Source organism: Halomonas sp. ALS9 (assembly GCF_001651035.1).
In the GTDB taxonomy this organism is placed as follows: domain Bacteria; phylum Pseudomonadota; class Gammaproteobacteria; order Pseudomonadales; family Halomonadaceae; genus Vreelandella.
On the sequence record NZ_LXRG01000231.1, the window covers coordinates 57,672 to 115,181 of the forward strand.

A 57,510-nucleotide genomic window follows, 5' to 3' on the forward strand; every position below is an offset into this window, starting at 1 on the left:
AAGCCGCGCCCAAATTCACCGCCGCTGTAGGCGTGCAGTGCTTCACTGTCGGGTTCGCTAATGTGTAAATCGCGATTACGAACGCGCTCGCGTTGCAAAATGCTGGTAGCTTCATGGCGGGCCAGCACATCCCAGTGGTGGGCAGCCTGCATACGCTGCTGCTCAGTGTAGGGGTAAGTAGTGGCTATCGGCGCTTGAGATGTATTGGCATAAAAGCAGCCGCTGAGCATTAAGCTTGCCAGCCCCAAGCTGACAGGACGTATGAAATAGGGTAATGGGAATAATCTGGGACGGGTGCGCACCTGCTGGTTCCTTTTTCGCTACAAAACGGCTTTTGATAGACTGTTCGCCATGCTTAGTTTGCCATGCCTAATTCATCATACCTAGCTAGATCGGCCACGAGGTTAAAAACTTGAATGAGCGATAACACCAATGCTTGAAGATCATCGCAGCGGTCCGCGCCATGATTCGCTAATGTCGGCCTATCATGAGAGTGATAGTGGGAGCGGTTGGATGATCAGCTATCTCGATATCATGACCCTACTGGTGGCCCTTTTTGTGGTCATTATTGCCGCTGCTGGGCCGGTTATTCCTCAGTTGAACCAGACAAATAATATGAGTGAAGATGCTGACGCACCCTTACCTAATTTGGGCGTTCCGCTGCCCGAAGCTTTGGCCCAGGTAAGCACTGAGCGGGTGGGTGTCGCCCGTTGGGGCGTTGAAGGATTGAGTCCTATGGCCATCAGTGCGGCGCTAGGCGTCGCCGGGCTGCCCAAGTTGACTGATCTTCCTCGGCGAGTCAGCGTCGGTGTCCCACCGCTTTTGGCAGCACCACTGCCGCCCGCTGAACCGGTTATTTCTTTACCCAAACTGTTGATGCCCGCGGGCAGCGATGATTTTACATCGCCCTTAGCTGACTACATGGTGGTGTTAACTGATCGCCCCCCGGTGAATGTGCAAGCAGTGAGTGATGAGTCAGTCTCGGGGGCACTTGCCCTGGATCAGGCGCTCTCCCAGCGCGTTGAAGAGTCTACCTACCTACCCGACCTGGAGGGCGTTGAAGTGTCACGAGTGGCTGAGGGGATTAGTCTGCGTGTGCAGGATCAACTGCTGTTTCCTTCGGCAACGGCCGAGCTGACCAATGACGGGTCGTCACTAGTGGGTAGTTTGTTGGAAACTATTCAGCGCTACGATGGCGAAGTATGGGTTGAGGGCCACTCGGATAGTCAGACTATTAGCACTGATGAATTCTCGTCTAATTGGGCACTGTCTAGTGCCCGTGCGATTGCTATTGTGGAAGCACTGGAAGCGGCGGGTGTCGACGCTGAACGCCTGCGTGCCGTGGGTTTGGCGGCCACTAAACCGCTTGAGAATAATGCCACAGCGGAAGGGCGCGCACGCAACCGGCGGGTTGAAGTAGTGATTCATGTCGAGTAGCGAGTCTCTGATCACATGCAGATCTGAGCACGTACAACAATATCACGTACAAAAATATTCACGTACAAAAGTATTAAATTAATATTAAAAAAAAGCCCGCCGGGGGAGGCGGGCATTAAAGGGCTTGGCTCACTGCAGCCCACTGGCATCAGGTGAGGGGTGTACAGGATGACCAGTGGGTACAATTTCAGTATAGCTATTTCTAGGGCGTTGCCAAGTGCTGTGACGTTTTTTTATAGCCTTATTATCACTTTAGTTAATGCTAATGCTTTTTTGGAGAGCAAACAGCAACGCAAGTGCACCGATCTGTTTCATGCGCTTTTTTAGTGCATTCAGGCTGCCTCTTTTTGGTGCTTACAGGTTTTGCGATTTATTTACGCCTTCAGTTGCCATATAACCTTCTGATGAATAGGAGCTTCTCCGTATTGGCTTATATATTGCTTCGCTCTTGATAGCCAATTAATAGCTGGTCATAGCTCGTCAGGTGGTTTAGCTATACTGCTTGAACAATGCGTTAAGGCCGACAAGAGGTAGTGCCATGCCTGAATCCGCTCGTCTCTCAGCATCCCCCGCATCCTCCGCATCAATGCCTTTGGAAGCGCCGATTTCGGTTGATCCCGCTCTGCAGCCACGGCTGGTAGTGACCGATCTTGATGGCTCGCTGCTCGATCATCACAGTTATGACTTCAGCCCTGCGGCCCCCTGGCTTGCCCGCTTAAAACAGATGGGAGTGCCGGTGATTCCGGTGACCAGTAAAACCCGTGCCGAGCTGATTCCCCTGCGCGAAGCCTTGGGCCTCACGGCAACGCCATTTATCGCTGAAAATGGTGCAGTGATTGGTTTGCCGCCAGGCTGGTGCCATGCACGCTTAGACCGCCCGGGGAGTGGACGCGATGGTGTCGTTATCAAGCACCCGGGGGTAGATATTGGCTTTATTCGTGCCCGGCTTAAGGTGTGGCGTGAGCGTCTAAATATTCGCTTTACCCGCATGGGGGAACTGAGTGTGCCAGAGGTGATGGAGCTTACCGGGCTTGATGCAGCTCGCGCCCGAGACGCAAGGCAGCGTGAAGGCAGTGAACCGTTGCTGTGGCAGGACACCGAAGCGGCTCTGGAAGCGTTTCGGGTCGCTTTAGAAGGGGATGGACTACAGCTTACTCAAGGCGGGCGCTTTTGGCATGTTATGGGGCTCTCCGCTGATAAGGGCAATGCCGTCGAGTGGTTGGTGAAGCGCTTTGCGGCATTAAGAGGCCGAACGCCTCTTTCACTGGGGCTAGGAGACGGGCCAAACGATATCACTATGCTCGAAGCCGTCGATCAAGCCGTCGTAATCCGTGGTTGCCACGATTTAGTCGTAGAACCCCGCAACGCTTCGCTCTACCGCACCGAGGCAACCGGGCCGACCGGCTGGGCCGAGGGGGTGGCCTACTGGTGGGGGCGAGACGACCGCCGTTTAGCGACGGCGGTGAAGGGTGATGCTGTGTTCTCGGAATCCAGTTCTTTAAGTGCAGCTCTTTGAGAACAGATCTTTGATTCCAGTTCTTTGAATCCAGGTCTTTGACTCTAGGTCTTTGACTCTAGGTCTTTGAATCCAGGTCTTTGAATCCAGGTCTTTGAATCCAGATAGGTAAGCGCATGAGTGACTTTCATCAGAACGGAATTATTACCGACTTTCACAACCTTACCCGGCGCACGGTGGAGGCGCTTGAACAGGAGCTTTGTCAATTTTCCCGGCGACGGCCAATGGGATTGATTCTGCCATCGCTGTTTTCGGAACTGGAAGGGCCTGCACTGTCGGCAATCGTTGACGAGCTGGTTAAAGTCCCGTATCTCAATGAAATTGTCATTGGTTTGGATCGCGCTGATCGAGAGCAATTTTTATACGCTCGTGATTTTTTTTCACGCTTGCCACAGCATACTCGCATTTTATGGAACGACGGCCCACGCCTGCGCGCCCTGGATGCAGAGTTGGAAGAGCACGGGTTAGGCGCTTTGGAACCCGGCAAGGGGCGCAATGTATGGTACTGCGCAGGTTATATGTTGTCCTCTGGGCGCTCGAAGGTGGTGGGGTTGCACGACTGCGATATCCTGACCTACGAGCGAGGGCTGCTGGCGCGCTTGATGTACCCGGTAGCCCATCCCAACTTTAACTACAGTTTCTGCAAAGGCTATTACCCGCGCATTGCCGAGGGTAAGCTGAACGGCCGCGTCTCTAGACTGTTAGTCACGCCGTTACTGCGGGCGCTGAAGACCGTCTGCGGGCCAATGCCGTACCTCGATTATCTGGATAGCTTTCGTTATCCGTTGTCGGGAGAGTTTGCGATGCGCAGCGAAGTGCTTGAGGGAATTCGTATGCCGGCGGATTGGGGGCTGGAGATTGGTGTTTTATCGGAGCTGCAGCGCAACTATTCCCTGCGCCAGCTTTGCCAAGTAGATATTGCCGATGCCTACGACCATAAACATCAGCCGGTTAGCGAAGATGATCCCAACGGCGGTTTAAACCGTATGAGTCTGGATATCTCAAAAGCGCTCTATCGTAAACTAGCCACCCAGGGTATTACCTTTAGCAGCGAAGATTTCCGCACCCTGAAAGCTACCTACTACCGCTTCGCGCTGGATTTGATTGAAGCCTACGATCACGATGCCACCATGAACGGGCTGAGCCTTGACCGCCACAGTGAAGAGCAGGCTGTGGAGTTGTTTGCCAGCAACCTACTTGAAGCAGGTAATCTGTTTATGGATAACCCTCGAGAACGGCCCTTTATCCCCAGTTGGAATCGGGTGCAAGCCGCGGTGCCGGATCTGCTTACGCGTATGCACGAGGCAGTCGAGCTGGATAACCAGGGCAAGGTTTAACCGTTCAGGTTGTTAATCATTTTTTCAAAAACCGTTCATCCATTAAAGAGGCCAGCTACCCAAGGTAGCTGGCCTCTTACGCAGTGCATGTTTGTAAAATGCGGTTTTTAAGGTTTGGTTTTTAGCTCATGATTGTTAACACCTAGTTTTCGCTAGCGTTAAAAATCACTGTGCTGATGAGCCGTCCGCTTGGCGGGAGCAATGGCGGGTAAGCTTGCCCGTGCATGGCCCGCGCTTTGATTAATGCGGAAGTGGGCAACCAGCTGGCGCAGTTGATCGCTGAGCTGGGCAAGCGCCTGAGTGGCGTGGTTGCTCTCTTGTACCAGGCTTGCATTTTGTTGGGTCATTTGATCCATTTGGGTCACCGCTTGGTTGACCTGTTCGATACCGCTGCTCTGCTCAATGGTGGCCGCAGAAATCTCTTGAACCAGTGTGCTGAGCTGCTTGATGTCATCGACCATGCTATTGATCACATCGCCGGTATCACGCACCTGGCGGCTGCCTTCCATCACTTTGCTATCCGACGCTTCGATTAATGTTTTGATCTCTTGGGCGGCGGCAGCCGAACGGCTGGCGAGTTGGCGAACTTCATTAGCGACAACGGCAAAACCGCGCCCTTGTTCACCGGCGCGAGCGGCTTCCACCGAGGCATTAAGCGCCAAGATATTGGTTTGGAAAGCAATCCCATCAATGGTGTTAACGATACTACTCATCTGGGTAGCGCTTTCGTTAATCGTCGCCATGGTGGCGATCACCGTGGACATAGAGTCACTGCCGCGCTGGGCGCTGTCAGCGGTGCGAGTGGCAAGCGTACGCGCGTGATCGGCGTGTTCGGCATTTTGTTTCACCGTGGCGGTGAGCTGTTCCATGCTGGAGGCCGTTTCAGCCAATGAGGCAGCCTGCTCTTCGGTACGCGTGGATAGCTCTTCGTTTACCCCGACAATCTGCTCGACCCCGCTGTTGACCTGATTGGCGCCGTGGTGAATATCGCCAATGATATTCGCCAGAGTTTCACGCATACGGTTGATATCAAACAGTAAGCTCTGCTGATCCTTCGGCGAAAGCTGGGTGGTTTGGGTCAAGTCCCCATCAGCAATATGGCGGACTACGCTGGCTGCATAGCGTGGGTCGCCCCCTAGCCTACGTGCGACATCACGAATGACCCAGCCCATCAGCAGCGTTACCGGAAGGCCAATAATCAGCAGTATGATTACCGAACGAATCAAACCGGCAATAAAGGCTTCATTAATATCGTCGACGTAAACGCCTGCCGCGAGTGACCATTGCCACTCGGGAAGGTAGGCCACATAACTGATTTTCGGCACCTGCTCATCGCCAGTAATACGACGGGAGTAGTAGTCAACGTGCCCGCCACCGGCTTTGGCTGCCTCTCTAAAAGCGGCGTAAAGATCCATACCGCTAGCATCCTTGTACGCGCTCATGTCTTCACCGCGGGGGCGGTTGGGATGGGAAACAATCTTTAGGTCATCATCAAAGGAGAAAATATACTCCCCGCCGCCAAAGCTAACGCTGGACATATTATCGATGGCGCGCTGCTGCGCTTCTTCAAGGCCAAGCTCTCCGGCGGCGACCCGTTCTTGCAGGGCTGCAAGCTGGCCATGCACGCTTTCCACCACGTACTGAATACTGTCGCGGCGTTCGCTCTCAATCGTCTGGCGATTCTCCAGGGCCAACCAGCCTACTAGCAACAGCATGGCAACCCAGATAATGCCAAGTGTTCCCCACAGTTTTTGTGTCGTCGTTAAGCGTGTCATGTTTTTCCTAGCCGATTTGAGTAAGCAATGTAGCTCTCTATCGGCTTGAGGCGCTTATACCTTAGCGAAATTTAAAGTAAATGCTGCCGCGGCAATTTCGCTTGCCGCCGCAGCATAACCTCGTAGTGTTTCGCCGGTGTTAACAGACGCTAAAAATCGCTGAGCTGATGAGCTGCCTGCGGGGCAGGAGAGGAGGAGGGCAAGCTTGCCTGTGCATGGTCTGCGCTCTGGTTAATGTGGAAGTGGGCAACCAACTGGCGCAGTTGATCGCTGAGCTGGGCAAGAGACTGGGTGGCGTGGTTGCTCTCTTGCACCAGGCTTGCATTTTGTTGGGTCATTTGATCCATTTGGGTCACCGCTTGGTTGACCTGCTCAATGCCGCTGCTCTGCTCAATGGTGGCCGCAGAAATCTCTTGTACGAGTGTGCTGAGCTGCTTGATATCATCGACCATCCCATTGATCACATCGCCGGTATCACGCACCTGACGGCTGCCTTCCACCACTTTGCTATCTGACGCTTCGATCAAGGTTTTGATCTCTTGAGCAGCGGCGGCCGAACGGCTGGCGAGTTGGCGAACCTCATTGGCGACAACGGCAAAGCCACGTCCCTGATCGCCTGCGCGTGCGGCTTCTACTGAGGCGTTAAGCGCCAAAATATTGGTTTGGAAAGCAATCCCATCAATGGTGTTAACGATACTGCTCATCTGGGTAGCGCTTTCGTTAATTGTCCCCATGGTGGCGATTACCGTGGACATAGAGTCACTGCCGCGCTGGGCGCTGTCCGCGGTGCGGGTGGCAAGCGTACGCGCGTGATCGGCGTGTTCAGCATTTTGCTTAACCGTGGCGGTGAGCTGTTCCATGCTGGAGGCTGTTTCGGCTAACGAGGCAGCCTGCTCTTCGGTGCGCGTGGAAAGCTCTTCGTTAATGCTTACAATCTGCTCGACGCCGCTGTTGACCTGATTGGCGCCGAGGTGAATGTCGCCAATGGTACTCGCCAGGGTTTCGCGCATCCGGTTGATATTAAACAGTAAGCTCTGCTGATCCTTCGGAGAAAGCTGAGTGATTTGGGTGAGATCTCCGTCAGCAATATGTCGCACCACGCTAGCGGCGTAGCGTGGGTCACCGCCTAAACGACGCGAAACATCACGAATAACCCAGCCCATCAGAAGCGTTACCGGTAGGCCAATAATCAGCAGTATCACTATTGAGCGAATCAAGCCAGCAATGAAAACAGCATTAATATCATCGACATAAACGCCCGTCGCCAGTGACCACTGCCACTCGGGAAGGTGTGCTACGTAGCTGTTTTTTGGCAACTGCTCGTCGCCACCTGCCCGGGTAGAGTAGTAGCCAACATGGCCACCGCCCGCCTGGGCAACACGCAGCAACTCGGGGTATAACGCCATACCGCTGGCGTCTTCATAGTTGGTCATGTCAGTGCCAGGCGTGCGGGTGGGGTGGGAAACGATCAGCAAGTCGTTGTTGAAAGAGAAAATATACTCGCCAGCCCCAAAACTAACGCTAGACATATTATCGATGGCGCGCTGCTGAGCTTCTTCTAGGCTGAGTTCGCCGGCGGCGACCCGTTCTTGCAATGCTTCAATTTGGCTTTGCACGCTTTCCACTACGTGCTGAATGCTGTCGCGGCGTTCGCTCTCAATCGTCTGGCGGTTCTCCCAAGCTAACCAGCCAACCAACAGCAGCATGGCGATCCAGATAATGCCCAGCGTTCCCCACAGTTTTTGTGTCGTAGTTAAGTGAGTCATATTGTTCCTAGTTTTTGTAATTGAGTAACTTTTTTCCAATCGGCCTAATGGTTATCGGCCTAAGCGTGATAGACCTTAGCAAAATAATTCATCAACGCTGTTTGCGAATAGCTTTTTTGTCAATTGCAGCACCTTATTTTGCCAATCAAAGCACCTTTATATTCTTAAATGGTCTAAATATATAACTTAAAATGATCTATACTGATGCTTGAGTAAGCAATCACCACTGCATGGGAGGCAATCAATGCAGCGCCCAATCGTTACCTACTTTTTTGATGAACCTACAAACACTTTTAGCTATGTCGTTCAAGACCCTGGCAGCAGTGCCTGCGCGATTATTGACTCGGTGCTCGATTTTGATTACGCCGCTGGGCGAACAGACGTACGCTCCGCTGACAGCATCATTGCCTATATTCGTGAACGCCATCTGCAAGTCGCTTGGATTTTGGAGACCCATGTGCATGCCGATCACCTCTCGGCAGCGCCATACCTGCATGAACAGCTAGGCGGTAAAACTGGCATTGGTGCCAATATCGTGGCGGTACAGGAGATATTCGGTAAGGCGTTTAACGCGGGGACGGAGTTTGCCCGAGATGGCAGTCAGTTTGATGCACTGTTTAAAGAGGGAGACGAGTTCTCGGTTGGTCAGTTGCAGGGCCGTGTGCTGCATACTCCAGGCCATACCCCCGCTTGTTTAACTTATGTAGTCGGGGATGCTGCCTTTGTTGGGGATACGCTATTTATGCCGGATTATGGCACCGCACGCTGCGACTTCCCAGGTGGCGATGCGCGCACTCTTTATCACTCTATCCAAAAAGTGTTGGCGCTGCCGGAGCAAACCCGGTTGTTCCTGTGTCACGACTACAAAGCCCCGGGCCGCGAGACCTTTCAGCATGAAACCAGTGTGGCCGAACAAATCAAAGACAATGTTCACGTACACGAAGGCATCAGCGAAGACGAGTTCGTGATGATGCGCACCGAGCGCGATGCCACCCTGGGCATGCCGAGACTGATTATTCCTTCGGTGCAGGTCAACATGCGTGCGGGGGAGATGCCACCAGCGGAAGATAACGGTCAGGTTTATCTTAAAGTGCCGCTCAATTTTTTCTAACCATCAATAAATGTTAAGGCAGGAGGGTGGGCATGGATTGGATGGCAAGCCTGCATGGGCTGGCAGGTGGGGTGTTGATTGGGCTTTCTGCTACCTGGCTAATGGCAACGCTAGGACGTATCGCGGGTATCAGTGGCATCGTGGGAAATTTGATTACCCAGCGGGGGCCCAAAGGCGATAGCGCTTGGCGAGTGGCTTTTTTGTTAGGGCTAATCAGTGGGCCGTTAGTGATTATGGCGCTCGGGGGTGGCTTAGGTAATGTCGCCGGTAACCCTGGTGGGGTAATTGGTGCGCCAGTGGGTGGCGTAGGGTTAATGCTAGTGGCTGGGTTGTTGGTGGGGGTAGGCACAGGGCTGGGCAGTGGCTGTACCAGCGGTCATGGCGTATGTGGACTGGCGCGCTTGGCACCTCGCTCCATGGCGGCCACCGGGATGTTTTTACTGACGGCGCTAGTGACCGTTTATATCTCGCGTCACTTGCTAGGCCTGGGCGGTGGAGCATGAATCAGTCAAGCAAGAGTCGTTGGATGAAAACAGCGGCTGGCTATACGGCGGGGCTACTTTTCGGCCTCGGTTTAGCTGTTTCAGGTATGACCGACCCCGCGCGAGTAGTGGGGTTTCTAGACGTTGCGGGCGTCTGGGATCCAACGCTGATGTTCGTATTGGGCGGGGCTGTAGTCACCACCTTTATCGGTTATCGGCTGGTGTTTGAGCGCTCAGCACCGCTGTTGGGAAGTGTCTTTCAGTTGCCTACCAAACGTGAGTTAGACGCGAAGCTGTTAGGGGGCGCTGCACTATTCGGCATTGGCTGGGGGCTTTCTGGCTACTGTCCAGGCCCAGCGATTGCCTCTATTGGCGGTCTTTCGTTACCGCTATTGGCCATGCTGGTCACGATGGTGCTGGGTTGGTTTACGGCTAAGCGAATGGCAGCGCCTTAGAGTGATCAAAGTGGTCTTGTGGGAAGCGGCTTTCGCGGCCTCCCACAACCCTTTACGGCGTTTCGCTGCCCATCATGTCGATCATTCGCTCATCGCTTGGCATACCCTGAATACGATCAAGGCGCACGTTTCCGTCTTCTGTTTCACGCTGAAAAACTGAGGTGGGCGTGGCATACAGCCCCAGCTCTTCGAACAGTTGGTTGTTAGCATACACCTGTTCTTCAATTTCCCTTGGTTGGGCACTGGCTTCGATTTCTTTCTGGCCGCTCTCATGCGCATGCAGCGTAGCCGCTGGGTCGTCAGCGCCGAGAATGGCAGCTGCTTTGCCAGGACTGTCGGCGGCTAAAATACCGACCATGATGTGACGCAGTTGCACTTCACCCGCTTCTACCCAAGGGCGAACGTCCTGCCACAGCTGTTGGCAATAGGGGCAGTTGGCATCCGTGAAGGTATAAATCAGTCTGGGGGCATCCACGTCGCCGTCTTGAACCCAGTGGCTTTCGCTTAACAGTTGCCAGGTTTGTGCCTCTAGCGGTGCGCGCACATGCTCATCCAACTTTTCTTCGGTAAGGTCATTACCCTCGCTATCCATCAGCGTACCGACCAACGCATGCTCGCCATCAGGTGTCAGATAAATCGCCATGTCCTGACCCTGCACGCTGGCGCCGTAGCCGCGCAAGCCGCCGGGGGCATCGAATTGGCCATGAATCTCCAAGCCCTGATCGGCCAGTGCCTGAATAGGGGCTGGGAGTTCATCGGCGTAGCTTGCAGAAGTGCCCCAAAGAGGTGTTAGTAGAAGAAGACAGCTAATGGCAGAGTGGTGTTTCAAGTGCATTGCAGCGCCTTGTTTGAATAAGAAGTGGAAGGCCAAGGGGTATGTGCATTATACATGGGGCGTTATACAGCAACTTATGTTTTCTAAGTATTTCGACGGTATCAGCTGTCAGTCACCAACCAGCGTACCGCGTAAGGCGGAAGGGAACCTTCGGCGATCCAGGGGTTGCCAGGATCCAGCGCTTGCCAGGCGTGTTTCTCAAGTGCCTGAGTAACTGCCTCACCCATATTCTCTAAGGGAAGCGGCAGATCGGTGACGTTATACAGCGCTAATAAACGGCGGCCATCGTGCAGTGGGCCGCGCTCTACTGCCAACAGTTCCGGAGCCGAGACCACAACCCGCTGGGCGGCATTGGGGTGAAAGCAGGGTTCCTTGCGGCGTTGGTCTAATAGCCGATTTAAGGCGTGAAAAACATCGTGGGTGGGCGTTGATTGGCTATCCAATAGCAGGTCTAGCTCACTACGCTGCCAGCGCCGACGGTTGATCGAGCGCAGCCGCCCACTGCGCTCAACGCCTTCTACGTCATTCAGTGTGCCTGTCAGGGTGTGGATATACAGCGCGGGGATGCCTTGCAAACTCAGCATAATCGCTTGGCTGCATAGAAAACGCGCAACCTGCCATGGGTCAGGGCCACGGCGGGTGCCACGCATGGCTTCAAACCAGGTGATATTGATCTCATAGGGCGTATCGCTGCCATCCGGGTTGCTACGCATGCTGACAAAGCCACCGAATTTGTGCATCAGCTCCAGCAGCGCGTCCCGCTCGTGGTCAGGCAGCAAGCCCTCCAGAGGGCGTACGCCAATACCGTCGTGACTGGCAGTGAAGTTGAGGTAAGTGCAGTGGTCGGGCAGTACCGGCAGGCTGGAAAGCCAGGTCTGTAGTGTGCTCGCTTCACCCCGGGTGAGGGTGTGCAACAGTAGGGGGGGGAGGGCAAATTGATACACCATATGAGCTTCGTCGGGCTGAGCTAGAGGCAGCCGATCTAAGCCAAAATAACTGATGTTTTCCTGGTGGGGCACATTGGTTTCGGTAATCAGCAGGGTGCCTGGAGCCACGTGATCCACAATCGCCCGCAGCAGCCGCACCACGGTGTGGGTTTCCGGCAAATGAATGCAGGCGGTACCCAATTTCTTCCACAGAAAGGCCACCGCATCCAAACGCACAATCCGCGTGCCTTGCTCCAGGTAGAACAGCAGAATGCCCACGAACTCGAGCAGCACATCCGGGTTTTCGAAGTTAAGGTCAAGCTGGTCTTCGGAGAAGGTCGCCCATAGATAGCGGGTGCCGCGTCGAGTGGAAATGGGTACCAGTAGCGGGCTGCTGCGCGGGCGCACCACTTGGGAAACGTCGGTATCCGGGTCGACCTCGATAAAATAGTCGCGCCCCGGCAGACTGCCGCTCAGATAATCGACAAACCACAGGGATTCCCTAGAGACATGGTTGAGCACTAGGTCGGCCATCAGGTCGTAGTGACTGGCGAGTTCGCGGATATGCGACCAGTCGCCGAGATCGGTGTTGACTTCCCGGTAGTGAATCACCGAAAAACCGTCGTCGCTGCTCCACGGAAAGAAGGGCAGAACGTGCACGCCGCTGATGCGATCGCCCAGCCGGGCTTGAAGAAAATCGCTAAGCACGGCCAGCGGTGGCTTATTCTCTTCGATAATCGAGTCACCATAGCTGATCACCCACTGATCCTTTTCGCTCCAGAAAGGTGCGTTATTAGCGTTGGCTGCTACGGGGTTGGATGAAAAGGGGGCAAGCGACTGGAAATGCTCCAAACGCTGGTTTAAGCGGCGCTGCACTTCGCCTGCCCGGGGCCCGTAAAGGTGGCTGAGGTAGTCATGAACGGTATTTGAAAATGTGTCGTGGACGGTCTGCTCAAAGGGGGGCATGGGTGACTCCTGATAAACAATCTGCCACAAACGCTGCAGCTTGTGTGCCAAATCGTTACAATACGTAGTTGATATCGCGCTTAAACACTAAGATACATTAGCTTATGGCAGTTGCTACTGCGAAACGCCATTAATAGCACACACATTGACAGGTTATAACACGCAAACTCGTGGAGCACGCCGACACGAGCTGACAACAGGTTGACCGCCATGCATTGCCCTTTTTGTGGTGCAAACGATACTCGAGTGACCGATTCGCGGCTGGTAGCCGACGGCGACCAGGTACGCCGTCGCCGCCAGTGTGCGAGCTGCCATGAGCGCTTTACCACCTACGAGACCGCTGAATTGGTAATGCCGCGGGTGGTGAAGTCCGATGGCTCCCGAGAGAGTTTTAATGAAGCCAAACTGCGGGCAGGCATGCTGCGCGCGCTGGAAAAACGCCCGGTCAGTGCTGAAGCCACTGAAGCGGCGGTGGAACGTATCCGTCAAACGTTGCGCGCTCGGGGTGATCGTGAGATCAATGCCCGGGATATCGGTGAGTCGGTCATGCAAGCGCTTAAAACCCTCGACCATGTGGCCTATATCCGCTTTGCGTCGGTGTATCGCAAGTTTCAGGACTTGGATGAGTTTCGTGCTGAGATTGATCGGCTTTCCCAAGAGCCCTCAAACAAGAGCGGGCCGTCAAAATGAGCAGCTTTAGCCAAGCCGACCACCGCTATATGGCGCGGGCGCTGCAACTGGCGAAAAAGGGCTTATATACCACGGATCCCAACCCGCGGGTCGGCTGTGTGATTGTGCGTGATGAGCAAATTGTCGGCGAAGGCTTCCACCTGCGTGCCGGTGAACCTCATGCCGAAATCCACGCGTTAAAGGCCGCCGGTGATCGGGCCCAGGGTGCGACCGCCTACGTGACGTTGGAGCCCTGTTTCCACACCGGGCGCACCGGGCCCTGTGCGCTAGCATTGAAGAACGCCAGCGTGTCACGGGTAGTGATCGCGATGGTGGATCCTAACCCCCAGGTGAGTGGTCGCGGCATTCGCATGCTTGAAGAGGGCGGTATTGAGGTTGCCGTGGGCTTGCTTGAGAGCGAAGCACGCGGGTTGAACCCAGGCTTTATTGCTCGCATGACCCAACAGCGTCCCTTTGTGCGCCTAAAAATGGCGATGAGTTTAGATGGCCGTACCGCCATGGGATCCGGGGAGTCCCAGTGGATTACCGGGCCCGAAGCGCGTACCCAGGTACAGCGGCTGCGGGCGCGCTCCAGCGCCATATTGAGCGGTGTGGAGTCGCTTATTATGGACGACTCACGGCTAACGCTACGCAAAGAGCAACTGCATCTCGATAATGTTGACGACGTGGTTCGCCGCCAGCCGCTGCGGGTGATTTTAGATACCCACTTGCGCTTACCCCTGGCGGCGGCCTGTTTAAGCGAGCCAGGGCGGACGCTAGTGATCACTACGCCAGACCACTCGGAAGAGAAGCGTGAACGGCTAATCCAAGCGGGTGCGGAAGTGCAGATAGTGCCCGCTGGGAGCGATGGCCGTATCGATCTAGTGGCAATGCTGCAGTGGTTAGCGGAAAATGAGCAGGTTAACGAACTGCTGGTGGAAACCGGTGCGACGCTGGCAGGCGCTATGCTTGATGCGGCGCTGGTCGATGAACTGCAGCTGTTCGTCGCCCCCACGCTGTTAGGTGGCGAAGCACGGCCGCTTTTTGCGCTGCCAGGGCTCTCGCGTATGGCCGACCAGCGGCGTTTAACCATCCATGATATGCGCGCAGTGGGGCGTGATTGGCGCATTATCGCTTCTCCTCAGGCGACTAGCGCAACGGGCGCATCTGGTGAATTTAGCGAGAGCAAGGTACCCTGATGCGCAAAATCATGACTAATTTTGCGCGGTACGTTTTCTTCGTGACGACCGTTCGTGACAACCGTTCATGAAAACCTTCGTGACAACATTGACTGGAGATTCCATGGCGCACCCCTCCTCTAGAGGCTTAGCCCCTATCGCCGAGCTGGTTGAAGATATTCGCCAGGGCAAAATGGTGATTCTCATGGACGATGAGGATCGCGAAAATGAAGGTGATATCATCATGGCCGCAGAAAAAGTGCAGGCCGAGCATATCAACTTTATGGCCCGTTTCGCCCGTGGCTTGATCTGTATGCCGATGACCCGGGCCCGCTGCGAGCAGCTTAATTTGCCGCTGATGGTTCGTGATAACGGCTCTGGTTTTGGTACCAAATTTACCCTGTCGATTGAGGCCACCGAAGGCGTCACGACCGGTATTTCCGCGGCGGATCGAGCGCGCACAGTGCAGGCAGCGGCAGCACCCCATGCCAAACCGTCCGATATCGTCCAGCCGGGCCATATCTTTCCGTTGATGGCAGAGCCGGGCGGCGTGTTGCGCCGTGCAGGGCATACGGAAGCAGCGTGTGATTTGGCGGCACTGGCAGGCTGTGACCCTAGCGGTGTAATCTGCGAAGTCATGAACGATGATGGCAGCATGGCGCGTCGTCCTGAACTCGAAGCTTTTGCCCAAGAGCACGACATTAAAATCGGCACCATCGCCGATCTGATTCACTACCGCATCGTTAATGAGCAGACCATCGATCATCTGGAAGCGTCGACAGTGATGACTTCCCATGGCGAACTGACGCTGCACGTGTTCCGTGATCGCATTCAGGGCGCCCATCATTTGGCGCTGGTGAACGGTCAACCAACACCTGAACAGGCCACCACTGTGCGCGTGCACCTCACCGATACGCTGCGCGACGTGATGGGTTTAATGAAAGACGAACAGTGCCGCTGGGATGCTCACCGGGCGTTGGAAGAGATTGCCGGTTCCACGCCAGGCGTGTTTGTGTTGATCGATGACGGCCGCCCGCATCAAGATTTAAAAGATCAGCTGGATATCTTTTTGGATCGCGTGCGCCAGCCGCGTACCAGTGATTCTGACGGTGCCGGTAACTATTTAACTATCGGCACCGGTTCACAGATTCTGCGCTATTTAGGCGTAGGTAAAATGCGCTTACTTAGCTCACCGTGGAAGTTCTCCGCGTTGTCCGGCTTTGACCTTGAAGTTGTTGAGCGTCTGGGGCCCAACGACACGACGTATGAGCCAACCTCTCAGCAGGACTAATTCAGCAGGACTAGTTCAGCAAGACTCATTTAGCAGGAATAAATTGATGCACTCCTTGACGCAAGTTGAAGGTACCTTTGTTGATGTCGATGGCCACTATGTCATCGTGGTCGGCCGTTTTAACCATCACGTGGTGGATAGCCTGGTGGAAGGCGCTGTTGATAGCTTGACCCGCCACGGCGTAGACGCCGAGCATATTCATATTGTTCACGTGCCGGGTGCCTGGGAGCTGCCGTTGGCGGTGAAGCGCGTGCTGAAGGTGATGAAACCCGATGCAGTGATTGCCTTGGGCGCGGTGATCCGCGGTGGAACGCCTCACTTTGAGTACGTGGCGGGTGGCTGTAATACCGCGATCAACCACTTGCAGCTTGAGTTTGATACCCCGGTGGCTAACGGCGTGTTAACCGTTGAAAGCATCGAACAAGCGATTGAGCGTGCGGGCACCAAAGCCGGTAACAAGGGCACTGAAGCTGCTATGGCGGCCATGGAAATGGTCTCCTTGCTGCGCGCGCTGCCGTTAGGAGATAACCAATGAGCGAGCGTAAACCCTCTGCCGCTCAGCAGGGCCGCCACGCGGCGCGTGAGTTAACCGTGCAGGGGCTTTATCAGTGGCACATGACGGGTAAATCCATCACTACGATTGAAGCCGAGTTTCGTAGCCAGGTGGCTGATGATGATCTGGAAGATCATGAAAACTGGGTCAAGGTAATGGAAATTGCCGATAAGGCGCTGTTTCACGAGTTGCTGCATAATACCGTGCGTTTTAAGGCGGAACTGGATCGTGAAATCTCCCCTCTGCTAGACCGTCGGCTGGAAGATCTTGATGCGGTCGAGTTGGCAATTTTGCGCTTAGGCGCTTACGAGCTTTCCCGGCGCATGGAAGTACCCTATCGTGTAGTGATTAACGAAGGCGTTGAGTTGGCCAAGTCATTTGGCGCCACCGACGGCCATAAATACGTGAACGGCATTCTCGACAAGCTGGCGATTCGCTTGCGCAGTGCCGAGGTCACCGCTCGCCGTCTTTGAACGCGAGCGGTATGCCAATGCGTTTAAGGGGCCTTTGTGCTTGCCGAATTTGATTTGATTCGACGCTACTTTATGTCGTCGCAGGAGGCGTCGACCGCGTCAAATGGCGTCACACTAGGATGTGGAGACGATGCCACGCTACTGGTACCGCAAGCCAGCCAACAGCTGGCTGTAAGCGTTGATACCTCGGTAGTGGATGTACACTTTCCCCGTGAAGCCCCGCCGTTCGCGGTGGGTCATCGTGCCTTGGCCGTTGCGCTGAGCGATTTGGCCGCTATGGGGGCGACTTCACGCTGGTGCTTAATGGCGTTGACTCTGGATCAGCGCCAATTTGCCGATGATGATGCGGCACACGCTTGGCTGGCCGACTATGCGCATGGCTTTCATGCTCTGAGTCAGCAACACGCCACGACGCTGGTGGGGGGGGACGTCACTTCTGGTGCGCTCTCTATAGGCGTAACCGTGATGGGTGAAGTCCCAGTGGGCGCAGCCTTGACCCGTGGCGGTGCCCAAGCGGGAGATTTGATTGCCGTCACTGGTGCATTGGGCGGTGGCGCAGGCGGGCTGACACTTTGGCAGCAGGGGGAGCGTGATCTGGCGCATCCGCTGTTAAGCCGCTATCTATTGCCGCAGCCGCGCTTGGCAGCAGGCCTGGCGCTACGTGGCCTAGCTACCGCGGCACTGGATATTTCCGACGGGCTGCTGGCCGACCTGGCACATCTTCGCGAGGCTTCGCAAGTAGGCGCCGTCATCTCGTTAGACGCGCTACCACTAGCAGACGAGCTGGAAAGCACGCTAGGCCGGGAGGCAGCTTTACAGGCGGCGCTTTCCGGCGGCGATGATTATGAGCTGCTAGTAACGTTAAGTGCCAACGACGTAGCCAAGGCGCAGCAGCGCCTTGCGCCATTAGGCTTGACGCTGACCATCATTGGCCACTGCTGTGAAGCGCTCGGGGTGAGTGCCTCTGACCAGAGTGACCTAAACAGCTACGCCGGCTGGCAGCATTTTAGTGGGGAAGCGCCATGAATCGTGCACCTAAAAGTGTCTGGCGTCGCCCAACGCATTTTTTTGCCTTTGGTTTAGGCAGTGGTACGGTGCCTTGGGCACCGGGCACCTTTGGCACGCTAGCGGCAATTCCGTTTTACTGGATGATGGCGGAATTGCCCCTGGGGTGGTACCTGAGTATTTGTTTAGTCGCCTTTGTTGTCGGCGTTTGGCTATGCGATAAAACGTCTCATGACTTAGGCGTACACGACCACTCCGGTATCGTTTGGGATGAGTTTGTGGGGTACTGGCTAACCATGGCGGCGGTGCCTTTTTCCTGGGAAGCAGCGTTATGGGGCTTCATTGTGTTCCGCATCTTCGATGTCTTTAAACCCTGGCCGATACGCTGGGCAGACCGCCGCGTCGCGGGCGGTTTTGGCATTATGATTGATGATGTAATGGCAGGGGTCTACGCCTGGAGTACTATGCACCTGTGGTTCTGGCTACACTAAACTGATTAAGTGGTAAGTGGTAAGTGGTAAGTGGTAAGTGGTAAGTGGTAAGTGGTAAGTGGTAAGTGGTAAGTGGTAAGTGGTAAGTGGTAAGTGGTAAGTGGTAAGTGGTAAGTGGTAAGCAGGGGCGGTTGATAACTTTTTCGAGTGCATTGGCTGCAAGGCGTTAGCTTCAAGGAGGTAGCATGCGCAAGGAACGTTTGATTGTCCCCACCCTGGCGATAATCGCCGTGATATGGGTGGCAGCGCAATTGCTCTCCAGCGTTCTATTTGAACGCAGTCTGCGCCAAGCGCTGGAAGATCTGGAGGCGCGGGGAGAGTGGCGCGTCAACCGCACTGAGAACCACCAAGGCTGGCTAAGTTCCCAAGGTAGGCTGATTTTATCACCACTGCTGGGTCGACCATGGCGCCTTGAGCTTACCTACAACGCGCGTCACGGTATTTTAAGCACCGATGTTGAAGGCACTGTGTTGCCGCGCCTGGATACCGTGTTGCAACAAGCCGTGGGTGAAGTTTCTGCCCCCTCGGTACCGCGCTGGCAAGGGCGCTACCATACCCTGAGCGGTCATAGCGAGTTGCGCCTTGCGCTTGCTCCCTTCGTTATTCAGCAAAATGGACGAGAGTTAGCCGTCCGCGGTGGACGGCTACGCTTAGAAGGCGTGTTTGGTGATTGGCGACTACGTGCGCTGTTCGATCAACTTACTCTGATCGATGGTATGGCCCAGCTTGCGCTAGGGCCTACGGAGCTTGAAAGCCGTTATACCTATACCGACGGGGCCTACCACTTTGCTCAACGCGACCACCTGCATATTGAAACGCTGACGCTCAGCTACCCCTCCTACGATATCCAGCTGTCGCCGCTCGATCTAAATAGCCATATGGTGCTGGATGAGAGCGAGCTACGTATCAAAGGCGACCTAGAGTTGGGTGATGTGATGGTGCCTTCTGAAGCACCTGACATGCCCCTGCTCAATGGCCGTATAGAGATGGAGCTCTCCCGGCTGAATGCCGATGCGGTTCGTCATGTAATTCGCCGTTTGCGCCAGGAAGCCGCCTGGGGAGACGCTAGTCTCCCCATGGCCGAAGGGTTGCTGGCACGCCTTGAGCCGGATCTGCGCAAAGTACTTAGCGACTCGCCGCGCTTAGATGTCATGACCATTGCTATCGACAGCCCGCTATTGGGTATTCGCTTGGATGCGGATGGCGCGCTGTTTTTTGATGCCCGCCAGTTGGATGAGCTTAGCGTGGTTAACCTCGACAAACAGAAAGAGCAGGCGAAATGGCTAGAGCGCATTGACGGCGATTTTACCTGGCATGAAGCGCCCACCGTCGCTGCGCTATGGTTAGGGCTGCCGCTCGGCACCCGTGAGCTGCAATTTGATGTGGTGCGCGGCGTATGGCGAATCAATGGCCGCCCAATGCCCGAGCTTTGGCCTCAATAATTTAAAAGCAACGCTTAACTACGTCGCAGGTAGCGCTGTTAAGCAAGCTGTTCTACTCCCCAAGGGTTGAAGTTTAGCTGCACTGCCCGCATTCCATGGACAACGCTAGGCGGTTATCACCGCCGGTACCGGTTCATTGGAGGATGCATGAGCGACCAGGATTACGAACGTGATAATGAACACCTTGACTGGCAAACTGATGATGAACAGTCATCCTCAACGACTGCTGATGAGAAGGGCAATCAAGATTTTCGCTCTGACGGCGAACGGGTAAACTCCCTAGTGCCCGCCAGCGAAATGCTGCCCGAACGTATTTATCTCCTGCCTATTCATAATCGACCTTTCTTCCCTGCCCAGGTGCAGCCATTGGTGGTCAATCGCGAGCGCTGGGAAGAGACCATGCGTCGCGTGGGCAACACGCCGCACCACACCTTAGGCGTTGCCTTTGTGGGCGAGCAGGGCGTTACCTCCCTGGATCATGAAGGCTTTCCAGAGATCGGTACCGCGGTCAAGGTGCATAAGCTCAAGGGCGAAGACGATCAGATTCAGTTTATCGCCCAGGGCTTACAGCGCTTCAAAATTACCCGCTGGCTCTCCAAAGAGCCGCCATACCTCGTCGAAGTCACCTATCCGAAAGAGCCGGTTGACGCGGAGAATGAAGAGACCCGCGCTTACGCCATGGCGATTATCAACGGCATTAAAGAGCTGCTGCCGATTAACCCGCTGTATGGCGAAGAGCTCAAGCACTACCTTAACCGCTTTAGCCCCCATCAGCCTGGGCCGTTGACCGATTTTGCCGCCGCGATCACTTCCGCCAAAGGTCCCGAACTCCAGGATGTGCTGGCCACTCTGTCGGTGGAAGAGCGGATGCAGAAAGTGCTGCCGCTACTGCGTAAAGAGATCGATGTAGCACTGCTACAGGGCGAGATCAGCGAGCAGGTGAACGCGCAAATGCAGGATCGCCAGCGTGAGTTCTTCCTGCGTGAGCAGCTCAAGGTCATCCAGCGAGAGTTGGGTATTTCCAAGGATGATCGCGAAAACGACGTGGATACCTTTAGAGCGCGTTTGGAGTCGCTGGTTGTGCCCGAACGCGTTCAGTCGCGTATTGATGATGAACTCAATAAGCTCAGCGTGTTGGAAACCGGCTCGCCGGAGTATGGCACCACGCGTAACTACCTGGATTGGCTAACGTCGCTGCCCTGGGGGGTGACTAGCCAGGATCAGTTAGATCTACCCCATGCCCGCCAGGTGCTAGATCGTGACCATGACGGCTTGAAAGATGTTAAAGAGCGTATTATCGAATTTCTGGCCGAGGGCACTTTTAAAGGTGACGTAGGCGGCTCGATTGTGCTGTTGGTCGGCCCGCCGGGGGTGGGTAAAACGTCTATCGGGCGTTCGATTGCCGAAGCACTAGGGCGCCAGTTCTACCGCTTCTCGGTGGGCGGTATGCGCGATGAAGCAGAAATCAAGGGCCATCGGCGTACCTATGTCGGCGCTATGCCCGGCAAACTGGTGCAAGCCTTTAAGGAAGTTGAGGTCGAAAACCCCGTTATCATGTTGGATGAGATCGATAAGCTAGGGCAGTCCTTCCAGGGCGACCCTGCCTCGGCGCTGCTGGAAGTGCTTGATCCCGAGCAGAACGTCGACTTCCTCGATCATTATCTTGATGTACGCATGGATCTCTCCAAAGTGCTGTTTATATGCACCGCCAATACTCTGGACTCGATCCCAGGGCCTCTGCTCGACCGCATGGAGCAGATCCGTCTTTCCGGCTATATCGCCGAAGAGAAGCTGGCAATTGCCAAGAATCACCTTTGGCCGAAGCTGCTCAAGCGCGACAACCTGACGAAAAAGCGTATCAGCCTGTCCGATGCGGCCTTAAAGCAGGTGATTGATGGCTACGCCCGCGAAGCCGGGGTGCGTCAATTGGAGAAACAGCTACACCGCATTGTGCGTAAATCGGCCGTTAAGCTACTCGAAGAGGAGAGCGAAACGGTCAAGATCTCGGTTAAAAACCTGGAGGAGTTCTTAGGCGCGCCGATCTTCCGTAAGGAAAAAGTGCTGACCGGCGAAGGGGTGGTCACCGGCTTGGCGTGGACGTCCATGGGTGGGGCAACGCTACCCATCGAAGCGGGCAAAGTACACTCGCTGGATCGCGGCTTTAAGCTTACCGGTAAACTGGGCGAAGTAATGCAGGAGTCCGCTAATATCGCCTACAGCTATACCTTGGGCCACCTGCAGGAGTATGGCGCCGATGCGGATTTCTTTGACTCGGCGTTTGTGCACCTGCACGTTCCCGAGGGCGCCACGCCGAAAGATGGTCCTTCGGCCGGTGTCACCATGACCACTGCGCTGCTGTCATTAGCTAAGCATCATGCGATTGATCGGCCTTTGGCAATGACCGGGGAACTCACCCTCACCGGTCAAGTGCTCCCCGTTGGCGGTATTCGCGAAAAAGTGATTGCCGCCCGGCGCAGCGATATCTTTGAATTAATTCTGCCCGATGCCAATAAGCGTGATTACGAAGAGTTGCCGGACTACCTGAAAGAGGGCATGACGGTGCACTTTGCCAAGCGCTACCGCGACGTAGCGGATGTGGTGTTTGGCCGCTAACAAACGGCTGATTTAGAAACTAATTTAACGGTTTTTAAGCGTCTTACGGAAGTAAGGCGCTTTTTTTGCATTTGTTCACTGGTTTGCTGACAAGAATCGCAGTGATAATAGCGTATGATTGAATAAAATTAAGAATATCTAATTCTTGGAGTGCTAATGCGCAATAACCAGCCAGTGACACAACGTGAGTATGTTTTGAGCGAAGAGGCGGTACTCATCTCTCGCTCGGATTTAAAAGGCAATGTCACTTATGCCAATCCCACCTTCGTTGAGGTCAGTGGCTATAGCCGTGAAGAGCTAATCGGCGCCCCGCATAATCTCCTACGCCACCCTGATATGCCCGAAGCCGCTTATGCGGATTTCTGGAAAACCATCCAAGCCGGGGTTACTTGGCAAGGCGTGGTCAAGAACCGACGTAAGAATGGCGATCACTACTGGGTGCATGCGACGGTAGCGCCACTGCGGGACGGTGAGCGGATCGTTGGCTACACCTCTGTGCGCCGCAAAGCCGCCGGTAAAACCGTTGCCCGGGCAGAAAAAATCTACGCGGATATTCGCGAAAAGGGCAAATCCCGTCACTACTCGCTAGCCCATGGCACGCTAAGGCGTAAAGGCTTGGTCGGTATGTTGTCGCGCTTTCAGTTTTCTAGCCTGAAAGCCAAACTCACCAGTATGGTGGTGGTATCGCTGCTGCTGCTCTGCTTTTCGGGTGGGTTGGGCGTATACGCGGTGATGGTCTCCGGCGAACGGTTGGAAACACTTAATCGGTCAGGCTTGAGTGATGTTGCCTCTCTGCAGCATATAGAGCGTTACATTGGCCAAACGGTTGATGTGCTGGAGCCTACAGTACGCAGCCCTCGCCGTGCTGACCTGGATGCCGTCAACGCAGAGGTAGGCCAATATACCGAGGCCATGGAGACACTTTGGGCAGGCTACTATGCGGGAGATACGGTGACAAATGAGGCCGCTCAGGCCTTCGATAATGCGCTGACCACCTGGGAGGCTGGGGTACAGGCCAGCTTGGTGGCGATTCAGGAAGCAAATGGATTCGCGGCCTTCGAAGCGTTTAATGATGTGGTGGTGCCGACTACTGAATCACTGCGCGAGATGAATAGCACCCTGGTCGAGCAGGTGCGTGCCGATGCCGAAGCCTTGGTCGCCGAAGCGCAAGGGGGGCGTCAACAGTTGCTAATAGCGCAGCTGGTGCTGCTGGCCGTTGGCTTTTTAGTTATGATTTGCCTGAGCGTTATGATTCTGAAATCGGTGTTTCGTAGCCTATCCGGCGCGCGGTATATCACTTTCCAAATTGCCGCAGGTAACTTGGCCGCCCGGGAGCGGCGTCAAACCAACGATGAGTTGGGCGAGCTACTTTATTCCCTGGACACCATGCGCTTTAGCCTTTCCAGCATCGTAGGCGATGTAGAGAGCCGTGTCTCGGTGGTCACTCCAGCGATTCAGCAGATAGCTGCTGAAAACGAAGAGCTCTCTTCGCGTACCGAGCAGCAGGCATCGTCGCTTCAGCAGACCGCCTCGAGTATGGAGGAGATGACCTCGACGGTTCAGCAAAACACTGAGAATGCCCGCCAGGCTACCGACTTAGCGGTGCAAAATGCTGCCAGCACCCGGGAGACCGGTCAGCAAATGCAACAGTTGGTAGAGCGCATGCAGCGTATCGCTCAAAGTGCCGAAAAGATGACTGAGATGATCAGCGTGATCGACGGCATAGCCTTTCAAACCAATATCCTGGCGTTGAACGCCTCGGTGGAGGCTGCTCGCGCGGGCGAACATGGACGGGGCTTTGCGGTGGTCGCCAGTGAAGTGCGCAACCTGGCTGGGCGCAGTGCGGATGCCGCCCAGGAAATTCGTAAGATGATTGATAGCACCACCCAGGAAGTCAGCGGTGGCCGCAGTGCGGTGGAGCAGGCCGAACGCGCGATTGAAGAGGTCTCTCAACAGGTGAGTCGCGTCAGTGAGCTGATGGAGTCGATCAGCACGGCCTCCAGCGAGCAGAGCAGTGGCATTGGGCAAATAAACTCGGCGATTGCCGAAATGGATCTTGTCACTCAGCAGAATGCCTCCAAAGTGCAGTCGATTGCGGCGTCAGCCGATAATCTCTCACTTGAAGCCTTTGAACTCGCTAACGTGGTTGATGCATTCCGGTTGGAAGGCGCCCAAGATGAGAGCATCAAAGAGGCGCGGGCGAAGTTACAGCGCGCTAACCAGGCGCTCAGCAAAGCCGCTCGCAGCTTGCCTAGCCCTTCTGAACATCGCAGTGCGAAGCCACCCGCAACGCAACCTCGCGCCGACCAGTGGGAAGAGTTCTAGCGCTGTGGGTAACGCTGTTAGGCGATTGATTTGCCTTTGTTCGTTTTAATTATATGCCACCCTCTGCGGTGGCATATTTCATGCATTACCTCTAATTGAAAAGGCTTAGTGCCAGGGAACCGCTAAGCCAAAAGATGGCGCAAGCCTTCAATAAAAGTAGGGGTGATAAATGCACAATGCCGAACAAGCAACATCCGCTGTTTATGAGTTAGCCGATGACGAAGTGTTGATCTCACGCTCTGATCTTCAGGGCAGAATTACCTACGCTAATCAGACCTTTGTGGAGGTGAGCGGCTACTCGCTGGAAGAGATAATGGGCGAAGCGCATAGTTTGTTCCGGCACCCGACGATGCCAACAGGCGTTTTTCAAAACCTCTGGGCCACCATCGAAGCCGGTAAAACCTGGCAAGGACTGATCAAAAATCGCCGTAAAAGTGGCGAAGCGTATTGGATACATACCACCATTGCACCGTTACTCGATGGTGAGCGGGTAGTAGGCTATACCTCCATCCGGCGCAAAGCTTCTGCTAAGGCCGTTGCCCGGGCAGAGCGTGTATACGCTGCCATGCAACAGGGCAAAGTACGTGGCTTTAAGCTTCATTATGGTGCGTTACGCCGCTCGGGTGTGCTTGGTTGGGCGCAACGCTTTAGTTTCAGCAGTATTCAGGCCAAGCTAATAGGGATGGTGTTGGCATCTATTCTATTATTGGTGATGGCGGGAGCAGCAGGGGTTTATGGCTTAACCAGCTCCGCTGAACGGCTGCGAACCCTCAATCAAACCGGCCTTGAAGGCATCACTGATCTTCAGCAGATTGGTCAGCGCGCTAGCCAAGTGATCCAGGCATTAGAGCCTGCGGTGCGTAACCCGCGGCGTGCAGATCTCGACATGCTGAGTACACAATTAACCACCATGAGCACCGCAATTGAAGCGTCATGGCAAGACTATACCGCGCAACGCAAAACAGGCGGTGTGCAAGAAGGGCTAGCAGCGCACCTCACTACCTTTACTGAAAGTGCCGAAACCACCCTAACCGCTATCCGCGATGGCAACGGCTTTGCCGCCTTTGAAGCCTTTAATGACAGCGTGCAACCTACTTCTGAAAGCATTAGCGCCACGATCAATATATTGGTGGATCAGGAGCGCGCGGCCGCCCACACGTTGATGGAAAACGCCGCACAGCAACAGCAATGGCTGCTATACGGCCAGTTAGGCATTCTGCTGCTAGGTATCATACTAATGATCGGGCTGAGCATGGCGGTGCTAAAATCGCTGATTAAGTCGCTCAACGAAGCGCGTCGGGTTACATTCCAAATTGCTGCGGGCAACTTGGCAAATCGGGTAACGTTAAAGCGTAATGATGAGCTGGGTGAGCTGCTCAATTCGCTGGAAACAATGCGCGCTAGCTTATCGGGGCTGATCACCGAGGTAGGCAATAAAGTGGATGTGGTGACCCCTGCCTCTGAACATATCAAACAGCAGAATGAAGACCTGGCGTCGCGCACCGAGCAGCAAGCTTCCTCGCTGCAGCAAACCGCTTCTAGCATGGATCAAATGACCGCGACGGTGCAGCAAAATACGGAAAACGCCCGTCAGGCCAATCAATTAGCCATGCAGAATGCGACCACCAGCCGAGAAACCGGCGAGCGCATGCAGGCGCTGGTAGAGCGTATGGAGCGCATTGCCGCTAGCGCCGATAAGATGACGGATATCATCAGTGTTATCGACGGCATCGCCTTTCAAACCAATATTTTGGCGTTGAATGCCTCGGTAGAAGCCGCAAGGGCAGGCGAGCAGGGGCGTGGCTTTGCGGTAGTGGCTAACGAGGTGCGCAATTTGGCCGGGCGCAGTGCCGATGCCGCTGGCGACATTCGCCGCTTAATCGCCGCCTCCGCTGAGGAGATCAACGGCGGCGCTCAGGCGGTAAGAGAGGCCGAGGCGGCGATTGAACAGGTCGTTACTCAGGTGATGAAAGTCAGCGATATTATGGAAGAGATCAGCACCGCTTCCGATGAGCAGAGCAACGGTATTGCACAAATTAATACCGCTGTCGCGGAGATGGATCACGTTACCCAGCAGAACGCCTCCAAGGTGCAATCAATTTCCAGTGCTGCCCAGAACCTCACCCAGGAAGCTTTGGAACTTGCTAATGTGATTGCCGCTTTCCGTTTAGAGGGGGCTGCCGAGGAGAGCAGTGACACGGCCCGCGAGCGTTTGCTCAAACAAGTAGGGCTTGGTTCTACGCCACCCTTAGCCGCCGCTCCTGCATTAGCCTCGCCCAAGAGCTCTGTGCCTCAGCGTACGGCCCAAGCCCAGCCAGCCGAAGAGGCATGGGAAACCTTCTGACTAAACGGCGCCATGGAGGGCGCGTTTCTCTATTCCATCTCTATCTCATCTCTATTCCCTCTCTACAGCTAGCCTCCACATTAAGCCTCTGCATCTAGTCTCTGCGCATTGCGCATGCCACAATCAAAAAACCACTGATATTTTTCAGACTTAGCCTAGCCTGCGGCGTTGCGTGCTGCGGGCTAATAAAAAAAACGCATAGCTATTTATTAGAGAGTAGAGGAAGCCATGCCAGAGTATCGCTCACGTACCACCACCGCTGGCCGCAACATGGCCGGCGCTCGCGCGCTATGGCGCGCAACGGGTATGCAGGACGGTGATTTCCAAAAGCCGATTATTGCAGTCGCCAACTCCTTTACCCAGTTTGTGCCGGGCCATGTGCACTTAAAGGATATGGGCCAACTGGTCGCACGTGAGATTGAGAAAGCCGGTGGCGTCGCCAAAGAGTTCAATACCATTGCGGTAGACGACGGTATCGCCATGGGCCACGACGGCATGCTCTACTCGCTGCCTAGCCGCGACCTGATCGCCGACAGCGTCGAGTATATGTGCAATGCCCACTGTGCTGATGCGCTGGTGTGTATTTCCAACTGCGACAAGATTACCCCCGGAATGCTGATGGCCGCTCTGCGCCTCAATATTCCGGTTATCTTCGTTTCTGGCGGCCCCATGGAAGCGGGCAAAACCAAGCTGCTTAACCACGGGCTGGATCTTGTCGATGCCATGGTCATGGCTGCCGACGACAGCGTAGACGATGAAACCCTGGCGGAAGTCGAGCGCAGCGCTTGCCCCACCTGCGGCAGCTGTTCGGGGATGTTTACCGCCAACTCGATGAACTGTTTAACCGAGGCGTTGGGTCTAGCCTTGCCCGGCAACGGCACCGTGCTGGCGACCCACTCGGATCGCCGCCGTCTATTTGAAACCGCAGGTCATCGCATTGTTGAGCTGGCCAAACGCTATTACGAAGGCGACGAGGCGCACCTATTGCCCCGTGCGATTGCCTCCAAAGCGGCGTTCAAAAACGCCATGACCCTGGATATCGCCATGGGCGGCTCGACCAACACCATTCTGCATTTTCTGGCAGCGGCCCAGGAAGCCGAAATGGACTTTACCATGGCGGATATCGACCGCCTCTCCCGTGAAGTGCCTCAGCTATGTAAAGTGGCGCCCAATACCCAGAAATACCATATCGAAGACGTTCACCGTGCGGGCGGCATTATGGCGATTTTAGGCGAACTGGATCGTGCCGGCGTGCTGGATACATCGGTGCCCACCGTGTATGGCGATAGTTTAAAAGAAGCGCTGGATGAGTGGGATATCATGCGTTCGCCCAGTGCCGAGGTCGTTGAGTTTTTCAAAGCCGGGCCGGGGGGCGTTCCCACCCAAACGGCGTTCTCGCAAAGCGCTCGCTGGCCGAGTCTGGATGGCGACCGCGCTACCGGCTGTATTCGCGACCTTGAGCACGCCTTCTCCCAGCAGGGCGGCTTGGCGGTGCTCTACGGCAATATCGCGCTGGATGGCTGCGTGGTCAAAACCGCCGGTGTCGATGACTCGATCCTGGTGTTTGAAGGCCCCGCCCATGTGGTGGAGTCCCAGGATCAGGCGGTTGCCGATGTGCTGGCGGACAAGGTCAAAGCGGGTGATGTAGTGGTAATTCGCTACGAAGGCCCGAAAGGCGGCCCCGGCATGCAGGAAATGCTCTACCCGACCTCCTATCTCAAATCCAAGGGGCTCGGTAAAGCCTGTGCGCTGCTGACCGATGGGCGCTTCTCGGGGGGCACCTCCGGGCTCTCCATTGGTCATGTCTCCCCGGAAGCTGCGGCAGGTGGTGCTATTGGATTGATCGAGCAGGGCGACCTGATACGTATCGATATCCCCAACCGGACGATCAACGTCCAACTGACGGATGCTGAGCTGGCGTCTCGCCGCGAGACGATGGAAGCCAAAGGCGTCACTGCCTGGAAACCCATCGAGCAGCGCCCCCGCAAGATCACTCCAGCGCTTAAGGCTTATGCCCTGTTGGCGACCTCTGCTGACAAAGGGGCGGTTCGAGATCTAAGCAAGCTCGACTGATACACTCAACAGATGTACGCAGCTTAAACCAGGAACAGGCCCAAGTAAGGAATCAAATGAAGGCGATTATTAACGTTGGATTAATTGGCTACGGTTTCGCTAGCCAAACCTTCCACGCACCGCTGATCCAGGCCACGGAAGGCCTGGATTTGGTGGCCGTGTCGTCAAGCGATGCTGCCAAGGTAGAGGCGTCACTTCCCAATGTTGAGGTTGAGAGCCAAGCGTTGGCGCTATGCCAGCGTCCTGACATTGATCTGATTGTTATCCCGACCCCTAACGACACGCATTTTTCGCTCGCCAAGGCAGCCCTAACGGCGGGCAAGCACGTCGTGGTCGATAAACCCTTTACGGTCTCGCTGTCCGAAGCAAAGCTGCTCAAAAAGTTGGCGGATGACAAAGAGTGCCTATTGTCGGTGTTTCACAACCGCCGTTGGGATAGCGATTTTCTGACTATTAAAGAGCTGCTCGCGGCGGGGACACTAGGCCGGCTGGTCAATTTTGAATCCCATTTTGACCGCTTCCGCCCGGAAGTTCGCGACCGCTGGCGCGAGAAGGCCACCCCCGGTGGCGGCATCTGGTATGACCTAGGCCCACACCTGCTGGATCAAGCCTGCGAGCTGTTTGGCATGCCCCAGGCCATTCTGCTGGAACTCAGCGCATTGCGGGATGGCGCCAAGGCCGACGATGACTTCCTGGCGCTGCTCGACTACGAAAGCTTTCGGGTAACTTTGGCAGCAGGCACGCTGGTGGCGGAACCGACGCCGCGCTTTCGGATCAATGGCACCCAAGGTAGTTTTGTTAAATACGGCTTAGACCCTCAAGAGGATCGCTTAAAAGCAGGCGAAGTGCCGACACAGCAGTGGGGCGAAGATAGCCAACATGGCACCCTGACGTTGCGCGAAGGCGAGGGAGAAAATGCCCCGCTGGTGAGTCGCGAGCTGCCAACCCTGCCGGGCGATTACTTGGCGTATTACCAAAGTATCACCGCCGCTATCCGCGATAAGGCGCCGCTACCGGTCAGCGTCGACGACGCTTTGCGCTCAATGGCCCTGCTGGAAGCAGGCCTCGACAGCCACCGCCAACGGCGCTGGATCGCATTGAAAAATCATTGATGTGAATGATCAAAGCAACTCCGGCTCGTTATTACGTTTCTCTTCCCGCAACCGGTCCCGGGCGATATAGAGTGCGGCGATGGCGCGGGCTTCGTGAAAATCTTCGCGCAACAGCAGGGCGGGAAGCTCCTCAATGGCATGGGTTTCCACAATTAACGGCTCGGGTTCATCTCCCGGCAGTCGCTTGGGGTAAAGGTCGGTGGCGAGGAGTACCTGCATGCGGTGGCGCATATAGTTGGGCGCCAACGAAAGCTCGACCAGCGGCTCAATACGGTGCGCGCCAACGCCGCACTCCTCCATTAACTCGCGGTTGGCTGCGGTGATAATATCTTCACCAGGGTCAACCAGCCCCTTTGGCAGGGTCAGCACATAATCTTCAAACCCCGCGGCATATTCGCGGATCAGCAGCACGTGGTCGGGGTCGGGCATCGCCACCATCATCACCGCTCCGCGGTCAGCGCCGGTTAAACGCTCAAATTGGCGCTCCTCACCATTAGAGAAGCGCAAATCCAATGATTCAATCTGGAATAAGCGACTTTCGGCAACGCGCTTGCGCGCCAAAATTTGCGGCTTTTGCTGATAACCTGAGCGGCTAACGCTAGCTTCTTTTTGCTGGTTGAATGTGGGCATAAACGAGGGCCTCCATGGCTGGGAAAAGGCGGTTACGCTACAATAGCATGCTTACTCCTAACGTGACTGGAGCGGCAATGATTGATTGGCGCGAGATAGACACCGTCCTCTTGGATATGGACGGCACGCTGCTGGATTTACACTTCGACAGCCACTTTTGGCTGGAGCATCTGCCGCGGCGCTACCGCGAACTGCACCAGTTGGATGAAGCCTCCCAGGAAGCGCTGCGCGCGCGCATTATTGGCGAGCAGGGCACCCTGAACTGGTACAGCCTGGCGTACTGGAGCCGCGAATTAGGCGTGGACATAGTGGCGTTGAAGCGCGAAGTCCAGCACTTGATAGGCTTGCGCAGCGACGCATTGGATTTCCTCAAGTGGCTGAAGCAGGCTCACCCTAGAGTCGTACTCGCTACGAATGCCGACCGTGCAAGTCTTGCCTTGAAGCTGCCCCTCACCGGTTTGGAAAGCTATCTGGATGCTATCGTCTCCTCCGAGGACGTGGGTGCGGCCAAAGAGGAGCAGGCATTTTGGTTTGCGCTGCAAGAGATTGAAGCCTTTGATCCCGCGCGCACGCTGTTTATCGATGACAATGCCCGTGTGCTAGAGAGCGCTCGTGAGTTTGGGATTAAGCATCTACTGGGCATTAAACAGCCCGACAGCCAGCGGCCTGAAAAAGAGTTACAGGAATTTATTGCCCTAGACCGCTTTGCGCATCTGCTTCCCGAGCAAGTGCCTGAGTCGCTTTCAGAAACTCAAGGAGAGCGTTCATGAGCGACAGCGTACGCTTGGATAAATGGCTGTGGGCCGCGCGTTTTTTCAAGACCCGCGCACTGGCTAAAAAAGCCATTGAGGGCGGGAAAGTGAATTACGACGGTGGCCGCGCTAAAACCAGCAAGCAGGTGGAAATCGGCGCACTTATTCGCGTTCCCCAGGGCTGGGAGATTTTGGAGGTCGAAGTCTTATCGCTTTCGGATCAACGCCGCGGCGCGCCAGAAGCGCGCACACTTTATGCGGAAACCGATGAGAGCGTGCAGCGGCGTGCCAAAGAAGCCGAAGCAAGACGCCTCACTAACGAGGCAATGCAGCATCCTCTTAAACGCCCCGACAAAAAGCAGCGTCGCGATATTCAGCGTTTTCAGCGTAACCAGGGCGAATAAGCCCGCCTTGTCTAACCTTCCTTTATCTAGTCACTGTCAAATTCTTAATTAATAGTAGGTTGCCCAGCTATGTCCGATCAAATTCAACGCTTTATGTTCGATCACACCAATGTCCGCGGTGAAATCGTCACCCTGGCGGCCGCCTATCACGAAGTGTTGGATCGCCACGCCTACCCACCGGCGGTAAATGAGTTGCTAGGTGAGCTGTTAGCCGCCGTGGCCCTGCTCACCGACACGGTTAAGCTGGATGGCACGCTGAGTATCGAAGTGCGTGGGCGCGGCGTTCTTTCACTGCTGATGGCCGAATCCAATCCCGGTGGCGAACTGCGTGCGATTGCCCGCATAGCAGAAGACGCCGCGCTGCCTAGTGAGCATGCCAGCTTCCGCGAGCTGGTCGGCGAAGGCCAGATCGTGATTACCCTCGACCCCCGCGAAGGTAATCGCTATCAAGGTATTGTGGCGCTGGATCAAGAGTCCCTGGGCGGCTGCCTGGAAGCTTATTTCAGCCAATCCGAGCAGTTGCCAACCCGCCTCTGGTTGGCCGCAGATGAGAAGCGCGCGGGCGGGTTACTGCTGCAGCGGCTGCCGGAAGAGTCGCAAAACCAGGATGTTGATGCCTGGGATCGCAGCGTACAGCTAGCCGATACGATTAAAACAGAAGAGCTGTTGGGTCTTGAGCAGCGCGAAGTACTGCATCGTCTCTACCACGAAGAGACCGTGCGCGTCTTTGAGCCCAAAGCCCTGCGCTTTGGCTGCACCTGCTCTCGGGAGCGTATGAGCTACGCGCTGCACTCTCTAGGCAAGGAAGAACTACGCGATATTCTCCACGAACAGGGCGCAATCGACACCCAATGCCACTTTTGCCACACGAAATATCACTACACAGCAGCGGATATTGAAACTTTGTTGGACGACCCCGAAGCGCCATCGCCGACGATTCACTAAGTATGTAGTCGAGGGCGCGGGGTAGGGCAGTTCCCTGCAATGCTTGGAGGGCCAGTGGATTCAATGAATTTGCGATTTGTTGCAAACGGATGTTTGAATTATTACTGCGCCGCAACACAAAATGTAGTGTCTATGTAGTAGTTTAACTACAAGATATTTGATCTTCGCCCCCGTTTCCTGGGGGCTTTCTTTTTGCCATAATGCGCCGAACTTCAGCGCGCCCAGCCGATTTTGCAGTGGCTGGGATGACTTTATGGCGTCGGTGACGCCCGGTAACTCGAGAGAAGCCCAGGAATCGACATGACTACGACTCAAGCCGCTCCCCAAGCCCATGTTAATCTCAGCAGCGCCGAACTAATCGAGCATGCAGTGGCACGTGGCGAAGGCCGCCTCTCAGCCAACGGTGCCTTGGTCGTCAATACCGGCCTACGTACCGGCCGTTCACCGAAAGATCGCTATATCGTCGACGAACCCACCACTAGCAGCCAAATCGATTGGGGCAACGTTAACCAGCCCTTCGACGCTGACAAGTTCAACGCCCTGTGGGATCGCGTCAACGACTACCTGGCCAGCCAAGAGCATTTTGTGTCTGAATTGCATGTGGGCAGTGATTCCGCTCACTACCTGCCGGTACGCGTCACCACCGAAACCGCTTGGCAAAATCTGTTTGGCCGTACCATGTTTGTGCGCCCCCTGGCTTACAACTCAGCGGTTAAAGATGAGTGGACTATTGCTAACGCTGCCGGCTTTGAGTGCGATCCATCGCGGGATGGCACCAACTCTGATGGCTGCGTAATCATTAACTTTGCCGACAAAAAAGTGCTGATCGCGGGCATGCGCTACGCCGGTGAAATGAAAAAAGCCATGTTCTCGGTGCAGAACTTCCTGCTGCCAGCCGCCGACGTACTCCCGATGCACTGCTCGGCGAACGTGGGCGAAGATGGCGAAACCTGTCTGTTCTTCGGTCTCTCTGGCACCGGTAAAACAACGCTCTCGGCTGACCCGGCACGCTACTTGATCGGTGACGACGAGCACGCTTGGGGCGACGGCATTGTCTTCAATATGGAAGGCGGCTGCTACGCCAAATGTATCGATCTTTCTGAGAAGAACGAGCCGGTCATCTGGAACGCCATCAAGTTTGGCACCGTACTGGAAAACGTGGTGCTGGATGACCGCCGTGAGCCTGACTACGCCGACGACAGCCTGACCCAGAACTCCCGCGCCGCTTACCCGCTAGAGCACGTAGAAAAGCGCGTAGCGGAAAACCTGGCCGGCGAGCCAAATGCCATCGTGTTCCTGACCTGCGATATGTCCGGCGTACTGCCCCCGGTGTCGATTCTTTCCAAAGAAGCAGCGGCGTATCACTTCCTGTCTGGCTACACCGCCAAAGTGGGCTCCACTGAAATGGGCTCCTCGGAAGGTCTAGCCGCCACATTCTCTACCTGCTTTGGCGCACCGTTCTTCCCGCGTCCTGCCCGTGAGTACGCAGACCTGCTGATCAAACGTGTCGATAAGCAGGATGCGCAGGTTTACTTGGTCAATACCGGCTGGACCGGCGGCGCTTACGGTGAGGGCGGCGCACGCTTCTCCATCCCCACCACACGTGCCATCATCAGCGCGATTCAGTCTGGTGTGCTGCGCGACATCGATACCAAGCACATCGATGGTCTCAATCTGCAAGTACCGCTTGCCGTGCCAGGCGTCGACTCTAGCCTGCTCGACCCGCGTGAAACCTGGCAAGACCGTGACGCCTACGACCGCCACCTCAAAGATCTGGCGACCAAATTCGTCGATAACTTCAAAAAATTCGAAGGTGTCAACGAAGCGATCATCAAGGCGGGCCCTCAGCTAGACTAAACGTTAGCGGATCTAAAAAGATGCGCGTCGGTGTAAGTAATCGGATGCAGAGACGACAAAAACGTTAGCAACGATCGAAGTTAGAATGGGGCAGTGCTTAGGCACTGTCCCATTTTTTATTGGCTATTTTCCTTGCCAATTACGACGGGAGCGACACCATGAAAAGACGTCAATTTTTAGGCCTAGCAGGACTCACCAGTATAGTAGGGGCAATCCCCGGTTTTTCGTTTGGCTTTCCACGCTTAGACCTTGAGGCTTCCCCTGGGTTGGAAACACTGCAATTGAGTGAAGCTGAGTGGCGCGAACGGCTCTCCGATGAGGCCTTTCATGTGCTCCGTAAGCACGGGACTGAACCTGCTTTCTCTAGCCCCTTGGATAAAGAGTGGGGAGAGGGTGAGTATCGCTGTGCTGGCTGTGATCTATTACTCTTCACCAGTGAAATGAAATATGATTCTGGCACTGGTTGGCCTAGCTTTTTTGAGCATGTAGAAGGACATATGCTGGCAGAGCTGGATTTCAAATTGGTTTGGCCTCGCACCGAATACCACTGCGCCCGTTGCGGCGGTCATCAAGGCCATGTATTTGAAGATGGCCCTGACCCAACCGGCCTGCGCTGGTGTAATAACGGAGTGGCCCTGAGCTTCATGCCGGCTTGAATAGGCGAGCCTGTTCACTGGGGCGATATAAAACAATGATTAGGAGCGCTGTGTGAAAGGATGGTTTCAACGACTAAGTACTCAAAAAAAACTCGCCAGCATCCATAACCTGCACGATGTTGAACGGCTAGCCCGGCGCAAACTGCCCAGGCCGATTTTTGGCTATATCGACCATGTTGCCGAGGATGGGCGAACCCAGCGCGCTAATCTGAGCGCCTTTGATGAATACCGATTTTTGCCAAAAGCGTTTGTTAACGTTGCGCAAATAGATCTACACACAGAGCTTTATGGCAAACGCTACGCGGTACCTTTTGGCATCGCCCCCATGGGTATCAGTGCGCTCTCAGCTTACCAGGGCGACTTAGTGCTGGCGCGGGCAGCAGCGAAGTGCAACCTGCCGATGATTATGAGTGGCTCATCGCTGATACCCATGGAAGAGGTAGCCAACGTGGAGAACGCCGACTGGTTCCAGGCGTATTTGCCGGGAACCCCGGAAGGTATCGAAGCGCTTCTCGCGCGTATTCAGCGAGCAGGCTTCAAGAAGCTAGTAGTAACGCTTGATTACCCGGTGCCGCCCAACCCTGATAACTTTTGCCGCTCGGGGTTTTCCTCGCCGCTGGAACCAAGCCTGCGTTTAGCGTTCGATGGCTTGATGCGCCCAGACTGGCTGATTAATACCTTCCTGCGCACGCTGTGGAAGCATGGCATGCCGCACTTTGAGAACAATTATGCCGAACGGGGTGCCCCCGTCATATCTCGCCAAGCTGCGCGGGATTTTTCGGGGCGGCGCCATTTTGACTGGGGCTATCTCGATCTGGTGCGTCGCCTTTGGCCCGATACCTTGATCGTCAAAGGAGTACTCAATCCGGAAGATGCCGTTCGTGCACATCAAGCGGGCGTCGATGGCATTATTCTTTCCAATCACGGCGCCCGCCAGTTGGATTGCACCATCTCGCCGCTCCAGGTGCTGCCCGAGATTAAGCACCGCGTCAGTGATATTCCAATTATGATCGACAGCGGCTTCCGGCGTGGCAGCGATGTTATCAAGGCGCTGGCGCTGGGGGCTGATTTTGTCTTTGTTGGGCGTCCCTTCAACTACGCAGCCGCCTGCGCGGGACAAGCCGGGGTAGAGCATGTTGCCGATCTTTTGCAGCGTGAAATTGAGCGCAATATGGCGCTGCTGGGGCTGACCAGCCTTTCACAGTTAGACCGTTCCTGCCTCTACCAGCCAACAATCGGTGAAGTGCCGCAAGCGTTAGCGCCCATGCCCAAAAATATCAGCTGATGATGACACGGTGTAGATCCGTACAACCACCATGTCTAGTGCATGCGCGATTTAGTAGCGCGTGGTAAGCCTAAGGCGCACCCGCAGCGGCGGCCCGGCGCGGAAGCAGCGCGAAGCGGTGCCGGGTTGGTTCGTGTAGGCAGTGGTGGTTTGGTGCCATGCGCTACTTGAGCGTGGATTAAAGCCTAAACCCTTCAACAATATGCTCAGCCAAACTATCAATAATGGGTGACTGTGTAGAGGCGGTGCGCAATAGCACGATGGATGATTCGGGTAATTCGGGAAACCCCTCTTTTACCCCCAATATCTGCATATCGGGGGTAACTAGGCTGCGCATCCAGGCGGAGACCGCTAAGCCCGCGCCAACAACTGCCTGCAGTGTTGCTAAGCTCGGGCTGCTATAGGCAACTCGGTAGGCGCGCCCTGCTCGGTCTAATGCATTGCAGGCATGGCGGCGACAAAAACAGGGTGCCTCGAACAACGCCAGTGGCACTGGCGTTTGTAAATGAGTGCTGTGACTCTCAGCCGATACCCACACGGTCGCCTCACGCCTTAAGATGGTGCCAATCTCATCGCCTATCTCCCGCGTCATAATAATCAGATCCAAGCTTCCTTGAGGTTGCTGGGAAAGCACTGACGAGGGTGCGCAGTGGACATCCACATCCACCAACGGCCAGGCCTGGGAAAAGGTTTTTAGAATGCCGGGCAGAAAGCGCATGACATAGTCATCCGGCACGCCCAGGCGAACCCGACCTACCATATCGGGCTGGCGTAGAAGCGTCAGCGCCTCTCCCTGCAGCGATAAAATTTTACGCGCATAGCCCAGTAGCGTATGGCCTTCGCTAGTCAGTTGCAGCGGCTTGCTTTGGCGCACAAACAGCGGGCGCTGAATAACGTCCTCTTCCAGCCGCTTGATTTGCATACTCACGGCCGATTGGGTGCGGTTCACCGTTTGGGCGGCGCGGGTGAAGCCGCCTTGATCCACTATGGCAACAAAGGTACGCAGCAGCTCGTGATCAATGGTGGGTAGTGTGGCCATGGGTATCAATCTTTTTGATGTTGTTTATAAGGAGTATTCGTTGGATTGATTGTAGGCGCTGCTCAATACTTCCTTCAACACTTATTCACGCCGCCGTCACTGGCGGCGAAGGGAGGTTGAAATGGAGCGCTCGCTACACTACGCACAAAACCAACAGTGCCAGTCGATTGAGAAACGGCAGCTGAGAGTTACCTGGCGAGAAAGGCTCTATCGCTGGCGGCAGCTGCGTCGTGAGCGTGAGACCTTGCGTCATTTAAGCGACGATATGCTTAAAGATATTGGCATTAGTCGCGAAGCGGTTCAGCGCGAATCACGTCGGCCGTTTTGGGATGACCACGGGTGGCGGCGCTAACGCCTAAGTCATGCCAGCCGTGGTGGGTTTGTGATACCTTGTTGGCACTTAAAAATGCTGCATGAGTTAGTTGCGATTTATGGATGTCAATCAGCGTATTATTTCCCGTCTAGCCACTGAGCTTGGCGTAAGATCCGAGCAAGTATCCGCTACGGTGGAGTTGTTGGATGGTGGCGCCACCGTGCCGTTTATTGCCCGCTATCGTAAAGAAGTCACCGGCGCGCTGGACGATATCCAGCTGCGCCAGTTAGATGAACGCCTGCGTTACCTGCGCGAGCTAGAAGAGCGCCGCGCAGCGGTACTCGCTGCCATTGATGAGCAGGGCAAGCTGGACGCCACACTAAAAGCCAGCATTAACGCCGCCGAGACCAAGCAGCGGCTGGAAGATTTGTACCTGCCGTTTAAGAAAAAGCGCCGCACCAAAGCGCAGATTGCCCGTGAAGCGGGGCTTGAACCACTGGCAGATGCACTGCTTACCAACCCAAGCCTCAACCCCGAAAGCGAAGCGGCAAACTATCTGCGCACAGCCGAAGGCGATATACCTGCCATTGAAGATGCCAAGGCCGCCCTAGATGGCGCCAAGCAGATTTTAATGGAGCGCTTCGCCGAAGACCCCGAATTGATTGGCCAACTGCGTGAGCGGCTATGGCAAGAGGGCCAGCTAAGTGCCCGGGTGCTGGATGGCAAGCAGCAAGAGGGCGCTAAGTTCTCGGACTATTTCGAGCATGATGAGAAACTCGCCAAAGCGCCGTCACACCGCGCTCTGGCCATGTTCCGTGCGCGCAATGAAGGTGTGTTGAGCCTGTCGATCCGGCTGCCCGGTGAAGAGGAGGCCTCCGTCCATCCTGCTCAAGTCGCGATTGCCAAGCAATTTGGCATCAGTGATCAGGGCCGCCCGGCGGATAAATGGTTAGCCGAAGTGGTGCGCTGGACGTGGCGGGTAAAGCTCTACACTGCTCTGGAAACCGAGCTCCTCGGCCGTTTACGGGAACAGGCCGAATTAACCGCGATTGAGGTGTTTGCCGCTAACTTAAAAGATCTGCTGCTGGCTGCCCCAGCGGGGCAGAAAGTCACCCTGGCTATCGACCCCGGTCAGCGCACCGGCTGTAAGGTTGCGGTCGTTGATGCCACCGGGCAGTTTGTCGATCAAGCCACTATCTACCCCCATGCGCCGCAAAACCAATGGAATGAAGCCTTGAGCGTGCTGGCGAAGTTGGTGAAACAGCACGGCGTTGAGCTGATTGCCGTAGGCAACGGCACCGCCAGCCGCGAAACCGATAAGCTGGCCGGTGAGCTGCTCAAGGCACTGGCCCCCGCGCACCGCTTAAGCAAAGTGATGGTGTCGGAAGCAGGCGCTTCAGTGTACTCCGCCTCTGAATACGCCTCACGGGAAATGCCGGATCTTGATGTTACGGTACGGGGTGCGGTCTCCATTGGCCGCCGCCTGCAAGACCCGCTGGCCGAACTGGTGAAAATCGAGCCCAAGTCGATTGGCGTGGGCCAGTACCAGCACGATGTTTCTCAGGTGCAGCTCTCCCGCAGCCTTGAAGTGGTCATTGAAGACTGTGTTAACGCCGTAGGCGTCGATCTCAACACCGCCTCCAGCGCGTTACTTTCTCGGGTAGCGGGTCTTAGTGCTGCACTGGCCGAAAATATCGTTGCTCAGCGCAACGTTAAAGGCGCCTTTAAAAGCCGTAAAGAGCTGTTGGAAGTCAGCCGTCTGGGCGCCAAAACCTTCGAGCAGTGCGCCGGCTTCTTGCGTATCCATAATGCCGATAACCCCTTGGATGCCAGCGCCGTGCACCCGGAAGCCTATCCACTGGTAGAGCGTATCGCCAAGCAGAGCGGCCGTGAAGTACGCGGCTTGATTGGTGATAGCGCTGCGCTGAAAGCGTTAAAGCCAGCCGACTTCGCCGATGAGCGCTTTGGCGTGCCCACGGTCAGCGATATTCTCAAAGAGCTGGATAAACCGGGCCGCGACCCGCGCCCAGAGTTTAAAGCTGCCGAGTTCCGCGAAGGGGTCGAAACCCTCAATGATCTCAAACTCTCCATGGTGCTCGAAGGGACTGTCACCAACGTGACACACTTCGGTGCTTTTGTGGATATCGGTGTCCATCAGGATGGCCTGGTGCATATCTCGGCGCTATCAGATCGCTTTATCGACGACCCGCGCAGCGTAGTGAAAGCAGGAGATATTGTCACCGTTAAAGTCATGAGCGTAGACATTCCCCGCAAGCGGGTAGGGCTGTCGATGCGTTTGGATGATCAGCCAGAGGAAGAAACCGGCAACGCGCCAACGGATCAGCGTAACGCAAACCGCAAGCCATCACGGGGGCAGCGAAACAGCGTCAAGCCTGCGGAAGCGGAAGCCCCGATGGGTGCGTTAGGCGCAGCGTTGTTAAAAGCGCGTGGCGGCAAATAGTGATTTGACAGCGGTAAAGTGTCGCATGACTTAAAAACTAGCTAGCTTGAAATAACCATGGTTGCCGCCATATCCTGTTTTCTATTTGAAATAGCGATGATGGCGATGCCACCTGACTACACCAAGGCCCGCTCACGGCGGGTCTTATTGACAAGGAGTGTTCACCTTGCCTGAACCACTCACTGTGCCATCTGCGCTGACCGCGCAAGTCGAGCGCCTGATCCCCAGTGCGCGCCTTGGTCGGTTGGGCCGCCTGCGGCGCGGACTTGAAAAAGAGGGGCTGCGGGTTGATGCCAATGGCCACATTGCGCAAACGCCGCACCCCCACGCGCTGGGCTCCAAGTTAACCCACCCGCATATCACCACGGATTATTCAGAGTCACTGTTAGAGTACATTACGCCGGTTTACTCGCTGCCGGGTGAAGCGTTGTGCTTCCTTTCTGACCTGCACACCTTCACCTATCATCACCTTGAAAATGAGTGGATTTGGCCAGGCAGCATGCCCTCCAGGCTTTCCGGTAACGACAGCGTGCCGATTGCTGACTACGGCAGCTCCAATGTGGGCACCATGAAGCATGTTTACCGTAAAGGGTTGGACATGCGCTATGGCCGCATCATGCAGGCGATTGCCGGCGTTCACTACAATGTATCGCTGCCGGATGATATGTGGCACGCCCTGCGTGAAATGGAAAAAGCCACCAATATTCCGTTCAACGATTATCGCTCCACCCGCTATTTCGGCATGATTCGCCACTTCCGTCGCCATAGTTGGTTACTGCTTTATTTGTTTGGTGCATCACCGGCGATTGATAAGAGTTTTTTGCCTGACGACAAAAAAGTGCCTGAAAAGCTGCACTCCCTCAGTGACGATACCTACTACGCGCCTTACGCGACGACACTGCGTATGTCGGATCTGGGCTATCAAAACAAGGTACAGTCGCAGCTTAAAATCTGTTTTAACTCGCTCTCCAACTACGTAAATACCCTGCGTCACGCCATCTCTTCACCGTGGCCCGACTATGAAAAAATGGGTGTCAACGAGGATGGAGAGTGGCGCCAGTTAAATGCCAATATTCTCCAGATCGAAAACGAGTACTACAGCGATATTCGCCCCAAACGGGTCGCCAAGCACAACGAAACGCCCAGCCAGGCCCTTGAAGCACGCGGCGTGGAGTACATTGAAGTGCGCTGTCTGGATTTAAATCCTTTCGATCCTCTTGGCGTCACGGAAGACCAGATGCGCTTTGTGGATACCTTCTTGATGTGGTGCCTGCTCAGTGACAGCCCATGGATCTCCGACGAAGAGTGCGATCGTCTGGATGACAACCGCCGCTGGGTGGTTGAGCGTGGCCGTGACCCTGAACTTCAGTTATTCAACCACGGTGAAACCACCTCGGTGCGTGAGTGGGGCGAACAGATATTTGCCGAGATGGGCGAGGTTGCCCGCCTGCTGGATGCGGTCGAAGAGGGCACACCTCATGCTGACGCGCTGGCAAGCCTTGCACCACGCTTGGCAGACCCCTCGCTAACGCCCTCTGCTCAAGTGCTTCAACGGCTGAAGGAGAACGGCGGATCGCTTAGCAACTTGATGTTAAGCCTTGCTCAAGAGCAGGCCGCACATTTGAAAGCCGAGCCAATGCAACGTAGTCGCGAAGCGTTACTTGCTCAGTTAATCGAGACCTCCCACCAGCAGCAGCACGATATCGAAGCAGCTGACCAAGAGACCTTTGAGGAATTCTTGCAGGTCTACTTCACCAAAGCGCGTGAGTCCCGCGCGCTCTCGGCGCTGCCACCTGAGGTTCGTCAATGATTCTGCATTCCTTTCGCTCGGTGGCTTTGGCCGGTTTAGCCTTCTGCGTTCTAATGATGGCGGTGGCCTTGGGCTTAGAGCATATCGGCGGTTATGAACCTTGTCCGCTGTGTGTTTTTCAGCGTGTAGCAGTGATCGCCGCGGGTATCATATTCGCCATAGCCGCTATTCATAGCCCCGCCGGGCGTGTGGGTAAAGTCATTTATGGCCTGCTGTCGCTAATTGCAGTGGGAACGGGTGCCTTTATCGCCGGACGCCATGTGTGGCTACAAGGCTTGCCCGCCGATGAAGTACCTTCCTGCGGCCCAGGGCTGGATTACATGATGGATATTCTGCCCATGCAGGACGTAGTCGCTATGGTATTAACCGGCTCGGGGGAGTGCGCCAATATCGATTTCTCGTTGCTCGGCTTATCACTGCCCGCCTGGACGCTAATCGGATTTGCCATTCTGGCAATCGCCCCGCTGCGTATGCTGTTGATGAAAAGCCGGGGTTAGTAGGGAGGGCGTCAGCGATAAGGAGACGTACATGCTTTATCAACATTTTACGACTCAAGAAGAGATCGACCGTGCCTACGACCCGATGTTGGGTCGTGACCCGGCGGTGTTGGTAAAGGATTGGCGTGAGCGTAGCGAGACCTCTCGCGCACGCCACCGGGTAAGTCTAGATGTCCCTTACGGGCATTCGCTTACTGAACGCATGGATATCTTTCATGCCGATGCATCTCCTGTCGATAAGCCCCAAGCCCCTGTTCACGTGTTTTTCCACGGTGGCTACTGGCGCTCACTGAGTCACCGTGAATTTAGCTTTATTGTGGATGACTTGGTAAACGCGGGTATTACGGTGGCAGTGGTCAACTACGCGCTCTGCCCGCAGGTGCGCTTTAGCGAGATTGTGCGTCAGGCTCAGGCTGCCGTCGCCTACGTTTATACCCATGCCGCTGAGTTAAACATCGACACTGAGCAGCTGAGTATTTCGGGGCACTCAGCAGGTGGGCATCTCTGTGCCATGCTGATGTCGACAGACTGGGAGGGCATCTTTGGTTTGCCGAATCAGCTAATTCGCGGCGTGCTATGTGTGAGCGGACTCTACGATCTGCGGCCTTTTCCCTGGTCGTGGCTGCAGCCCAAGCTTCAGCTAACCGGTCGCGATGTGCAGGAGTTCAGCCCGCTATGGCTGCCGTGCCGAGTGGCTGCACCGATAAAGCTGGTAGCAGGGGCATTGGAGTCCGATGAATTTGAGCGGCAGATGAGTAGCTACGCTGATCATTTGAGCCAGCAGGGCCAAACTGTTACCCAGCAGCTACTTTCCGATGTGGATCACTTCTCGATTCTTGAACACTATCTAAACGATGGCTGTTTTGTTGAGTGGATTAAAGGGTTTCACGCTAGCGTTGAGATTTGATTAAAACCTAGCAAAGCTACTCATCACAGGATCGAAATAGCCTGAAGCGGGGGTCTTTCGCCATGGCCGGAAAGTGTTCCTGACAATTCCGGCATTTCCGCCATCCATGGCGGTCAGATGGAAAAAGTAGCGCCCAAGGACGGGTTCACAGCGCCCCCGCGGAAGGTTGTTTCGATCCGGCGCACCTCTTTGTACTCTGCTAGAGGCACTTTTGATTGTCCTTAATTTGCAGGAATAACCGCCGTTGCTTCGATTTCCACCTTAGCCTGATCTTCCACAAGTCCCGCCACCTGCACCATGGTCATTGCCGGGAAATGCTTGCCCAGCACCTCACGATAAGCGCCGCCCACTTCTTTAAGCCGGGCCAGATACTCCCGCTTGTCCGTCACATACCAGGTTAACCGAACGATATGTTCCGGGCCTGCATCCGCCTCTTTTAAAATCGCCACGATGTTTTGTAGCGCTTGGTTCACTTGAACAACAAAGTCATCGCTTTCAAATACCTGATCGGCATTCCAACCAATCTGACCGCCGACAAAAACCGTCTGGCCTGAGGCAAGCACGCCGTTAGCGTAGCCGATGGCCGGTTTCCAATGGGAAGGGTGAAGAAGCTGATGAAAGGTGGCGTCACTCATTATGGCTATCCTTATAGGTTATCAACGGTAATATGCTGGCGTATTGCCTCTGTCCATGGCATCGGCTTACCGCTACTTAAATCCACAAATACCAGGGTTGAATCGCTGGTTAAGCGCTTTTGCTCTCCGCAATAAGCGATAATCTGCAGCGTTAAACTGCTACGCCCCATAGACTGAACCCTTAATTCAAAGGTCAGCCGTTCGCCCAACCGGCTAGGCGCGTGAAACTGGGTGTCGATGGCGGCCGTGGGCACGCCTGTACCGGTTTCCACATGTAGTAGGTTAAAGTCGTGGTGCACAACCTCCTCAAACCAATCCTCCACCACGGAGTTAATCATCTCGAAATAGCGGGGATAAAACACAATACCTGCCGGATCACAGTGCTGAAAGCGGACTTTCCGCTGCGTGGTAAACGCCATTGTTATTGTCCTCCCTGCTTTATTCTCAACTTATTCTTAGCTTATTCTTAACTTATTCTTAACTACACGCCCAGGTATCGGTCACGAACGGTGCTATCCAGCGCGGCGGGTTTGCCATCCCACACCGTGCTGCCCTTTTCTAAAATGGTGCAGCGGTCAGCAATAGGCAGAATTTCGCTTAACGACTTATCTACCAACAGCGTCGCCTGGCCTTGCTCCTTAAGCAGCCGAATCGCCCGCCAAATCTCCTGACGAATCACCGGCGCTAACCCTTCGGTGGCTTCATCGAGCACCAGCAAGCGTGGGTTGGTCATCAACGCTCGGCCAATGGCCAGCATCTGCTGCTCACCGCCGGAGAGAGTCTTGGCCATTTGCGCCCGACGCTCCTCCAAACGCGGAAACAGCGTTTCTACTTTCTCCAGTGTCCACTCGCCGGGGCGAGCGGTGACCAGCAGGTTTTCGCGTACGGATAAATTGGGAAAGCAGCGGCGCCCCTCAGGTACCAAACCCAACCCCGCCTTAGCGATGCGATAAGCGGGCAAACGGCGTATGTCTTGAGACTCAAATTCAATAGTGCCGCGGCTAGCTTGAGTCAGACCAAATATCGAGCGAATGGTGGTGGTTTTACCCATCCCATTGCGGCCCATCAACGCCACCATTTCCCCGGCGTTCACTTCAAGGTTGACGCCAAATAGCGCCTGGGAGGGGCCATAGAACGTTTCAATGTCAGCAACCTTAAGCATCAGAATCTCCCAGGTAGGCTTCACGGACGCGCGGATCCTGTCTGATGGTTTGGCTATCGCCATGGGCAATAACGCTGCCAGAGACCAAAACAGAAATACGATCAGCAAGCCGAAATACCGCTTCCATGTCATGCTCAATCAGCAAAATAGGCACTTCCAACTTCAGCGCTTCAAGCAACTCGGTAAGCTTGGCTGAGCCTTCCGGGCCCAAGCCTGCCATGGGTTCATCGAGTAACAGCGCGCGGGGCTTGAGTGCCAGGGCACAGGCCACCTCTACTTGACGGCGTTCACCATGGGAAAGCTCAAATACCGGCGTCCAGGCGCGATGGCTAAGCTGCATCCGCTCCAGCGCCTCATAAGCAGGTTCAAGCAGTTGCCGATCTTTGGCGACGGGTTTCCAAAAACGAAAGCTATGACTCTGCAGCGCTTGAACGCCCATCATCACATTGCGCATCACCGATAATGGTTCAGCCAGCGAGGAGACCTGAAAACTACGCCCCAGCCCCATGCGGGCGCGCTGAGCAATACTCATGCCGGTGATTTCGGTGTCCGCTAGAAAAACGCGGCCCTCATCAGGGCGTATATTGCCGGCGATTTGGCCGATTAACGTCGATTTACCCGCCCCATTGGGGCCAATTAGCGCATGAATTTCCCTTGGCTTAAGATCCAGCGAAACATCGCTGGTCGCCTGCAGAGCGCCAAAGTGTTTGTTCAATTTCTGTAGAGAAAGAACGGCATTACTCATTGCGCTCCCTCCCAGCCAACCAACCCATCACCCCGTGTTTGGCAAACAGCACCACGCCAAGCAGGACTAAACCCAGGAATAGCTGCCAATACTGGGTAACGCCTCCGAGAAAAGTCTCCATCATTATAAACAGCACCGCACCGGCCAGGGGCCCATAAAGGCGGCCCACGCCGCCTAGAATCACAATCACCATCAGTTCACCGGAGAAGTGCCAACTGAGCATGTTGGGGCTAACAAAACCATTTAGATCCGCGTAGAGCGCCCCGGCAAGCCCGGTGATGGCGGCAGAAACCACAAATGCCACCAGGCGAATGGGGTAGGGGCTAATACCGGCAGTGGCCAAACGCACATCGTTAAGCCGCGCCATGGTCAGGGCGGCGCCAAAGCGGGATTTCATCAGCCGTGAGGTGATCGCCATGGCCAGCACCAGCCCAGTGAAGCAGATCAGAAAATAGGTTAATGCATTGCTGCTATCGAACAGAGGGAGGGTGTTACGTATATAAATAGGCAGGCCATCTTCGCCGCCATAGGTTGGCCAAGAATTCGCGAAGTAATAAATCATCTGGGCAAAGGCAAGGGTGATCATAATGAAATACACCCCGGTAGTGCGCAGCGAAATAGCACCGATCACCAGCGCTAGCAGTGCACACAGTATGACCGCGGCCAGCCACACCACCAGCAGGCTATCACTGCCCGGCACGCTGAAAGGCCAAGTCATAAAAGGCGAGTAATCAAACGCGTGGTAGGCGCTAATGCCTGCTACATAGCCGCCCAGACCGAAATAGGCGGCATGGCCAAAACTGACCATGCCGCCATAGCCAATCGCCAGGTTAAGGCCCACAGCGGCCATGGCAATAATGGTCATCCGCGAAGCCAAATTAACGTAATAGATATGGCCCAGAAAATAAGCCGCTATGGGCACTAACAGCAGCAGACTGAGCAGCGTTATCTGCACTAGCCCTTTGCGATCAAAGGAGCTGCCCGCTTTGCCGACTAACGGAGCGTGAGCCACGCCTGAGGAAGTGTTATTAGTCATGAGCAGAGAACAGTCCCTTTGGCTTGAAGGCGAGAATAACGGCCATGAGGATATAGATCAGCATAGCGGCCAGCGCCGCACCGACCCCGGAAGCCTCAGAAGGCGGCATAAAGGCACGGAAGAAAATTGGCAAATAGACCCGGCCGAGGGTATCCACAAGGCCAACCAACAGCGCCCCAAGTAGCGCGCCTTTGATTGAGCCAATACCACCAATCACGATCACTACAAAGGCCAGGATAAGCACCGGTTCACCCATGCCTACCTGCACAGATTGCAGCGCGCCCACCAACGCACCGGCTAAGCCTGCCAACCCCGCGCCCAGCGCAAATACCACGGTGTAGAGCTTGGAAATATTCACCCCCAGGGCACCAATCATTTCGCGGTCGCTTTCACCAGCGCGAATCCGCATGCCCAGGCGTGTTTTAGAAATAAGAAAGTAAAGCGCGATAGAAATAACAATGCCTACCCCAATCAACATGAGCCGATAAATCGGGTAGCGGGTGTCGCCCGGCAGGGTGACAAACCCGGTTAACCAGGAAGGCGGGCTAAGCCGCATGGGCGACGAACCGAAAATCCAACGCGTGCCTTCGGAAAAAATCAGAATAAGCGCAAAGGTCGCCAACACCTGGTCAAGATGGGGGCGGTGATAAAGTCGTCGAATAACGAGCAGTTCCACCAACGCACCAACGCAGGCTGCGGCGGCAATCCCGGCACTCAAGCCAATCAAAAAAGAGCCGGTTGAAGCAGTCACCGCAGCAGTGGCGTAGGCACCCACCATATAAAAGGAGCCGTGGGCCAGATTGATCAACCCCATTACTCCGAATACCAGAGTAAGGCCGCTGGCCATCAAAAACAGCATGGTGCCAAGCTGTACGCCGTTAAGTATTTGCTCAATTAGCAGAGTAACGGACACGTGGGGCATCCTTAATCATGTAAAGAGTTAAGGCTGGGTGGTGACACCCAGCCGCGGCGACATTACATCTGGCACTGCTCAAAATAGATGTCTTGAATATCTTCAACAGCGACACCGATCAGGCGATTGGTAGGTTCGCCATCGTCACCTTCCACCACTTCACGAACGTAAATATCCTGAATGGGGTGGTGGTTAGGGCCAAAGCGGAACTCGCCGCGCACGCTGTCGAAGTCGGCGGCCCGCAGTGCTTCGCGGAAAGCGTCTTGATCGTCAGGGTGGGCAACGTCGAGGGCGCTAAGAATCAAGTTGGCGGTGTCGTAGCCCTGCGCCGCGTAAAGGGTGGGCATGCGGTTATAGGCGGCTTGGAAGCCCTCGACGAAGCGGTCATTCGCTTCGTTTTCAAGGTCATAAGCCCACAGCGAGGTATTACGAGCGCCAATGGCGGCACTGCCTACTGCTTTAATCAGGATTTCGTCAAAAGAGAAGGCCGCGCCAAAGATAGGCATATCAACGCCGGAGCTCTCCCACTGCTTCATAAACGAGATACCCATGCCACCAGGCAGGAAGAAGAACAGGCTGTCCGCATCGCTGGCGCGGATCTGGGCAATTTCAGCCGCGTAGTCGGTTTGACCCATTTGGGTATAAAGCTCGTCGACCACTTCACCTTCATAAAGGTGCTTGAAGCCCGCTAGCGCGTCGGTGCCCGCGGGGTAGTTGGGCGCCATAATAATCGGCCGCTCGTAGCCTTCTTCGCGCATATAAGCGCCCATGGCGCCGTGTAGGTTGTCGTTCTGGTACGCCACGTTGAAGTAGTTTTCATGACACATACGGCCCGCTAAATCAGAAGGCCCAGCATTAGGTGAGAGGTAGAAAGTGCCCTGGCGGGTTACGGAAGGAACCACCGCCATGGCTAGATTCGACCAGATAATGCCGGTGAGAATATCGACGTTATCCCGCTGCATAAACTCATCCGCTAAGCTGCGGGCCAAGTCAGGGCGGTTAGCATCGTCTTGAATCAGTACTTCTACATCGTCGCGGCCCGACTGCTCAAGGGCCAGCATAAAGCCATCTCGAACGTCCACGCCCAGGTGCGAACCGCCCCCTGATAGCGTAGTGATCATGCCGATTTTGACCTCTTCGGCGTGGGCGGTCAGCACACTTGAAGAGAGCAGTAAACCAAGGCCTAAGCGAGTTATCTGTTTCATAGCAAGTTCCTCATTATGTAATCGTTTTATTGCTAAGAGGGTTGTACGTTTTTTGATGTGGCACCAGAGCAAGCAGAGCCAGCGCTGGGATAATGCTCCTGGCTCAGCCTAAAACGCTGAACTTTACCCGTGGTTGTTTTTGGTAGCGCCTCGATAAAACGTATGGAGCGAGGGTACTTATAGGGCGCGATAGTCTGTTTGACGAAGTCCTGCAACATTTGCTGACAATCTTCATCTTGCTGAAAACCATCGTTTAGAACAACAAAAGCCTCGACAATTTGCCCGCGTTCTTCACTTGGGGCACCAATCACAGCGCACTCTTTAACAGCCGGGTGGGCCAGTAGTGCAGCTTCTACTTCAGGGCCTGCGATGTTATAGCCAGCTGAAACAATCATATCGTCATTGCGGGCGGCGAAATGAAAATAGCCGTCTGCATCCTGATAAAACGCATCGCCAGTTATATTCCAGCCCGCCTTTACATACTTTTGCTGGCGCTTATCGGCTAGGTAGCGACAGCCAGTGGGGCCGCGCACGGCAAGCTTACCCACCGTGCCGTGAGGTACATCATTCATCTCGTCATCAACGATTCGTGCTTCGTAACCGGTCACCGGTTTGCCGGTACAGCTGGGGCGATGATCTTCCAGACGGTTAGAGATAAAGATATGCAGCATTTCAGTCGCGCCAATACCGTCGATGATGGGCGTACCGGTTTGCTTGATCCAGTCGTGATAAATCGGCGCTGGCAATGTTTCGCCAGCGGAAACCGCCACGCGCAGGCTGCTTAAATCTTCATGACGCGTAGGCGCTGAGAGCATGGCGCGATATGCCGTTGGGGCGGTAAACACCACCGTGGCCTGATATTCGCGGATAATATCCATCATATTGGGCGGGGAGGCGTGTTCCAGCAGCACGGCAGTGGCGCCGAAGCGCAGCGGAAAGATCGCCAGCCCACCCAGGCCAAAGGTAAACGCCAGTGGGGGCGAACCGACGAATACATCTTCCGGAGTTACCTGGAGGACATCCTTGGCGTAGCCATCGGCAATCACCAGTAGATCGCGATGAAAATGCATGGTGGCTTTAGGCGAGCCGGTAGTGCCAGAGGTGAAACCCAGCAGCGCCACATCGTCGGCGGCGGTATCCACGGCATCGAAGGTGGCGGGTTTATTGAGTGCCAAGCGGTCAAGTTCGGCGTCATGGTTGGCGGTACCGTCAAAGCCGACTATACGCTTGAGTAGCGGGTTCTGCTCCTGGCACTCGGCCAGCTCATCAAGCAGTCGGGTATCGCAGAGGGCGAGGCTGATTTCCGCTTTATCAATCACCTGACAAAGCTCTTTGCTGCGCAGCATCGGCATGGTGTTGACGACCACAGCGCCTGCCTTGGTGGCAGCCAGCCAGCAGGCCACCATGGCTGGATTGTTGGCCGAACGAATCAGCACTCGCTGGCCAGGAATGACGCCCAGGTCTTCCACCAGCACATGGGCGAGGCGGTTGGTCCACTCGGTAAGTTCTTGGTACGTTCGCCGTCGGCCGTTGCCCGCTAGGGCAATGCGTTCACCGTGGCCCTGGTCGAGCAGCCTGTCGCACAGTTCTACGCCTGCGTTTAAGCGTTCAGGATAATCGTAGCCTGCGAGCAGAAACTCAGGCTGACTATCAATGGGTGGCAGGTTATCCCGCGCAAAAGTATCAGCATGAGCCGACTGGATATACATGACCAACCTCCGTATTTGGTGTCGTTGTTTATGCCTGACGACGCCTCTGCATGAGGCGTTATCAGGGATACGGTGTCTGGCGTTGTGTTTTATTGTTTTAGTGACTTGCTTTACGGCTTTTTGCTGCTTACTCCTCCGCGAGCATGCTGCGGGCGATGACCACTTTCTGGACGTCGGAAGCGCCTTCGTAAATGCGCAGCGCGCGGATTTCGCGGTAGAGGCTCTCGATAATATGGCCTTTGCGAACGCCGTCACCGCCGTGCAACTGCACTGCCTGATCAATCACCTGCTGGGCCTGATCGGTGGCAAACAGTTTGGCCATGGCCGCTTCGCGAGTGACCCGTTCAGCGCCTTGATCTTTCGTCCAGGCGGCGCGATACACCAGCAGGGCGGCGGCATCCACATTCAGCGCCATATCGGCTAAGTGACCCTGCACCATTTGCAGATCGGAGAGGGTGGCGCCAAATAGCTCGCGAGAGCGGCTGCGGGAAAGCGACTCTTCCAGCGCGCGGCGGGCGAAGCCAAGTGCCGCGGCGCCTACCGTGGAGCGGAAAACGTCTAGCACGGACATGGCAATCCGAAAGCCCTGACCCGGCTGGCCGATCAGAGCGCTGGCAGGTAGCACCATATTGTTAAAGCCAAGTCGCGCTAGCGGGTGGGGCGCCACCGACTCCAAGCGTTCACGAATCTCCAGCCCCGGAGTATCAGCAGGAACCAAAAAGGCCGACAGTCCTTTGGCACCTGGCCCTTCGCCGGTGCGGGCGAAGACTGTATAGATGTCGGCAATGCCGCCGTTAGAGATCCAGGTTTTCTCGCCATTTAAACGGTAGCTATCGCCGTCACGCTCGGCGGTGGTATCCAGTTGGGCCACATCGGAACCAGAGCGGGGCTCGCTAAGGGCAAAGGCGGAAATGGCTTCACCCCGGCGGGTTCTGTCCAGCCACTGCTTCTGTTCATCGCTGCCGTATAGGCTGATCGCACCGGTGCCAAGCCCCTGCATTGCAAAAGCAAAATCCGCCAGGCCATCGTGGCGGGCCAGGGTTTCGCGAATCAGGCAGAGACTGCGCACATCGATATGGTCGCCTGCGGTGCCTTTTAAGAAGCCCGCTTTGCCCAGGTCGCGCACTAACTGAACACAGGTGGCATCTACATCGCTGTGGTCGCGGGGCAGCTCTGCGCGGCACCACGCTTCAAGTTGCTCGGAAAGCTCACGATGCTGGGACTCAAAAAAGGGCCACGCTAGAAAACTCTTGTCGCTCATCAGTCCCCCTTAAACTCAGGTTTTTGTTTGGCTACAAAGGCGTGGTAGGCGCGTGCAAAATCATTGGTTTGCATACAGATCGCCTGGGCCTGGGCCTCCGATTCGATGGCCTGTTCCAGGCTCATCGACCACTCCTGGTTTAACTGGGTTTTGGTAATGCTGTGAGCAAAGGTGGGGCCGTTAGCCAACCGGGTGGCGTAGGCGATGGCGTCTTCTTCAAGGGCTTCTGGTTCCACCACTCGGTTGTAAAATCCCCACTGCAGGCCTTCTTCGGCACTCATGCTGCGACCGCTGTAGAGCAGGTCTGCCGCACGGCCTTGGCCGATAATGCGCGGTAGCATTGCGCAGGCGCCCATATCACAGCCCGCCAAGCCCACACGGGTAAACAGAAACGCCGTGCTGGCGCGAGGGGTGGCAAAGCGAATATCTGAAGACATGGCGATAATCGCCCCCGCACCAACACAGATGCCATCCACGGCGGCAATAATCGGCTTGCCGCAGTTGAGCATGGCTTTAACCAGATCCCCGGTCATGCGGGTGAATTCGAGTAGGCCTTTCATATCTTTGCCCACCAGCGGGCCAATGATTTCGTGAACGTCGCCGCCGGAGCAAAAGTTTTCGCCGTTGGAGGTAAACACCACGGCATGAACATCCGAGGCATACACCAGATCACGAAAGGTATCGCGTAGCTCGGCGTAGCTCTCAAAGGTCAACGGGTTTTTGCGCTCCGGGCGATTGAGCCGAATAACCGCGACTCCGCCTCTCATCTCCCAGATAAAGTGCTCGGGGGTTAAGCCAGCCATACTCTTCATATTATTGTTCTCGCCTGTCGGTGATTAATTGGCATCGTTAGGAGTAGCGGGTAAGCGGTGCAGCAACTCGCCGATATGGTGGGCGTCCTCTTCGCTCACCCCTTCAAATAGCGCATTGATCCAGCGTTCATGCTCAACGGCCATGCCTCTAAAGGTGTCTCTGCCAGCCACGGTCAGGCAGACCCGCGTAGCGCGCCGGTCGCCCTCAATGGCAATACGCTCCACGGCGCCATCCTCCACCAGACGATCAATAATCCCGGTGACGTTGCCATTGGAAACCCGCAGCCGTTTGGAGAGCTCGTTCATTTTTAGGCCCTCTTCAGCGGCATACAACGCAGCCATGACATCGAAGCGGGGTAGCGTAGAGTCGTGCTCCGTTCGCAGGCGTTCGCGTAGTTCGGCCTCAACCTGGCGGGTAACCCGCAGCATGCGCAGCCATAAGCGCAGTCGCTCCTTGCTTAAGCTATTTTTTCCTAGGCCTTCGGCTGTCATACCTCTCCTCCTGAGATTGAGATCGCCTGTCCATTTATCGCGCCGCTGTTAGGGCCGCATAGCCATAGAGCGGTGGCGGTCACTTCGGCGGGGGTGACTAATCGCCCGGTAGGGTTGGTGGATTCAAAGTGAGAGGTCGCCTGTTCGGCGGATTGGCCGGTTTTAGCCACAATGTTATCGACGCTAGCAGTGAGTAGCGGAGTGTCGGTAAACCCAGGGCAGAGCGCATTGACGGTCATATTGCGTGTGGCTGTTTCGGCTGCCAGCGAACGCACCAAGCCCACCACGCCATGTTTTGCCGCGCAGTAAGCGCCCACATAGGCGTAGCCTTTCAGGCCAGCGGTGGAGGCCACGGCGATTAGTCGTCCACCGTCGTTCAACTGCTTTAAGCCTTCGCGCAGAGTCAGAAATACTCCGCTTAGATTAACGTTGAGCATGCGCTGCCACTGCTCAAACGAGGTCTTGGTCAACGGCGCGCTCTCCGCCGCCCCGGCGTTGGCGATGACGATATCGACCCTGCCGATTGTCTCGAACAGTGCCACCATGGCGGCCTCATCGGTAACGTCGACCACGGCGAAATCAAGGTGACTGTGCTGATCTGCCACCGCTTTAAGGGCCGCTTCCCGGCGACCGGTAATCGTGACCTTGGCGCCTGCTTCGGCAAAGGCCATGGCCATATCGGCACCGATACCGCTGCCACCGCCGGTAATCACCACGCGCTTATCTGTGAGCAGCGTCATACCCACCCCTCGCCACGCTCAGCCAAGCGCTGCAGTTGATCCGCTCCTGCCCGGTAGGGCGCTGGCCACTCGACTTCGCTATCACCCAAGCCTGCGGCAACGTGGAGCAGCCAGTAGGGGTCAGCCAAGTGAGGGCGGGCGATACAGACTAAGTCAGCGCGCCCAGCCATCAGAATCGAGTTCACATGGTCGGCCTGATAAATATTGCCCACCGCCATGGTGGCAATCGAGGCCTCGTTACGGATCCGGTCAGAGAAGGGCGTTTGAAACATACGCCCATACACCGGCTTGGCCTGGGTTGAGGTTTGCCCGGCCGAGACATCCACAATATCCACCTCAGCGTCGCGCAGCCGTTTGGCGATCTCTACCGCATCGTCAGGCGTAATGCCTTCGTCACCGCACCAGTCGTTGGCGGAAATACGCACTGAAAGCGGTTTATGGGCGGGCCAAAAACTGCGTACGGCGTTGATAACTTCAAGCGGGTAGCGCAAGCAGTTGTCCAGCGAGCCGCCATATTCGTCGTCACGGTGATTGGTCAGGGGAGTAATAAACGATGAGAGCAGATAGCCGTGGGCAGCATGAATCTCGATCATATCGAAGCCTGCCCGGTCGGCCATCTGCGCTGCGCGAACGAACTCGTCGCGCACCCGCTCCATATCATCGCGATCCATCGCCTTGGGCACTTGGTTGCGTGCAGACCAAGGTTGAGCAGAGGCTGATAGTATCGGCCAGTTGCCCTCGGCAAGCGGGGCATCCATCTCCTGCCAGCCCAGCTGGGTAGAGCCTTTAGGGCCGGAGTGGCCTAGTTGGGCGCACAACTTGGCGTTGGTTTCTGTATGCACAAAATCGCATAGCCGCTTCCACGCCACTTCGTGCTCTGGGGCATACAAACCTGGGCAGCCGGGGGTGATTCGAGCGGTGGGGCTGACGCAGGTCATTTCGGTATACACCAAGCCTGCGCCGCCTTTGGCCCGCTCGGCGTAGTGGCTAAAGTGCCAATCGGTAGGGCAGCCATCCACGGCTTTGTACTGCGCCATAGGGGAGACCACCACGCGGTTAATCAGCGTCATATCGCGCAATTGGTAGGGCGCAAACATCGGTGCCCGGGCGCTGTCTGGATTACCTGCCTGGGTTTGAAACCAGCGCTCGGCGCTCTCCAGCCACTGTGGGTCGCGCACTCGCAGGTTCTCATGGCTGATGCGCTGGGAGCGGGTCAGTAGCGAGTAGTTAAACTGCACCGGGTCGAGATCCAGGTAGCGCTCTATCTGCTCAAACCACTCGGTGGAGTTGCGCGCTGCGGACTGCAAGCGCAGCACTTCAAAACGGCGCTCCTCTTCGTAGCGGGCAACCGCCGCTTGCATACTACTTTCACTGTGTAGGCAGTTAGCCAGCGAGATAGCGCTTTCCAGCGCAAGCTTGGAGCCCGAGCCAATCGAGAAGTGGGCAGTCGCTGCGGCATCGCCCATCAGCACGACATTCTCATAGCTCCAGCGCTCGCAGAGTACCCGTGGGAAGTTGATCCACGCCGAGCCGCGGATGTGGTTGGCGTTGGTCATCAGCGCATGGCCGTCGAGATGCTTGGCAAAGATGCGCTCGCAAACTGCGATGGATTCCTGCTGGCTCATTTCGCCAAAGCCAAACGCCTGCCAAGTGGCTTCACTGCACTCGACGATAAAGGTCGCCGTATCCTTATCAAATTGATACGCGTGGGCCCACACCCAGCCATGTTCGGTATGTTCGAAAATAAACGTAAAGGCGTCATTAAAGGTCTGGTGCGTGCCTAGCCAAACGAACTTACACGCCCGGACATCAATATCGGGTTTGAAGTGTTCGGCATAGGTCTGACGGGTGCGGGAATTAAGGCCATCGGCAGCCAATACCAAGTCATACTCTTGCCGGTACTGTTCAATGGTGGCTTCTGTGGCATCGGTTTCAAAACGCATTTCAACGCCCAGCTCGCGAGCACGCTCCTGGAGCAGAATCAGCAGTTGGCGGCGGCCAATACCGCAGAAGCCGTGGCCTGTAGACACCGTTTTAACGCCTTTATGAACGACTGCGATGTCATCCCAGTAGGCGAAATACTCGCGGATACGTTCCGCGCTGACCGGGTCGTTCGCTGCCAGGTTGTCGAGGGTTTCGTCTGACAGCACCACGCCCCAGCCGAAGGTATCGTCTGGGCGGTTACGCTCAAGCACCACGATGTCGTGGGAAGGATCCTGCAGTTTCATACTGATAGCGAAATAAAGGCCGGCAGGCCCTCCACCCAGGCAGGCAATTCTCATTGTTGTTCTCCACAGGAAAGCAGGCTCTTTTCTGAAGATAGGCGAGGGATTAATAAAATTCAAGCATAAACTTTTTAAGCTTAAACTATTTTTTTCCAATGCCTTTTATTAGCGTACCGGCGAGCATTTAACGACCTGTATGCTGCCGCGCTCGCAATGGTGGCCGGAAGATGAGAGCATAAAAAGAAGTAGAAATATGGCAGCATCAACCGCTTGAGAACGCTGGTCATCAGTCATAGATGAAAGCGTTATGGGCAGTGAACTTTTAGTACCATGGAAACCGTACTTGCTGGGATTGACAGAGGTAGTGAGAGGCGCGACTCTAAGCCTATTCTCTGTTCTGAGCGGTTAATAGACGTTATTAATAGTCGTTATTAATAGCAGTTAAAGGTGAGTTTAAGGAGAAAGCCCCATGCTCGAAGATTGCAAAAATGCCCTGGAGCGCTGGGGAGGCGTGCATACCCTGATCGACCGCTGGCTGGATCAGCGTCGTCAGCTATTGATTAGCTTTATTGAGCTGAAGGAAGCCTGTGATGCTGAACTGGAGGCAGTCAGCAAAGCGCCTATTGATACCTTCAGTGAGCTGTTGATGGATTATATCAGCGCTGGCCACTTTGAGATTTATCCCCAACTGTCCGAAGAGGCGCAGGCCTTTGGTGATGAAAGCGCGCTTGTTATTGCAGAAAAGTTGCTTGAGCGTTTAGAAATGTCCACCGAGATGGTGTTGGAGTTTGATACCGACTTTGGCTCGACCCTTAGCTGCGAGCAAAATATCGCCCGCCTGCCC

51 protein-coding genes (2 of these 51 running past the window's edge) are annotated in these 57,510 nt (G+C 55.5%); 31 read left to right on the forward strand and 20 right to left on the reverse strand.

Going from position 1 to position 57,510, the window contains the following annotated elements; all coding sequences use genetic code 11:
• Nucleotides 1–230, reverse strand: partial view of a hypothetical protein gene (locus A6R74_RS20365; protein WP_251041046.1) — the 5' end (the start) only. The gene continues 436 nt to the left of window position 1, outside the view; the window shows 230 of its 666 coding nt (coding positions 1–230); it begins with the start codon at nt 228–230; its stop codon lies beyond the left edge, outside the window.
• Nucleotides 231–474: 244 nt separating this feature from the next.
• On the opposite strand from A6R74_RS20365, the gene A6R74_RS20370 reads away from it, so the two are divergent.
• From A6R74_RS20370 to A6R74_RS20380, 3 genes are all read left to right on the forward strand, one after another.
• The gene (locus tag A6R74_RS20370) at nt 475–1,437 is read left to right on the forward strand and encodes an OmpA family protein (protein WP_306460310.1); all 963 of its coding nucleotides are present in this window, start codon (nt 475–477) and stop codon (nt 1,435–1,437) included.
• 538 nt (nt 1,438–1,975) lie between these two features.
• Nucleotides 1,976–2,953 carry an HAD-IIB family hydrolase gene (locus tag A6R74_RS20375; RefSeq protein ID WP_064236290.1) on the forward strand — a complete coding sequence of 326 codons (978 nt, stop codon included), beginning with the start codon at nt 1,976–1,978 and terminating at the stop codon, nt 2,951–2,953.
• A 116-nt stretch (nt 2,954–3,069) separates the two neighbouring features.
• Complete coding sequence (locus A6R74_RS20380) at nt 3,070–4,290, forward strand: hypothetical protein (RefSeq protein ID WP_064236291.1); 1,221 nt, start codon at nt 3,070–3,072, stop codon at nt 4,288–4,290.
• Nucleotides 4,291–4,448: 158 nt separating this feature from the next.
• On the opposite strand, the gene A6R74_RS20385 is transcribed toward A6R74_RS20380, so the two are convergent.
• Together A6R74_RS20385 and A6R74_RS20390 are read right to left on the reverse strand one after the other, a co-directional pair.
• Nucleotides 4,449–6,065 (reverse strand): methyl-accepting chemotaxis protein, encoded by a 1,617-nt coding sequence (locus tag A6R74_RS20385; protein ID WP_064236292.1) that lies wholly within the window; start codon nt 6,063–6,065, stop codon nt 4,449–4,451.
• Nucleotides 6,066–6,214: 149 nt separating this feature from the next.
• Complete coding sequence (locus A6R74_RS20390) at nt 6,215–7,831, reverse strand: methyl-accepting chemotaxis protein (RefSeq protein ID WP_064236293.1); 1,617 nt, start codon at nt 7,829–7,831, stop codon at nt 6,215–6,217.
• A 244-nt stretch (nt 7,832–8,075) separates the two neighbouring features.
• Here A6R74_RS20390 and A6R74_RS20395 point away from each other — a divergent pair, with 244 nt between their 5' ends.
• From A6R74_RS20395 to A6R74_RS20405, 3 genes are read left to right on the forward strand one after another with little or no spacing between them, the layout of a single operon-like run.
• A complete protein-coding gene (locus tag A6R74_RS20395; RefSeq protein ID WP_064236294.1) occupies nt 8,076–8,942 on the forward strand; it encodes an MBL fold metallo-hydrolase in 867 nt (288 codons plus the stop codon).
• Between the two features lie 32 nt (nt 8,943–8,974).
• Nucleotides 8,975–9,445 (forward strand): YeeE/YedE family protein, encoded by a 471-nt coding sequence (locus A6R74_RS20400; RefSeq protein WP_064236295.1) that lies wholly within the window; start codon nt 8,975–8,977, stop codon nt 9,443–9,445.
• A 23-nt stretch (nt 9,446–9,468) separates the two neighbouring features.
• Nucleotides 9,469–9,879 (forward strand): DUF6691 family protein, encoded by a 411-nt coding sequence (locus A6R74_RS20405; protein WP_240488286.1) that lies wholly within the window; start codon nt 9,469–9,471, stop codon nt 9,877–9,879.
• A gap of 52 nt (nt 9,880–9,931) precedes the next feature.
• Here A6R74_RS20405 and dsbG read toward each other — a convergent pair whose 3' ends face one another.
• Both dsbG and A6R74_RS20415 read right to left on the reverse strand, forming a co-directional pair.
• Nucleotides 9,932–10,714, reverse strand: coding sequence for a thiol:disulfide interchange protein DsbG (dsbG, locus tag A6R74_RS20410; protein ID WP_064236297.1), 783 nt, complete (start codon nt 10,712–10,714; stop codon nt 9,932–9,934).
• A 101-nt stretch (nt 10,715–10,815) separates the two neighbouring features.
• The gene (locus A6R74_RS20415; RefSeq protein WP_064236298.1) at nt 10,816–12,606 is read right to left on the reverse strand and encodes a sugar phosphorylase; all 1,791 of its coding nucleotides are present in this window, start codon (nt 12,604–12,606) and stop codon (nt 10,816–10,818) included.
• A gap of 210 nt (nt 12,607–12,816) precedes the next feature.
• On the opposite strand from A6R74_RS20415, the gene nrdR reads away from it, so the two are divergent.
• The 13 genes from nrdR (at nt 12,817) to A6R74_RS20480 (ending at nt 30,175) form a co-directional block, all read left to right on the forward strand.
• A complete protein-coding gene (nrdR, locus tag A6R74_RS20420; protein ID WP_064236299.1) occupies nt 12,817–13,296 on the forward strand; it encodes a transcriptional regulator NrdR in 480 nt (159 codons plus the stop codon).
• Nucleotides 13,293–14,474, forward strand: coding sequence for a bifunctional diaminohydroxyphosphoribosylaminopyrimidine deaminase/5-amino-6-(5-phosphoribosylamino)uracil reductase RibD (gene ribD / locus A6R74_RS20425; RefSeq protein WP_064236300.1), 1,182 nt, complete (start codon nt 13,293–13,295; stop codon nt 14,472–14,474). Before nrdR ends, ribD begins: the two co-directional genes overlap by 4 nt.
• Nucleotides 14,475–14,577: 103 nt before the next feature.
• Nucleotides 14,578–15,744 carry a bifunctional 3,4-dihydroxy-2-butanone-4-phosphate synthase/GTP cyclohydrolase II gene (ribBA, locus tag A6R74_RS20430; protein ID WP_064236301.1) on the forward strand — a complete coding sequence of 389 codons (1,167 nt, stop codon included), beginning with the start codon at nt 14,578–14,580 and terminating at the stop codon, nt 15,742–15,744.
• 46 nt (nt 15,745–15,790) lie between these two features.
• Entirely contained in the window at nt 15,791–16,279 is a 489-nt protein-coding gene (gene ribH / locus A6R74_RS20435; protein WP_064236302.1) for a 6,7-dimethyl-8-ribityllumazine synthase, read from the forward strand.
• Entirely contained in the window at nt 16,276–16,770 is a 495-nt protein-coding gene (nusB, locus tag A6R74_RS20440) for a transcription antitermination factor NusB (RefSeq protein WP_064236303.1), read from the forward strand. Before ribH ends, nusB begins: the two co-directional genes overlap by 4 nt.
• A gap of 36 nt (nt 16,771–16,806) precedes the next feature.
• Nucleotides 16,807–17,796: a thiamine-phosphate kinase gene (thiL, locus tag A6R74_RS20445; RefSeq protein WP_064236304.1), complete on the forward strand. Its 990-nt coding sequence runs from the start codon at nt 16,807–16,809 to the stop codon at nt 17,794–17,796.
• Complete coding sequence (locus A6R74_RS20450) at nt 17,793–18,266, forward strand: phosphatidylglycerophosphatase A family protein (protein WP_064236305.1); 474 nt, start codon at nt 17,793–17,795, stop codon at nt 18,264–18,266. Before thiL ends, A6R74_RS20450 begins: the two co-directional genes overlap by 4 nt.
• Nucleotides 18,267–18,451: 185 nt before the next feature.
• Nucleotides 18,452–19,708, forward strand: coding sequence for a DUF945 family protein (locus A6R74_RS20455; RefSeq protein ID WP_064236306.1), 1,257 nt, complete (start codon nt 18,452–18,454; stop codon nt 19,706–19,708).
• A 147-nt stretch (nt 19,709–19,855) separates the two neighbouring features.
• Nucleotides 19,856–22,321 (forward strand): endopeptidase La, encoded by a 2,466-nt coding sequence (gene lon, locus A6R74_RS20460; RefSeq protein WP_064236307.1) that lies wholly within the window; start codon nt 19,856–19,858, stop codon nt 22,319–22,321.
• Nucleotides 22,322–22,477: 156 nt separating this feature from the next.
• Entirely contained in the window at nt 22,478–24,646 is a 2,169-nt protein-coding gene (locus A6R74_RS20465; RefSeq protein WP_064236308.1) for a methyl-accepting chemotaxis protein, read from the forward strand.
• Nucleotides 24,647–24,815: 169 nt separating this feature from the next.
• On the forward strand, nt 24,816–26,990 hold the full coding sequence (locus A6R74_RS20470; protein WP_064236309.1) for a methyl-accepting chemotaxis protein: 2,175 nt from the start codon (nt 24,816–24,818) through the stop codon (nt 26,988–26,990).
• A gap of 228 nt (nt 26,991–27,218) precedes the next feature.
• Nucleotides 27,219–29,063: a dihydroxy-acid dehydratase gene (gene ilvD / locus A6R74_RS20475; protein ID WP_064236310.1), complete on the forward strand. Its 1,845-nt coding sequence runs from the start codon at nt 27,219–27,221 to the stop codon at nt 29,061–29,063.
• A gap of 56 nt (nt 29,064–29,119) precedes the next feature.
• Nucleotides 29,120–30,175, forward strand: coding sequence for an oxidoreductase (locus A6R74_RS20480; protein ID WP_064236311.1), 1,056 nt, complete (start codon nt 29,120–29,122; stop codon nt 30,173–30,175).
• 9 nt (nt 30,176–30,184) lie between these two features.
• Here the strand turns inward: A6R74_RS20480 and nudE are convergent, their stop codons facing one another.
• A complete protein-coding gene (gene nudE / locus A6R74_RS20485) occupies nt 30,185–30,805 on the reverse strand; it encodes an ADP compounds hydrolase NudE (protein ID WP_064236312.1) in 621 nt (206 codons plus the stop codon).
• A 77-nt stretch (nt 30,806–30,882) separates the two neighbouring features.
• On the opposite strand from nudE, the gene yrfG reads away from it, so the two are divergent.
• The 6 genes from yrfG (at nt 30,883) to A6R74_RS20515 (ending at nt 36,704) form a co-directional block, all read left to right on the forward strand.
• Nucleotides 30,883–31,575 (forward strand): GMP/IMP nucleotidase, encoded by a 693-nt coding sequence (gene yrfG, locus A6R74_RS20490; RefSeq protein WP_064236313.1) that lies wholly within the window; start codon nt 30,883–30,885, stop codon nt 31,573–31,575.
• Nucleotides 31,572–31,961, forward strand: a complete 390-nt coding sequence (locus A6R74_RS20495; protein ID WP_064236314.1) for an RNA-binding S4 domain-containing protein — start codon at nt 31,572–31,574, stop codon at nt 31,959–31,961. Before yrfG ends, A6R74_RS20495 begins: the two co-directional genes overlap by 4 nt.
• 69 nt (nt 31,962–32,030) lie before the next feature.
• Nucleotides 32,031–32,906 (forward strand): Hsp33 family molecular chaperone HslO, encoded by an 876-nt coding sequence (gene hslO, locus A6R74_RS20500; protein WP_064236315.1) that lies wholly within the window; start codon nt 32,031–32,033, stop codon nt 32,904–32,906.
• A 300-nt stretch (nt 32,907–33,206) separates the two neighbouring features.
• A complete protein-coding gene (locus A6R74_RS20505; protein ID WP_064236316.1) occupies nt 33,207–34,763 on the forward strand; it encodes a phosphoenolpyruvate carboxykinase in 1,557 nt (518 codons plus the stop codon).
• Between the two features lie 158 nt (nt 34,764–34,921).
• Entirely contained in the window at nt 34,922–35,419 is a 498-nt protein-coding gene (gene msrB / locus A6R74_RS20510; protein ID WP_064236317.1) for a peptide-methionine (R)-S-oxide reductase MsrB, read from the forward strand.
• A 52-nt stretch (nt 35,420–35,471) separates the two neighbouring features.
• Nucleotides 35,472–36,704 carry an alpha-hydroxy acid oxidase gene (locus A6R74_RS20515; protein WP_064236318.1) on the forward strand — a complete coding sequence of 411 codons (1,233 nt, stop codon included), beginning with the start codon at nt 35,472–35,474 and terminating at the stop codon, nt 36,702–36,704.
• Nucleotides 36,705–36,882: 178 nt separating this feature from the next.
• Here A6R74_RS20515 and A6R74_RS20520 read toward each other — a convergent pair whose 3' ends face one another.
• Nucleotides 36,883–37,743 (reverse strand): LysR substrate-binding domain-containing protein, encoded by an 861-nt coding sequence (locus tag A6R74_RS20520; RefSeq protein WP_064236319.1) that lies wholly within the window; start codon nt 37,741–37,743, stop codon nt 36,883–36,885.
• 121 nt (nt 37,744–37,864) lie between these two features.
• Between A6R74_RS20520 and A6R74_RS20525 the strand changes: the two genes are divergently transcribed.
• The 5 genes from A6R74_RS20525 to A6R74_RS20545 all read left to right on the forward strand — a co-directional run bounded on the left by A6R74_RS20525 (nt 37,865) and on the right by A6R74_RS20545 (nt 43,731).
• Nucleotides 37,865–38,095: a DUF1127 domain-containing protein gene (locus A6R74_RS20525; RefSeq protein WP_064236320.1), complete on the forward strand. Its 231-nt coding sequence runs from the start codon at nt 37,865–37,867 to the stop codon at nt 38,093–38,095.
• A 79-nt stretch (nt 38,096–38,174) separates the two neighbouring features.
• Nucleotides 38,175–40,517 (forward strand): Tex family protein, encoded by a 2,343-nt coding sequence (locus A6R74_RS20530; protein WP_064236321.1) that lies wholly within the window; start codon nt 38,175–38,177, stop codon nt 40,515–40,517.
• A gap of 166 nt (nt 40,518–40,683) precedes the next feature.
• On the forward strand, nt 40,684–42,327 hold the full coding sequence (gene gshA, locus A6R74_RS20535; protein ID WP_064236322.1) for a glutamate--cysteine ligase: 1,644 nt from the start codon (nt 40,684–40,686) through the stop codon (nt 42,325–42,327).
• Entirely contained in the window at nt 42,324–42,824 is a 501-nt protein-coding gene (locus tag A6R74_RS20540) for a disulfide bond formation protein B (RefSeq protein WP_064236323.1), read from the forward strand. The genes gshA and A6R74_RS20540 overlap by 4 nt, the downstream gene beginning before the upstream one ends.
• A gap of 31 nt (nt 42,825–42,855) precedes the next feature.
• Nucleotides 42,856–43,731 carry an alpha/beta hydrolase gene (locus A6R74_RS20545; RefSeq protein WP_064236324.1) on the forward strand — a complete coding sequence of 292 codons (876 nt, stop codon included), beginning with the start codon at nt 42,856–42,858 and terminating at the stop codon, nt 43,729–43,731.
• 221 nt (nt 43,732–43,952) lie between these two features.
• On the opposite strand, the gene A6R74_RS20550 is transcribed toward A6R74_RS20545, so the two are convergent.
• The 13 genes from A6R74_RS20550 to A6R74_RS20610 form a co-directional block, all read right to left on the reverse strand.
• Entirely contained in the window at nt 43,953–44,366 is a 414-nt protein-coding gene (locus A6R74_RS20550; protein ID WP_064236325.1) for a RidA family protein, read from the reverse strand.
• Between the two features lie 11 nt (nt 44,367–44,377).
• Nucleotides 44,378–44,785, reverse strand: a complete 408-nt coding sequence (locus A6R74_RS20555) for an acyl-CoA thioesterase (RefSeq protein WP_064236326.1) — start codon at nt 44,783–44,785, stop codon at nt 44,378–44,380.
• A 62-nt stretch (nt 44,786–44,847) separates the two neighbouring features.
• Nucleotides 44,848–45,528 carry an ABC transporter ATP-binding protein gene (locus A6R74_RS20560; protein ID WP_064236327.1) on the reverse strand — a complete coding sequence of 227 codons (681 nt, stop codon included), beginning with the start codon at nt 45,526–45,528 and terminating at the stop codon, nt 44,848–44,850.
• Entirely contained in the window at nt 45,521–46,273 is a 753-nt protein-coding gene (locus tag A6R74_RS20565; RefSeq protein ID WP_064236328.1) for an ABC transporter ATP-binding protein, read from the reverse strand. Before A6R74_RS20565 ends, A6R74_RS20560 begins: the two co-directional genes overlap by 8 nt.
• Complete coding sequence (locus tag A6R74_RS20570; protein WP_240488287.1) at nt 46,266–47,309, reverse strand: branched-chain amino acid ABC transporter permease; 1,044 nt, start codon at nt 47,307–47,309, stop codon at nt 46,266–46,268. Before A6R74_RS20570 ends, A6R74_RS20565 begins: the two co-directional genes overlap by 8 nt.
• Entirely contained in the window at nt 47,302–48,222 is a 921-nt protein-coding gene (locus tag A6R74_RS20575) for a branched-chain amino acid ABC transporter permease (protein WP_064236329.1), read from the reverse strand. Before A6R74_RS20575 ends, A6R74_RS20570 begins: the two co-directional genes overlap by 8 nt.
• A 62-nt stretch (nt 48,223–48,284) precedes the next feature.
• Nucleotides 48,285–49,427: an ABC transporter substrate-binding protein gene (locus A6R74_RS20580; RefSeq protein WP_064236330.1), complete on the reverse strand. Its 1,143-nt coding sequence runs from the start codon at nt 49,425–49,427 to the stop codon at nt 48,285–48,287.
• A gap of 32 nt (nt 49,428–49,459) precedes the next feature.
• Nucleotides 49,460–51,136 (reverse strand): benzoate-CoA ligase family protein, encoded by a 1,677-nt coding sequence (locus A6R74_RS20585; protein WP_064236331.1) that lies wholly within the window; start codon nt 51,134–51,136, stop codon nt 49,460–49,462.
• 127 nt (nt 51,137–51,263) lie between these two features.
• Nucleotides 51,264–52,397: an acyl-CoA dehydrogenase family protein gene (locus A6R74_RS20590; protein ID WP_064236332.1), complete on the reverse strand. Its 1,134-nt coding sequence runs from the start codon at nt 52,395–52,397 to the stop codon at nt 51,264–51,266.
• Nucleotides 52,397–53,209 carry an enoyl-CoA hydratase family protein gene (locus A6R74_RS20595; RefSeq protein ID WP_064236333.1) on the reverse strand — a complete coding sequence of 271 codons (813 nt, stop codon included), beginning with the start codon at nt 53,207–53,209 and terminating at the stop codon, nt 52,397–52,399. The genes A6R74_RS20590 and A6R74_RS20595 overlap by 1 nt, the downstream gene beginning before the upstream one ends.
• Nucleotides 53,210–53,233: 24 nt before the next feature.
• Complete coding sequence (locus A6R74_RS20600; RefSeq protein WP_064236334.1) at nt 53,234–53,701, reverse strand: MarR family winged helix-turn-helix transcriptional regulator; 468 nt, start codon at nt 53,699–53,701, stop codon at nt 53,234–53,236.
• A complete protein-coding gene (locus tag A6R74_RS20605; protein WP_064236335.1) occupies nt 53,698–54,441 on the reverse strand; it encodes an SDR family NAD(P)-dependent oxidoreductase in 744 nt (247 codons plus the stop codon). The genes A6R74_RS20600 and A6R74_RS20605 overlap by 4 nt, the downstream gene beginning before the upstream one ends.
• Entirely contained in the window at nt 54,438–56,723 is a 2,286-nt protein-coding gene (locus tag A6R74_RS20610; RefSeq protein ID WP_064236336.1) for a bifunctional salicylyl-CoA 5-hydroxylase/oxidoreductase, read from the reverse strand. The genes A6R74_RS20605 and A6R74_RS20610 overlap by 4 nt, the downstream gene beginning before the upstream one ends.
• Before the next feature lie 412 nt (nt 56,724–57,135).
• Here A6R74_RS20610 and A6R74_RS20615 point away from each other — a divergent pair, with 412 nt between their 5' ends.
• On the forward strand, nt 57,136–57,510 hold the 5' portion of the coding sequence (locus A6R74_RS20615) for an Rsd/AlgQ family anti-sigma factor (RefSeq protein ID WP_064236337.1). The gene runs 114 nt beyond the window's last position; only the first 375 of its 489 coding nucleotides appear in the window; its start codon is at nt 57,136–57,138; its stop codon lies off the right edge, out of view.

Excerpts from the sequence above, each read along its gene's own strand:
- A6R74_RS20370 (WP_306460310.1), top strand. The coding sequence starts at position 475 with ATGTCGGCCTATCATGAGAGTGATAGTGGGAGCGGTTGGATGATCAGC.
- A6R74_RS20375 (WP_064236290.1), top strand. The coding sequence starts at position 1,976 with ATGCCTGAATCCGCTCGTCTCTCAGCATCCCCCGCATCCTCCGCATCA.
- A6R74_RS20380 (WP_064236291.1), top strand. The coding sequence starts at position 3,070 with ATGAGTGACTTTCATCAGAACGGAATTATTACCGACTTTCACAACCTT.
- A6R74_RS20385 (WP_064236292.1), bottom strand. The coding sequence starts at position 6,065 with ATGACACGCTTAACGACGACACAAAAACTGTGGGGAACACTTGGCATT.
- A6R74_RS20390 (WP_064236293.1), bottom strand. The coding sequence starts at position 7,831 with ATGACTCACTTAACTACGACACAAAAACTGTGGGGAACGCTGGGCATT.
- A6R74_RS20395 (WP_064236294.1), top strand. The coding sequence starts at position 8,076 with ATGCAGCGCCCAATCGTTACCTACTTTTTTGATGAACCTACAAACACT.
- A6R74_RS20400 (WP_064236295.1), top strand. The coding sequence starts at position 8,975 with ATGGATTGGATGGCAAGCCTGCATGGGCTGGCAGGTGGGGTGTTGATT.
- A6R74_RS20405 (WP_240488286.1), top strand. The coding sequence starts at position 9,469 with ATGAAAACAGCGGCTGGCTATACGGCGGGGCTACTTTTCGGCCTCGGT.
- dsbG (WP_064236297.1), bottom strand. The coding sequence starts at position 10,714 with ATGCACTTGAAACACCACTCTGCCATTAGCTGTCTTCTTCTACTAACA.
- A6R74_RS20415 (WP_064236298.1), bottom strand. The coding sequence starts at position 12,606 with ATGCCCCCCTTTGAGCAGACCGTCCACGACACATTTTCAAATACCGTT.
- nrdR (WP_064236299.1), top strand. The coding sequence starts at position 12,817 with ATGCATTGCCCTTTTTGTGGTGCAAACGATACTCGAGTGACCGATTCG.
- ribD (WP_064236300.1), top strand. The coding sequence starts at position 13,293 with ATGAGCAGCTTTAGCCAAGCCGACCACCGCTATATGGCGCGGGCGCTG.
- ribBA (WP_064236301.1), top strand. The coding sequence starts at position 14,578 with ATGGCGCACCCCTCCTCTAGAGGCTTAGCCCCTATCGCCGAGCTGGTT.
- ribH (WP_064236302.1), top strand. The coding sequence starts at position 15,791 with ATGCACTCCTTGACGCAAGTTGAAGGTACCTTTGTTGATGTCGATGGC.
- nusB (WP_064236303.1), top strand. The coding sequence starts at position 16,276 with ATGAGCGAGCGTAAACCCTCTGCCGCTCAGCAGGGCCGCCACGCGGCG.
- A6R74_RS20450 (WP_064236305.1), top strand. The coding sequence starts at position 17,793 with ATGAATCGTGCACCTAAAAGTGTCTGGCGTCGCCCAACGCATTTTTTT.
- A6R74_RS20455 (WP_064236306.1), top strand. The coding sequence starts at position 18,452 with ATGCGCAAGGAACGTTTGATTGTCCCCACCCTGGCGATAATCGCCGTG.
- lon (WP_064236307.1), top strand. The coding sequence starts at position 19,856 with ATGAGCGACCAGGATTACGAACGTGATAATGAACACCTTGACTGGCAA.
- A6R74_RS20465 (WP_064236308.1), top strand. The coding sequence starts at position 22,478 with ATGCGCAATAACCAGCCAGTGACACAACGTGAGTATGTTTTGAGCGAA.
- A6R74_RS20470 (WP_064236309.1), top strand. The coding sequence starts at position 24,816 with ATGCACAATGCCGAACAAGCAACATCCGCTGTTTATGAGTTAGCCGAT.
- ilvD (WP_064236310.1), top strand. The coding sequence starts at position 27,219 with ATGCCAGAGTATCGCTCACGTACCACCACCGCTGGCCGCAACATGGCC.
- A6R74_RS20480 (WP_064236311.1), top strand. The coding sequence starts at position 29,120 with ATGAAGGCGATTATTAACGTTGGATTAATTGGCTACGGTTTCGCTAGC.
- nudE (WP_064236312.1), bottom strand. The coding sequence starts at position 30,805 with ATGCCCACATTCAACCAGCAAAAAGAAGCTAGCGTTAGCCGCTCAGGT.
- yrfG (WP_064236313.1), top strand. The coding sequence starts at position 30,883 with ATGATTGATTGGCGCGAGATAGACACCGTCCTCTTGGATATGGACGGC.
- A6R74_RS20495 (WP_064236314.1), top strand. The coding sequence starts at position 31,572 with ATGAGCGACAGCGTACGCTTGGATAAATGGCTGTGGGCCGCGCGTTTT.
- hslO (WP_064236315.1), top strand. The coding sequence starts at position 32,031 with ATGTCCGATCAAATTCAACGCTTTATGTTCGATCACACCAATGTCCGC.
- A6R74_RS20505 (WP_064236316.1), top strand. The coding sequence starts at position 33,207 with ATGACTACGACTCAAGCCGCTCCCCAAGCCCATGTTAATCTCAGCAGC.
- msrB (WP_064236317.1), top strand. The coding sequence starts at position 34,922 with ATGAAAAGACGTCAATTTTTAGGCCTAGCAGGACTCACCAGTATAGTA.
- A6R74_RS20520 (WP_064236319.1), bottom strand. The coding sequence starts at position 37,743 with ATGGCCACACTACCCACCATTGATCACGAGCTGCTGCGTACCTTTGTT.
- A6R74_RS20525 (WP_064236320.1), top strand. The coding sequence starts at position 37,865 with ATGGAGCGCTCGCTACACTACGCACAAAACCAACAGTGCCAGTCGATT.
- A6R74_RS20530 (WP_064236321.1), top strand. The coding sequence starts at position 38,175 with ATGGATGTCAATCAGCGTATTATTTCCCGTCTAGCCACTGAGCTTGGC.
- A6R74_RS20540 (WP_064236323.1), top strand. The coding sequence starts at position 42,324 with ATGATTCTGCATTCCTTTCGCTCGGTGGCTTTGGCCGGTTTAGCCTTC.
- A6R74_RS20545 (WP_064236324.1), top strand. The coding sequence starts at position 42,856 with ATGCTTTATCAACATTTTACGACTCAAGAAGAGATCGACCGTGCCTAC.
- A6R74_RS20550 (WP_064236325.1), bottom strand. The coding sequence starts at position 44,366 with ATGAGTGACGCCACCTTTCATCAGCTTCTTCACCCTTCCCATTGGAAA.
- A6R74_RS20555 (WP_064236326.1), bottom strand. The coding sequence starts at position 44,785 with ATGGCGTTTACCACGCAGCGGAAAGTCCGCTTTCAGCACTGTGATCCG.
- A6R74_RS20560 (WP_064236327.1), bottom strand. The coding sequence starts at position 45,528 with ATGCTTAAGGTTGCTGACATTGAAACGTTCTATGGCCCCTCCCAGGCG.
- A6R74_RS20565 (WP_064236328.1), bottom strand. The coding sequence starts at position 46,273 with ATGAGTAATGCCGTTCTTTCTCTACAGAAATTGAACAAACACTTTGGC.
- A6R74_RS20570 (WP_240488287.1), bottom strand. The coding sequence starts at position 47,309 with ATGACTAATAACACTTCCTCAGGCGTGGCTCACGCTCCGTTAGTCGGC.
- A6R74_RS20580 (WP_064236330.1), bottom strand. The coding sequence starts at position 49,427 with ATGAAACAGATAACTCGCTTAGGCCTTGGTTTACTGCTCTCTTCAAGT.
- A6R74_RS20585 (WP_064236331.1), bottom strand. The coding sequence starts at position 51,136 with ATGTATATCCAGTCGGCTCATGCTGATACTTTTGCGCGGGATAACCTG.
- A6R74_RS20590 (WP_064236332.1), bottom strand. The coding sequence starts at position 52,397 with ATGAGCGACAAGAGTTTTCTAGCGTGGCCCTTTTTTGAGTCCCAGCAT.
- A6R74_RS20595 (WP_064236333.1), bottom strand. The coding sequence starts at position 53,209 with ATGAAGAGTATGGCTGGCTTAACCCCCGAGCACTTTATCTGGGAGATG.
- A6R74_RS20600 (WP_064236334.1), bottom strand. The coding sequence starts at position 53,701 with ATGACAGCCGAAGGCCTAGGAAAAAATAGCTTAAGCAAGGAGCGACTG.
- A6R74_RS20605 (WP_064236335.1), bottom strand. The coding sequence starts at position 54,441 with ATGACGCTGCTCACAGATAAGCGCGTGGTGATTACCGGCGGTGGCAGC.
- A6R74_RS20610 (WP_064236336.1), bottom strand. The coding sequence starts at position 56,723 with ATGAGAATTGCCTGCCTGGGTGGAGGGCCTGCCGGCCTTTATTTCGCT.